The organism is Methanosarcina sp. DH2, from assembly GCF_020804225.1.
Taxonomy (GTDB): Archaea; Halobacteriota; Methanosarcinia; order Methanosarcinales; family Methanosarcinaceae; genus Methanosarcina.
Genome location: NZ_WJBI01000008.1, coordinates 45,485 through 103,155 on the forward strand (window position 1 = coordinate 45,485; position 57,671 = coordinate 103,155).

Consider the following 57,671-nt stretch of genomic DNA (forward strand, 5'->3'; position numbering starts at 1 on the left):
CACCCCCAGAAATTCTTCAATTTCCTGTGATCCCGAAGCGAAATTCGGGAAGTGAAATCTGTGATTTTATAAATTAGTCTGCTTGAACGAGCGAAGCGAGTGAAACAGACCTCGTGCTGTTGCACTTGCAGTGCAACTCCCAGAAAATCTTCGATTTCCTGTGATCCCGAAGCGAAACTCGGGAAGCGAAACTCGGGTGGGTCAGAAGAGAGCCATCATTTAAATATCGAGGATGATATGTATAACAGGATAGGATGATCGAAGAAGTGCTAAAGGTTTTTAAGACGCTTGATGCAAAGGATTTCAGGATACTTACAGGCATCGAGACAGGGATGAAACATTTTGAGTGGGTGCCAGTAGAAGAACTTGGTAAATATACAAAAATGCCTTTTGATAAGCTTGAGTACAGGCTGAGGAAGCTTGTGCGTGATAAGCTTGTTGTCAGAACCACCCAGCCTTACGACGGTTTCCAGATTTACTTTGAAGGCTATGATGCCCTTGCTCTCAATGCATTTGTGAAAAGGAAAAGCATCAGCGCCATAGGGGATGAAGTTGGGGTAGGCAAAGAGTCCGTCATTTTTGAGGCGATCCGGCAGCCTGAGCTTGCAATTGGGGGACCTATTCCGGTTATAATTAAATTTCACAGGGAAGGCAGGACCAGCTTTAAGCAAATAAAAAGAGTACGTGACCACCTCGGAGAAAGAGAACATTTTTCCTGGATTTATGCTGCCAGGCTTGCCGCTCAGAGAGAGTACGGGATAATGACCACGCTGTATCCGAAGGTCTCGATCCCGAAACCTTTTGACCAGAACAGGCATGCAATTGTGATGGAGCTTGCAAAAGGCAGCCTTCTTTCAAAAACAAAACTTCTTAACGCTGAATGGTATCTTGATGAGATTCTCAAGCAGGTAAAAATAACCTATTCTCTGGGAATCGTCCACGCCGACTTAAGTGAATATAATATCTTTGTCTCCGAAGAAGGCATCCAGCTCATTGACTGGCCTCAATATATCACTCTGGACCATCCTCATGCCGACGAAATTCTAGAAAGGGATGTTTCGAATGTACTGGTCCATTTCTACCGAAAATACGACATTAAAATGGAGCTTGAAGAAGTTCTCGAGGAAATTAAAAGTGGAGCAAGCTTAATCGAAGCAACTAAAGAAGAAGCAAGTAGAGACGAAACAGGCAGAGACGAAGAAGATAATGAAGAGTCAAACGAAGAAGAAACAAACATGGACGAAGCAATTATAGAAGAAACAGGTAAAAAGGAGGAAGGTCTAAATGAAGGGAATATCAGCGAAGAAAATAAAGATAAAGAAAATTATAGCGAAGAAGAAGCGTTCGGAGAAGAGAGGAATTCAAAGAAACAGATGAAAGATAAGTAAACTCAGATTGGATAAATAAAATAATAAACTGAAACCTTTTACTCTTCAGTAGCACATCACTGAGGATTCATAACCCTCCCTCAGTCCAGTTTATTGATTATTCAAAAAATGGATTTCAATGAGCTGGAACATTAGAGGCGAAGCTAATTCGACCCATCAGAATCTCGCATACTTATTCAAAAGCAGGAACCTATACTGTCAACCTGACAGTAAGCAATGGAAGTAGTACAGATTCGAAACTCGCTACTATAACTGTTCTCGAACATCCTGTTTATAAATATATTACGAACATAATGATGAAGGGCTAAACCTTTCATCTTATTTTTTGGTATTTTTGTATCCAGCAAATTAAATTTTTATTACGTTGAAAAAAGATCAGAAAAAGCTCTAGAGATTCATGCCGCTAAGGAATAAAGCTCGAACGTAGATATCTGGTTATCTGCTATGAGCAGGTAATATTTTGATACTTGGTCTATACAGCTAGGATTTAGTTTATACAACAAAGCTGCCTGCTTTTGCCTTTATCTCTCGAAGTCGGTGAGTTTCAGCCGTGCAGACGCACTGGATAAGAACAGTTGAGGAATGACGGTCAGATTTTCCTGGAGCACTCTTACTCGATTCTTTTACTCGATTAATCTCTTTTACTCAGTTTGTTCCTCTTTTGTAGGCCATAAAACTGTGAAAGTGCTCCCTTTTGTTAATTCACTTTTAACTTTTATTTCTCCACCCTGCATCTCAACCAGGTGCTTGACTATAGTCAGGCCTAACCCTGTCCCGCTGTACATTCTGGAAAGTGAAGAGTCTATCTGTTTAAATGGCTCAAAAATTACCTGCTGTTTATCTTCCGGGATTCCGATTCCATTATCTTTGACACAAATTTCGATTGTGTTTTCCAACTTTCTAGCCCAGATCTCTATGCGTCCGTCTTCAGGAGTAAACTTCAATGCGTTATTCACGAGGTTGTGGAGAATCTGTTTAAATTTTACTTTATCAATATATACTCAGATCAGCAGGTTTGACTGAGAATTCCATGGATATGCTTTTGGAAGTAGCGAAAGGGATTGCGATGTTTTTTACATCCTCAAAAACATCTGCAGTACGTACGGTTTCAAAAGATAGTGAAACATCTCCGGATTCTATTCTTGAAATATCGAGAATATCATTGATCAGATTGAGAAGATGATTTCCACTTGAAGAGATATTTCTCAAATATTTTAACTGCTTTTCATTTAGGGGTCCAAACATCTGGTCAATCAGTAGATCAGAATAACCTATTATTGAATTCAGAGGAGTTCGCAGTTCATGGCTCATTGTTGCAAGGAACTCACTTTTGGTCCTATTAGCCTCCTCTGCATTGATTTTTGCACTAACAAGAGCTTTTTCCACTTCAACTTTTTCCGTAACATCCCTCAAACTCCATACACGGCCTTTAAGAATTCCATTGCTTACCAGCGGCGCTGAGGACCTTTCAAATACTCGTCCGTCTTTAAAATATACATAAGAAATATCGGTTTCATTTGATCGATAAAGGGCCTGAATCTTTGATAAATCCTCTTCAGGATCTTTTACCCGCTCTAAAATCAAATCAGTCAGTTTTTCGTTATTATTCAGGTAATCCAGATTTTCCGGCAGCTTTAACATTTTGGCAAACTTTGAATTTAAAAAAAGAAGTTTATGGTTGCTGTCAGTAACAAAAATACCATCAACAGTTGACTCAAAAATTGATTTTAAAAGAGTGTCTCTATATTGAATCTGCATTGAAGCTCGCTTTTGCTGAAGTGCCAGTGCATAAAGTGCAGCAACTCGTCTGATTGCTTCAAATTCACAGTCAGAATATCCCTTTTTTGAATTTGCAAGGGAAATCTGTCCCATGATTTCATTTCCAACAACTGCAGGAATACTTATAAAATTTTTTAGCTTTATGTGCCCATCAGGGATTCCTCCCGAACATGGATGTATCTCTGGAAAATTTGTGTAAAAGCCCTCTTCTGTATTTAAAGAATGGCCGATTAATTTAGAATAGAGGCCATCCGGACCTTTTGGAAAAGTAATTTTTTTCTTATTTTCATTAATACAGCAACTTTCCATCATTCTGGTCAGAGTATGACATACATTATCGCCGGTTTCAGGATCAATAGAAGAAACATATCCGTGTTCGCTTTCTGTCAGACTTTGAGAGGCTGAAAATACAATGTCTGCTATCGTCTCAATAGAATTATTCGGGTCCAGCAGGGCATCTGCCAGTTCTGCCAGTTCTCTGTTGACAGCAAGTTCCCATTTTAATTTTCTTTCGGATTTTTTGTGTTCCGTGATATCCACTGAGAAGATATCAAAATGGGAAAACTGGCGAGAAGAATCGTAAACTGGATAAATATTATGGAGAAAATGAACTCCTTTTCGTATATCTTCGAATTTCGTGGGTTTTCCTTCAGCCAATACAGCGTCAAACATTTTTACCCTCTGGGTCAAGATATCTTCAGGATTTATATTATCAAGTTTTTTTCCAGTAAATTCGTCCTGTGTGATATTCAGCCTTTTAGCTGCTGTTTCATTAATGTAAGCAACCGTATGGTCGGGCTTAAAGAGAATTACAGATTCGGTAACAGCATCCATCATTGAACGCAGGAGCTTTTCATTTTCGAGAGCTTTTTTTTCAGCTTCTTTCTGTGCCGTTATATCCTTGAAAACGCAATGTATCTGCTTGAAGCTGCCATTCTCATTGTATGCAATTTTTCCATCAACAACAATGTTTATTATTTTACCATCTTTCCTTACAGCTTCACATTCAGCGCCCTGTATTTTCCCATGCAACCTGAAATTACATAAATTATTTCTAACTTTTTCCGAGAACTGCGGTGTAAGGAAATCCCTGAAAGACTTTCCGATTACTTCTTCTCGGGAATAACCAAGGGTTTCAAGCCATGTCTTGTTTACATCAATAAAATATCCATTTTCATCAAGGGAATGGTAGCTGAGTGGAGCCTGCTGGAAAAGGATCTTGAATCTGTTTTCAGCTTCAAAAAATTCTTTTTTTGTTTTGATATCCCGGATTCTTTTCGAAACATGAGTAACTATTGTTTCTATTGCAGGAATATTCTGAATTTTTTTCCTTCAGGCACCAGTATAGAGATACTGCCAAAAACTTTCTTTTCATTAGAAAAGCCACTGACTAAGATGGAACCTATGTTAAGATCATGTTCGATTTTTTTGTACAGATTAGGGGGAACTTTTTTTGCCAGTAAAGCAAAAAGTCCCCCTTTGAAATATTCAAGTTTGCCGCTTGAAAAGAGCCGACTGTTTAATTTCAGATCCTCAAAGCTAAAACAGATGTCATTGAAGTTCTAACCAAGAGCTGCTTTATCTGTCAGGCCTTCTATTCCTGTTACAGCTTTTATCCTGACAGCATTTATAAAGTTATCATATAGCGATACGACAATAAAACAGTCCTTATTTAACCTGTGAACAGCTTCTCCAGTTAACCTGCATATCCTGTCAACATCTTCTGATTGATAGGTTCCGGTTAATATCTCGTTAATAACCTGAAGTTCCTGTAGACGCTGGCGTAGCCGGATAAACTCGAAACACTTTCAGGAGACTTGTTATTACTGGCTTCGTTTTGATCGCTCATCCAGTATTATCTCTTCAGTTATATATATAAACATATTTACTCAGTTAAATGTTTCCGATAAAAACGAGGAGAAATCCTATAAAATTTTGGGTAAATCCGTCAACAAATTCTGTTTTCGCTTTCATTTGTACTCTGGCATTAATAAAAAGGTTAATTGCAGAAAAAGGATAATTCTAAAATGTATTTTTCTGCTAATTTAAGACCAGTAAATCTTCAATTTTCTAAAGTTCTAAAGATTAACTGATACGAAAAAGTAGACTTTATAGATTTAGTTAAGTTTATTTAATAGATGTAGAATCAGTTAAATATATATTCTACAAAAAATAAAATATAGGTGTTCATGCAAAAAAGGATTATCTATGGAATCGATATTGCCCGGGGCTCTCCCAGGGCGAGGGAACTTCCCAGGTATGCCCTTGCCATTCTCAGGGATGGGGAGGTTTCCCATCAGAGTATGCTCCGCCGCCAGAAGATCTTTAATATGATCCAGAGGGACAGGCCGGAGATAATAGCCGTTGACAACATTTTCGAGCTTGCGGCTGACAGAAGCGAGCTCCTTTCTCTTATGGAACGTCTGCCTGACGGCGTTAAACTTGTCCAGGTCACAGGCGGGCTGCACCCTGAACCTCTTGTCAGGATTGCACGCAAGCACGGGTTTTCCTTTGACCCCGAAAACCCCAATGACGAAGCTGAAGCCTGTGCAAGGCTTGCAGATCTCGGGGTCGGGCATGAGGTTTCTCTTTTTGAAGACATTACGAAAATTAAGGTCAGCAGGGCACGTTCTCTCGGGAGGGGAGGCTGGAGCCAGAACCGGTATAGAAGAAAAGTACACGGAGCCGTGCTTCAGAGGAGCAGGGAGATTGAAAACGTCCTAAAGGACCTTTCACGGGAAAAAGGCATCAGGTTCGAAGCTGTAAATGTGAAAGGGTTCGGAGGCTATGTGAGGTCCGAATTTACAGTCTATGCAAAGCGCGGAGAGATTCCAATACACCCTATGGCAAGCAGCGATGCGCAGGTAAGTGTGAGAAGTGTCGAACGCGACAAAATTCGCTACGTTCCTCTTAAACCCAGGAGCCAGAGGCGTAAATTCACAATAGTCGGGCTCGATCCGGGAACAACTGTAGGCATAGCTATTCTTTCTCTCGACGGGGACCTCCTGTATTTGAAAAGTTTTAGGGGGATAGCTCCTGACGAGGTTGTCAAGCTTATTGCAGAATACGGAAAACCTGCAGTAATTGCAAGTGATGTTACTCCGATGCCGGGCTCGGTTGAAAAAATCAGGAGGAGCTTTAACGCAGTTCCTGCAAGCCCTGGAATCGAGGTATCTGCCGAAGAAAAAATTGCGCTTGGGAAGACTTTTGGCTATTCCAATGACCACGAAAGGGATGCATTGACTGCTGCTCTTCTCACCTACAGAGGTTACAAGAATATCTTTACGCGTATCGAAAAGAAAGCTCCGGAAGATGCGGACCTTGAATTGATAAAGCTTCATGTAATCCGCGGAGACTCAATAGAAGCTGCTGTCGAAAAAGTCCGGGCTGCATCAGGTGCTCCTGAAAAGTCGAAGGCAAGGGCTACTCCTGAAAAACCCGAGGAAAGGGCAGTTGACGAGTCTCTTCTTAAAGTGAGAGAGACTGTCCAGAGGCAGGGAGAACAGATCCAGAACCTGCAGGATTATGTTGAGGAACTAAAACAGGCCCTTATTGCAAAAGACCGAAAAATTTCAAAACTTGAATCAAGGTTGAAAGGTTTCAAAAAGGAAGCTTACAGTGAAGTCAGGAAATTAAAAGAGCTCCAGATTAGAGATAGCACTATAGAGAGCCTGAAAAAAGAACTCAGCAATAAAAACAAAACCGTAAGAGAACTCAGACGCAGAAGCAACAAACTACGCAAAATCCAGAAAATGGAGATCCGAGGTGAAGGCACTCCTGTAAAGGTTATTGCAGCTTTTACGAAGGAATCCATTGCCGAAACACAGGAAAAGTACGGGCTCAAAGCAGGAGACGTAGTTTTTCTGGAAAACCCTAGCGGGGGCGGAGCTGCAACTGCTCAGATCCTTGTGGAAGCCAGAGTTCGGGCTGTAATTATCCCTGAGGATATCTCTCATGTAGCAGAAGAGACCTTCTTTAAAGGAGATGTGCCGGTCATAAGGGATATTCAGCTTGAGAGAGCTGAAGATTTTGCAATGGCAGAGCCGGAAGCCCTGAAAGCTTCAATTGCTGCCTGGGAAAAAGAAGCCGAAATAAAGCGTCACAAAGCCAAAGAGGATAAGCTCGAGAGCCTTTTTGAAGAATATAGAAGTGAACGGCGGAGGGGCCTGGTTTAAGGCTCCTTCCAACAAAACTCATCTGCTTTCTCGTAGTACCCGCTTGCAGAACCCTGATCTCCTGCAGCCCCAGAGCTTTTCCATCTATCCCCCAGTTTCCACTCTTTACCTCCTGGATCACGACCCAGATAGCGCTGCGCAGATTCTCTCCCGAAAACGAGACCATAACATCAGTAACAGCTTCAGTAATCTTCTTTTTCTAGTCTTCGGAGAACTCCCCTTCAAAAACTTTTATCTCGATAAATGGCATTTCACTTTTCCCCCAATATTTTAGTGTTTGTGCCTTTATTCCCAATTTCTAACGAGTCTCTGGTCAGGTGAAACCCATTCCTATCTCCATCCGCCTTTAAAAAACAAATTTTATTTTTATTTTTATTTTTCTCCTCTTTTTAATAATTATATATTTAGTTTTATTTAATTATTTTTTATTATATCTCTATTTTCCCAGAATAAAACCCCTTTTTCCTTTAAAGGTGTTTATCTCCTGTCAAAAAAGATATTCTTCCCGGTTACACTTAACGGAATTCCAAAAGCAACATCTGCATCCAGCAAGCCTGAAACCCTTGCTGCTGCACCAACTGTATACATGACCCTGTTGTCAATACAGAGATCCTTAGCCTTTGCAGCAGCTGCGCCTACGACAATTCCCATGTCTGTGCATTTGATCATGCAGTTTGGGCCCCGGAATTAGACTTCTACCTTCTGACGGTCCAGCATCTCTGCCCAGGTCTCAAAGCCGCAGGCTCCGCAGTTTAAGCCTGCAGCTCTGCTGGCTTTAACTCCTATAAGGATAACATCGGGCGTTTCTGAGGTTTGCAGCATCTCTTTTGAAAGGGTAAACGAAACCTGCACCTTTTTCATCTGCTAGCTTTTCCATTGTCTAGACAAGGGCTTCAATATCATCTTTTTCAACAAGAGCAGTTACTATATCGTCCATTCCTTTGGCTTTCGGGGCAGTCCTGGCAGCCAGAGAATACTTTTTGCAAACGTTTCAAGCATTTCGGATTCGTAATGGAGGATCATACCCAGATTATTGGAATTTTGGGGGCGTAAGTATATCGCAGGTTTTGTAAGAGACCTTCAGTCTTTGAAAGAGATTTTATACTTTGTTTTCTTTTTCCTTTCCCTTTTAAAAGCTGAAAGATTTCCCGTTTGCAGGCGCATAAGCCTCAACTCCGATTTCTTCTAAAATCCATTCTGCAAAGGCTTCCGTTTTCTCTCCGTGCATGACAAAAACTCTTTCAGTGCCCCTGTTGCAGAAGTCCTTTACTAGCTGCTTTAGCTCCCCGTCCCCACAATGGGCAGAAAAGTCATACTGTTCGACTGAGGGCTTGAGGGTAAGGACATCTCCCCTGGTTTCGATCATCCTGTGTTCGAGGGCCAGCCTTCCGTTCGTGCCTTCAACCTGGTAGCCGGTCAGCAGGACTTTTGATTTCGGGTCTTTGTAAAGCCTGCTCAGGTAATAGAGTACAGGACCCCCATTCAGCATCCCGGCAGTGGTGACAATTACCGCCGGTTCCCCAAGTACTGAATCCCGCTGCTGATCTTTTACCTGCGTGGCGCGATCAAAAGCCCTGTCAAGGAGGTCCGGGCTCCTGAGGTATTCAGGATATTTTTTGAGGATTTTGTACACGTCCCTGCCCATTCCGTCAACATAAGCCCTAATTCCGTAAGCATCAAGGAGCATCAGGACTTCCTGGGTTCTACCTATTGCAAAAGCAGGGATAAGGGCAGTTCCGCCTCTGTCAATGGTCTCATGGACGGATTCTATGAACCGCTCTTCGGTTTCTTTACGCGGGATATGGTCTTCCCCAAAGTACGTACTTTCAAGCACGAGGGTATCAGCCTCAGGAAACTCTTCCGCACCCGGGACAAGTCTTGTCTCCTGCAGATTGAGATCCCCTGTATAATACAGGCTTTCTCCTGATTCGGATTCGATGCGAATTCCCGAAGCTCCGGGGATATGGCCTGCGTTGTAAAAGCAAACACTGTAGCCATGAGTTTTGAAGGTTTCTCTGTAGTCTTTTCTGCGTGTTAGCTGGTTAAGCTTTTGGAGGTCATCAGGGTCAAACGGGGATACACCCGAAAGAGTGGTTTCTGCAAGCTTGAGGGTATCTCTCCCCAGCAGGCTGGTAAACTCTGCTGTTGGAGGAGTCATGAAAACCTCAGGGCTCAGGTACATCAGGTTAGGGACAGCTCCGCAGTGGTCCAGATGTCCGTGGGATACCAGGACGGCTTTCGGTTCCATACCATCCCTGGGATATTCGGGAATATCTCCAGCCTTTATACCGTAGTCGAGCAAAATTTCCCCGTTAACAAGCAAACCCGAACGTCCTACTTCCCTGCATCCGCCTTTAAAACTAAGCTCCAGAACAAACACCCCTTGAAAATTATTTTTTACGATTTAATTTTTTGAATAAGCTTATCAAAAAGCCTTATGAAATAAATCTGGCTTTACAGACCTTATAAGTTATGATACGACGGCTAAAGGCTTAAAGGTACGGAAACCCACAGAAACTGATTGAATATTATGATCTGATGATGAAAATCATAAATCATCTGATCAATCGGTTGATATTGTCCAGCATATCCAACACGGTATTTCTTGTTTCTCTACCCTTGCGCCGCGCAGAGCTTTGCCGACTTGCCATAGATAAGAAAAGACAATAGTTGAGTATACAAATCAATTGAAAGAAACTGAGTAATACAGGGAAACGGTCACCTAGTATGAAAAATAATTATCTTAACTACAGAAACCATATCTCATCTAAGGACATATAAGTGCCTCCGCCAGCTTGCCTGGCGGCCTTTTCCAAAAAGAAGGGAGAAACCGAAGAAAAAAGAAGGGAGAAACCGAAGAAAAAAGAAGAGAGAAATCGAAGAAAAAAGAAGAGAGAAATCGAAGAAAAAAGAAGAGAGAAATCGAAGAAAAAAGAAGAGAGAAATCGAAGAAAAAAGAAGAAACTGGAAAATTCAGTAAAAAGTAGCAAAAAGCCATGTTGAAAATAGTATTTTTCGGTAAAGTTTTATTTTGTTTTGATACACATTGCCGGTTTTTTCTGCCGCTTCCAGCTTTGCCTATTTCTTGTTGCTTTTACTATTTGCCGATTCTCTTCTTCGTGTTTGTTTGCAAGATCTCTTTCCTTTCTCGAGCGTGGCAAGAATGACCCCATATGGCAAATAAGGTTTTGTTGATCGGAATTAAAGATTCAAATTTATAACCAGCCATACTTTACTGAAAAATATCAATCATGTGATGGCTGATTTCCAAACGCTATAACAATTTGTCCCAAAAGAAATTATATCAATTAACTTGATTATTCCGTGACTTAATTTCGCTGTTTGTAGATATTCTCGAGATAATTATAATCTTCCAGCGTAATACTTTTTGGGTCCTTATTAACAGAAAAAAGTAGCATGAAATGTTGTTTATTAATGTGTATTCTTCTCCAGTTGTTTAGTGGCGCGTGAAGATTCTTATATCTATGGGGATTTTCCAGGATCTCGTCGACTGTATATTTTCAAAATCAGGCTTAATTTTTAAAATCAGAAGATTAAGATCTCATGAAAAACAGCAAGGGAAAATAGTATGGGAAAATAGTATGGGAAAAAATTAAGATGAAGGAGCTATACCTCCATCCAGCATTTTTCTTACTGATTAAGTTATTTAGTTATATTTCTTAGTTATGTTTCCTAGTTATGTTTCTTAGTTATATTTCTGTGAAACCGAGCTTTATATCCACTCCGTTTTGTTGATTGTGGTTTCATTTTTATACGTAGTTTCATTTTCGTAAGTCTTTGTTTCCGTTTCGTTGGTGCTTATCTCCGTCTCGTTGACAGCTACTTCTGTCTCGTTTGTAGATATCTCCGATTCGTTTGTGGATGTTCCTGTTTGATTATCCGTTAAATTTTCTGGAATTATGGGCTGTTGTGTTTCAGAGGTAGCGACAAGCGGGAGGTAATCCGTATATCCGCTATTTGAAATATTGAACACTCCATCGGCAATGCCGTCTCCATCTGCATCGGTTGCATTCTGGGAAAAGCCTGTCCCATCGGGTTTTGCCCAGAAATTGCCCCCTATACTGGATCCGCCTGTTATGCTTGTGCCCGCAGTTTTCGTTGTGTTCCAGATAGTTCCAACGCTTCCCTGTTTAACATCTGCGTTAATGTTGTTGTTCAGATAGTTATTAAAGACGGTGTTATTGTTGCTTGTTGAAGCTATATGTATACCGGAAATACCGTTTGAGACAACAGTATTGCCTGAAAGTATATTGTCGCTTGAGGTGCTCAGGTGGATACCCCGGTTGCTGTTAGAAGCCTCATTTTCCGAGATATTGTTACCTGAGGAATAAGCTAGCAGGACTGCATATTCGCCACTATTCAGAACAGTATTGTTCAAAAGAGTGTTCCTGCTCGATGTCATAAGGTAAAGTCCTCTATTATTGCCGGAGACTTCGTTGCTGCTTAGGTTATTGTTATTTGAACCTGTGAGGTATATGCCATAAGCACGGTTAGAACTTGCTATGTTGCTAGTAAGGTCATTGTAATTGCTTGAGTTCTCCAGCACAATACCATGGTCATTGCTTTCGCTTGCCGTGTTGTTTGAGAGTAAGTTCCAGCCTGAGCGCAGCAGGTAAGCTCCGTACCTGTTGTTCAAAGCTGTATTGTTTAAGAGTATATTGTAATTGGAGTCCTGCAGGTTAAGTCCTCTTCCCCCGTCCTGAATACTGTTATTAAGGACTGTACTGTTGCTTGAGAAAGCCAGATCTATTCCAAGTCCGTTGTTCGACAGTATATTCTCACTTATATTGCAGTTAGTAGAGTTTAGTAAAGATATTCCAGAGATGTTATTTTGCGAAATTGTATTCTCCGTGAAATTACTGTTTCCTGCGGATGTAAGCAGGATACCGTTCCCGTTATTTGAAACCGTGTTGCCCGACAGTATACTTTCGCCTGACCTTAACAGGAAAATGCCTCTGCTGTTATTCATTACTGTGTTGTTTGTCAGGTTGTTACCACTGGAATCCATCAGATGGATGCCATAGACCATGTTTGAATCTACCGTATTGCCTGTCAGGTTATTGTTACCTGAACCAATAATGTGAATTCCATTATCTTCATTTGAGCTTGCGTTGTTGTTTTCGAGGCTGGTGTTACTGCAGCTCTCCAGGACAATACCATGGTCAGCACTCATACTTACCGTATTATTTGAGATGATATTCCCTTCGGAGACAAGGAGATATATTCCGAATCTCTGATTCGAAACAGTGTTGTCTGAAACTATATTATAGTTTGATCTCTCAACATTAACTGCTCTCCTACCTTCTGCTGCCGTATTATTGATAATAAGGTTATAATTTGAGTTCTTAAGGTATATTCCGAGAGCGTCATTTAAAAACGCGTTATCTTCGATAGTACAGTTACCGGACCTTATCAGGTAAACCCCTGCGCGGTCGTTTCCGGCATTATTAATGCTGAGATCTCTAATTGTTACGTTATTTGCTTCGACATAAAATGCATCCTCAGCCTGATTGTTTGCCGTCACTATTGTATCTTCTGGATTCCCGGAAGCTGACCTGATAATCAGGTCACCTGTCGTTATTCTGATATTTTCAGTATAGTTCCCAGGGCTGATGACAATCTCATCGCCTGAAACCGAACTATTCACTGCGTCCTGTATTGATTGTCCTGGCTGGACAACAATTTCGGCTGCAGTTCCGATACCCAAGCTTAATGTCAAAACTAGTAAGGCTAAAAATAGAGCAATCACTCTGTGTATTTGAATCCCCCACGTCCGATATAATTTATTATTTTAATTTATATTCTCCAAGCTGAAATAAACATGAAATAATATAAATGTATTAGAAAATAATATCAGAATAATAGCGATAAAAGTACATGAAGAAAAGAAAATCAATCCTGGTCTATTGAAATAAAATCAATATTTTCTCTTTTCCGAGGTTTAAGATTAACTTTCAGAATAACGAGCTGACAGTTGATCCTTTAAAATTAGCCTTACCTGCCGTTTATCAGAGGCAGGTGTTCCACCCGGTAAGACATGATCCTGCTAAGATCTTTTTACTTTCAGGTTAAGAATTTGTTTTTCCTGTTCTCCATGAAAAATGGATTTTAGAATCCTGTAAGTAATGGATATAAATCTAAAAGTCAGAAGGAAGCAGTACATAATAAAAAGCTCATCCCAAAACCAGTTTTATTCTTAAATCAATAATTGCTCAGAACTATTCTCCATATAGGAAACTCGATTTATCGTTCGAGATATAGGATTTAGAAAAACAATTTTGAGTTTTGGGATCGGCTCAAAGAGTAAGATATGACAGAAAAAGGAAAAATGGAAGGAAAAAGTAAAGGATAAAAGGGTAAGCGAAAAAAAGCGGTAGAAAAGAGCGTGTAGGAAACGCTACAAGAAAAAGAATAAAACGAAAAAAAGAAGAATAAAAAAATAGGATAAAGACATCAAACCTTTATCCATTTTTTCTGCACTTATATCTACTGTTTTTTACTTTCATCTAACTGTTTTATTTCCTTTTATACAGGGATACTGCAAGTAGACCGGCTATTCCATAAATCATCTCAAAGCCAGGCGTACCTGGGCTTTCGTCTTCGTCGGACCCTTGATCAGCTTCTTCTGATCCCGTGTCTCCCATATTTTCTTCAGAGTTGTCAGACTCATCTTCAGGCTGTATTTCAGTTACGGTTTCTTCCGAAGAAACATCTGTCTTCCCTGTTACTGCAAAGAAAGAATATGCCGGAACATCGGCTGTAAAGTACAGATACTTGCTATCTTCCCCTGACAGGTCAACTGACAGCTGTTCCCACTTTTTATCACTGTACCTGTTAAGGGTGATAGAATCTTTATCGATCTTTTTATCCTGTATCCAGGACTTTTCAACCTTGAAGCAGAGCACAGGATTATCTATATTCTTTGAAGTTGCAAACCCGCTGTTGCCAACCCAGACATTGAAGTACCTGTAGACTTCTCCTTCAGACAGTACGGAAACAAGTGTAGATTTGTTTTTCAACTGCTCGACAATAGTTGTGGTCTTGCCAACAGTCTTTTTTGCATCGAAGCCAACATATACAACGCAGGTTGCATTCTTCGTAAAATTAAACTTCGTTTCTTTGCCGTTCGTAATAAATGTCTGTGAAAGTTCCTTTACGTCAACATTTCTTGCAGGTTCAGGAGAACCACCGCCACCGCCGCTGCTGTGGCTGCTTCCGCCGCTGCTGTGGTGCTCTTCTTCCTTGCTGGAAACAGTTATTGTAGCAAGTTTTGATTTCGTACCATTTTGGTTGCCTGACGTCAGGTTAACGGTATAGATCCCAGGAGCAGTGTACACATAAACAACCGGTGACACATCGGCGTCACCAGTTCCGTCATTGGTGAAGTCCCAGATTCTTGATGTTGCGTTTTGTGACAGGTCGGTAAACATGACCGAGAGAGGAGCATATCCGCTCGTAACATTAGCGCTGAAGTCTACTACAGGAAGACCGTTACTTCCATTTCCTCCCTGCTCTTGCAGTACAACTAGTGTAGTAGTTTTTGAATCCGTGCCGTTTGCGTTGCTTACTGTCAGGTTAACGGAATAGTTCCCTACTGAGGAATAAGTATGTGTTGTATTCCGCTCAGTTGAATTGGTTCCGTCTCCAAAGTTCCAGTTCCATCCAGTTGCATTTTGAGAGTTGTCTGTAAACAGGACTGCAAGAGGAGCATTCCCGCTGGTGACATTAGTAGTGAAATTTGCGATAGGATACACCGGCTCCGGTACATAGACAGCTAAAAGCGGGTAGTAGTCTGTTAAGTTATCTCCGTCATATTTAAAATCAATAATGCCGTCCCCATTTGAATCGTGAGCTGCATTTAGCTGGGAGAAGCCTGTCCCGGAGGGGTTTGCCCAGTAATTGCCTCCTATACTGGATCCACCCACAATGCTTGCACCTGAAGCTTTTGTTGTGTTCCACGTGCTTCCACTGTTTTTATTGTTTACATTCATTGTATTGTTCAGGTAATTGTTGTAAATACGGTTATTGGTGCTCTGAGCACATAAAAATAGGCCGTTACTAGTACTCGAAGTTACATTGTTGCTTGAGACATTGTTGTTTTTAGAAGAGTTCAAAGAAATTCCATATGTGTTGCTAATAGCTTTGTTCATATATAGGATGTTGTTATCGGAAAGCGAGAGCATTATCCCATTCGAGGTATTATGTACTGTATTATTAGATACTGTATTGTTGGAGATCATATTCCCGCTTGAAGTCATTAAATAGATACCTTTAGAATTGCTTGAAGCTATATTGCCGATCAGGTAATTATTGCTGGAACTTGCCAGGTAAATCCCATAAACACCGTTCGAACTTGCTGTGTTGCCGGTAAGGTTGTTATTGCTGACATTTTCAAGTTGAATACCATTACCAGTATTCGAATTCACAACATTACCCGAAAGTGTGTTTCCACTGGCTGAGGTAAGTACGTAGATTCCTTTACTGTTTCCAGATGCGCTGTTATTGGTCAGGGTATTGTCTCTGGCATTCCCGAGAACGATACCACTAGCAGTGTTTAACCTGGCGGTATTGTTGATAAGGTTGTTGTTGCCAGCGTTATCCAGAATAATGCCGTTCATTAAATTTGAATTTGCCTGATTGCCTGAAAGAGTGTTTATGCTGGATGTTAAGGTTAGGTAGATACCTCTATTATTGTTATAAGCATTATTGTTAACCAGGTTGTTATTGTTGGAATACCTCATGGCTATTCCATAGTCACAGTTTGAAACTGTATTGCTTTGCAGATTATTATTGTGAGAATTATTCAGGAAAATACTATGAGTGTTCAAACTCAGGGTGTCATCAAAAACAGTGTTACCCGAGACTGTGTTTCCTGAAGAAAATACCAAGTTGATACCATTATTGGTGTTATTAAACATCGTGTTGCTTGTCAGGTTATTGCTGTCTGCATAGTACAGATAGATACCATAAATTCCGCTTGAGTTCACATCATTATTTTCTATAATACTTCCTGTTGTGTTTTCCATAACTATACCGTGGGAAGCGCTCAGGTTCACAGTATTTTCTGAGAGCCTGTTCCCCCGAGAACCAGAAATACGAATACCTAAATAATTATTGTATAATACATTGTCCTCAATGGTACAGTAATTACTTCCGGTCAAATAGACTCCTGAAGTATTAGTTCCTGCACCGGTAATCTTAAACCCTTCAATTGTTACATTATTTCCGTTCTGTATACTGATTACGGATACGCCTGGGTTGTTAGCAGAAATTATCGTATTCGCAGGGTTTCCGGCTCCTGACCTTATTGTCAGGTCATTTTTATTTATGATGATATTTTCTGTATAAGTTCCGGGCGCGACGATAATCACATCTCCAGAAGATGCATTATTCACCGCAGCCTGTATCGAGTCTCCAGGAGCAACTGGATATTCAGTCGCTGCCTCAGCACAGGAGCTTAGTGTGAGTATGAGAGTGGTCAATATTAAAATTCTTAATATGTTTATTCTAATTCCTCCCTATGAATAGAAGAAATTTATACTGATACTTCCTCTAATTAATTAGGAATTAATTACATTTACAATATAAACGTACTGGTTATATTTAATATTTTTCAAAAGAGATATATTCTGGAAAACCGGGACGAAAAATAGCTATGTTTATTGAAATTAACGGTACGTCTTTTCTGTTAAATTATCCTTTTCCCAGTCTGGTTATAACGTTGCTTAAATCAGTTAGTGCCGACAACACATTATTTTGTCCATTCCAACAAGTCAAGATTAATTTAGTTTTATATGGGTAATTTTTCCGGTTGGGCAAGTGAGATTTTTCAAATAGTGTGATAAATTTTATGGATAATATAATTACTTCAACTGCACCAGGGAAAATCAATATATTTACAATGTTTTTCCCGAAAAAAGTGTTATCTTATCTAAATTATTCTTATAGAATAGCTTGCAGAATTCTGGTAAAGAAAAATGTAAAAAATAAAAGTTAAATAAGATTCACTGGAATGTAGAAAGATACTTAAAATTGGCGGGACTTGAGAAAAAAATGGAAAATTAAAAGGGTGAGAAGCCCCGGACTCTACTGGTTCAAGGTTTTATCAGGAGATGAATCGGAGCCTTCAAAGCTTCTCAATGCCCGGATAGTAACCGGTTTCCCGCTCTTAATAAGCGTTTTCTTGATTTTAATATGAGATTTCCTGTTTTGTCCTCATATTGTATTCTCTATATTCGTCCGCTTTCTTATCCTGAAGGTAAACGTACTCGTATTCTGGAGAATTGAGCCTTTTCCTGTACTCTTCCCCGGCTTCAGCCTGGCAGCGGTCACAGGCGTAGATAGGGATCGAAACCCCGAATATTCTGGTATCGTTTATGCTCCTGTGGGCATGAGAGTCTATGGTTACGTAACCCTGGCAGTCAGGGCACATCCGGACTGTTTCTTCCTGAAATTCCTGAATCATATCGGTGTCATAGAAGATCTGCTTTTTCCGGCGATAAAAGTCTCCGTGTTTTGCTATCTCTGTTTCTACAAGCCTGTCCCGGTTTTTCCAGTTTTCGAGCTGGGTTGCAATAACTTCCTCGAGGATCTGTCTGTCCCTTGCAGCCTGGACAAACATCCCGGGCTTGAAATCGGGTTCCTTTACGCAGGAATAGTCAAGCCCGGCCATGGCAAGGATTATTCCTGTGTTCACATATGGCAGTGCGCTCTGGATTGCATAGCCTCCTTCAAGTACTGCCATATCGGGGGCAAGTTTCTCATTTAATTTTGCATACCCCTGTGCGGAAAAGCGCATATTTGCAAGCGGATCCGTGTAATGGTTGTCCTGCCCTGCAGAATTGAGGACAAGCTCAGGCTTGAAGTCCTCAAGGATGGGCAGTACAAGGGCACCCAGCACGTAGAGAATACCCTCATCCGGCGTCCCGGGAGGAAGAGGAATATTTATTGTCCTTCCAAGGGCTTTTGGGCCTCCGAGTTCGTTCATGAAGCCGGATCCGGGATAGAGTGTCCTCCCATCCTGATGGAAGGAGATAAAAAGCACATCCGGATCATTGTAAAAGATCTCCTGTGTTCCGTCCCCATGATGGACATCAGTATCCACAATTGCAATCCTGCGGATCCCATACTTTTTTCTCAGGTACTCTACAAGGATTGCTTCATTATTTATATTGCAAAAGCCGCGGTTTCCATGGGCTACAGTCATGGCATGATGCCCGGGAGGGCGGACAAGAGCAAAAGCATTTTTAACCTCTCCCCTCATGAGCGCATCAGCAAGAACCAGGCAGCTGCCTGCTGCAATCAGGTGAGGGGTTGTAGCCTGAGCTTTTATATCAGGGACGCAGAAATGGACCCTCGCAATATCTCTGTAATCTGCAAGGCGTGGTTTGTATTCGGCTATTTGCGGGAGATCCATCAGCCCTTCTTCAAAGATCTGATCTCGCGTATAGAGGAGGCGCTCCTCTCTTTCCGGGTGGGTTGGAGAAATTGCCCAGTCAAAAGCCGGGAAGAAAATAAGGCCTGTCTTTCGGGTTCCTGTCTGGTTTGCCGGGACCATGGTTTCTTTTACCAATCCATTTAACAATCCGTTTACCGGTTCATTCACCAGTTCCTGTTTTGATTCACGTTTTGATTCATGTTTTGATTCATGTTTTGATTCACATTTTGATTCATTTCTCGGTTTATCTTCAGATTGCTGCTCTGAAGTTTTTATTTTCATTGTAACTTCCTCTAATCTCTCAGGCTCAGTTTCTTCATTGTTTTCGGCATCAATTTCAGCATGATTTTTAGCACCATTTTCAGGATATCTTCCGGAATTCTCTATTCTGTAGTTCTCTTTTCCTTTTTTCTGATTTTTCTCTTTTTCCCCTTTTTCTTTCTCCATTCCGGTATTTTTTTCGGCTCCGCCTTTGAGTGCATCCTTAATTTTCCCAAGCCCGAGTTTCATGCTTTTTCCCTCCTTTTCCATTCGTTAATCAGGCCTGCCGGGATCTGCATACTTATATCAAAAATCCGCCCTGCCGTAAACCAGCCTTCAACTACGTTAAATACCTCACTGTTAGCAATCTCGGCTTCATCTGCATACTCGGAAATGCCAAACCTATCTGCACGTTCCCCGAGGAGTTTTGCTGCAAGTGTTTCGGCTTCCTCTGAACGCATTTTATTGAAATTCCCTATGTTCGTTGAGTTAAGGCTTACAACCTCTCCTTCTTCAGCTACCGAATAGACCTTCTGCTGGGTATCGATTCGCAGGTTAAGGGTAAGAGTGGGTCTTGCAACAGCTGCCCCTATCGCGTTTCCGACTTCAGAGTATTCGGGAATAATCGGTTTTGCACTCAGCTTTTCCGCAACTACTGAAATCAGGCCCTTTGCCCCCCCTCCTATTCCGACCACATTTTCAGGCCTTTCTTTTTTCTTCTGCAGGACTTCCCATATCCTGTAAGCAGGCTCCTGTTCCCACTCAAGAAACATCTCCCTGACAGCTTTTTCAATCATTTCTGCAGTCATATCCACTATCCGGGAAGCAGTCTCTGTTTCGGATTTACCGAGGCAGACGGCTATGGATGCAACTGCCTCCTTTGCACGTTCAGGGTCCCCAATATCAATAAGCCCGAGTACTTTCAGAGCGTCCGTTGGAGTTGGCTCTTCTCCTCCCATGCAGTAAGAAGGACCTGCCCTTTCGGGGCCTATGGTTACCATCCTGATCCCACTGTCTGTTTCTCTAACCCTTACAATGCTGTCCCCTCCTACAGCTATAGAGCGGACGGCAAAAGCCCGGGCATGGGTCAGGAAGTTTCCGAGTTTTGCGCCTTTAGAACCAATAAGAGGTTTTCCGGAAAGGATAAGGGCAAGGTCGGTAGTAGTCCCGCCTATATCCACCACAACAGATGTCTGGCCTTCAGGGGTAAGGGCAAGAGCTCCTATCGTGCTTGCTGCGGGCCCCGAAAAAATAGTTTCCACAGGGAACTCTACTGATTTTTCAATTGGCAGAGTCCCTCCATCGGCTTTAAGGATGTATACCGGAGCCCTGATATTTCTTTCCTCCATAGCCTTTTTTATCTCCTCAACAAACTGCTGGTAACGCTCTCCCGTTGCAGAAGCCAGCATGGAAGTAGCAACTCTTCTCGGAAAATTCAGTTTCCCTGAAACTTTATGTCCGAGTTTTACTTTACAGCCCGGGTGCAGTTCCATGAGAATTTCTTCTATCCTGAGTTCATGGGAAGGATTCCTCTGTCCGAATTTGCTTACTATGGCAGCGCTGAAAAACCCCTGCTCCCGGATCAGGCTCACCGTTTCTCGAACTTCAGCTTCATCAAGGGGCTGAATTTCTCTTCCCCTGTAGTCCATAGCTCCTTTAAGATAGAAGCTGCCAGGAAAAGTATAGCTTGCAGGATTAACGCCAGGGCCAGGAACAAGTAGCAGAGCCACACGATCAGTTTTGCCCTCTGCGATAAGATTTGTTATTACGGTTGTACTGAACACCACCCTTTCAAACTGTTCCGGGGGGACTTCTCTGCTAACTTTATCAAGGGCATTAAGCAGAGATTTCAGAAGATTTGCTGGTTCGGTGGGAACCTTAGCTGTGTTGTATACCTCTCCGTTCCTAATAAGCACCGCATCCGTGGTGGTGCCCCCTACATCAATTCCTATGAGCATTCACAATTCGCCTATCCTCACTTGAATGAATTATCTGTCGCTTTTTTCGTATTTCTCTGCATTTTATATCTAACTTAATTTATAGCCAGTTCCAATTGATTTCGATATAGAAATAAGTGTGTGCTTTATTTCGATATGGTAAGGTCTATACGGCATCTTCTTAATAAATAATCCCGAGCCCCTAGAGCCTAATCCATCCAGTCTGATGCCCGGGTTAAATGCTTTCTTCTATTTTTTGCGTCTGAATGGTGTAGCCAGCCTGCCAGCCAAATTAAGTGCTGATCGTCTGTACGACTATTTATAGTACTATTAAAAATCTGAATTTATGAATGTAGTAAAAATTAAGAGTTACTTCCTTTAGTTACTTCCTTTAACTCCAGGAAACCGCTCTTCAATTATAAATCATATCAGCGCCCCCACCAGCTTTTCTGGCGGTTCTCTCCAAAAAGAAAATATAAACGGTAAACAAATAAAAAGAAGTAAAAAGAGTAAAAAGGAGTAAAAAGGAGGAGACTTGAAGAAGCAATATTTTCTGCAATCTCGAAGTGAAATTCGGGAGGGTTAAAATCTAGGAGGGTTAAAATCCAGGAGGCTGGATTTCGATCGATCTTAACTGTTATTTTCTCTTTAATCGGCTTTTTTCAGGCTTACCCAGGAGGGCTCTTATCATCGAATCTGATAGTAAATTTTGTTTCTTCTCCTTTCTCAAGTTCAATCATCCCATCGAGTTGTTCAACCAGAGCATTTACAAGTTGTAAACCAAGGGTGTCAGGGTTGTCAAAATCGATATTTTCTGGGAAACGACCCCCATTGTCCGAATAAATCAATGTAAATCCGGGGTATACCCCTGAGTCTGTGTCGGCTCCTTTTTCGGGTGCAACGCGATGTCTCGAAGCTTCAGGCTGTCTGCAAAGAGAAATCCGGATCTCCCCATCGGTACCTTTCGGAAATGCATATTTCAGGGAATTTGAGAAAAGCTCGTTAATTATTATTCCAAGGGGAATTGCAGTGTCGATTCCGAGGAATATATGACCTACATCAAGGAAAAGCCTGACTTTTTCATTTCCGACTCTGTAAGAGTAAAGAAGGTCAGAAGTCAGTTTTCTGAGATAAGCTGCAAAATCTATGCTTGTCGTGTCCTCGGATTTATGAAGCTCCTCATGGATTATGGACATGGAGACAACGCGGTTTTCGCTTTCTCTGAAAGCTTCAATAACATCCTTATCTTTGAACTTATCAGCCTGAAGGCTGAGAAGGGACGAAACAATCTGAAGGTTATTCTTGATCCGATGGTGAATTTCCCTCATACCTATCTCTTCGGCTTTTGCAAGGGTTTCTTCGGCTTTCTTTTTCTGAGTAATATCATAAGAATAGCCCTGGATAAATTCGGTCTCTCCTGAAGAGTTACAGATGTTGTGGATTAATTCATGAACCCACTTTACAGTTCCATCTTTCCGCATGAGCCTGTACTCATATTCAATAATGGAATTTGGGGAATGGCTCATTTTTTCCCTGCTTATATCGAGTATTGTTATATCTTCAGGATCAATGAGATCAAACAACTTTATTCTGCCGGAGATAAAATCTTCTTCTGTGTACCCGGTTATTTCCTCAACAGCCCCTTCCATAAATAGTGGGGTAAAATCCCTGTCCAGCTTAAATGAGATCCCTTTAAAATTCTGTAAAAATGAACGATAAAGCTCCTCGCTTTCTTTCAGTTTTTCCGAGGAAAGTTTGATTTCAGTAACATCCTTCATTACCCCAAGGGCTTTGCATACGTAGCCTTCTTCGTCCCTGAGATAGACGCCTTTGTTTTCCACGCAAAAATAGCTTCCATCTTTCCGCCGGAAGCTGAATTCTTCATTGAATTTTTCTCCTGTCTTCCAGCACATTTTAAATGTCTGCTGCACCCTTCTGCGTTCTTCAGGGTGAATGTGCTCAAGCCAGTCATAATAAGTAAAATTCTGCATCTCTTTATAGCTGTAGCCCGTAAGTTCCGTGACTGCTCCTGCCCATTCAACATGGCCGTTTTGCAGGTCAAACTCGTATATCAGCTGGCCTGTCTGTTCGGCAGCCAGCCGATATCTTTCTTCACTTTTTAACAAGTTGTCTTCGATACGTTTGCGCCCGGTTATGTCGAGCATTACTCCTACGAGCCCTTCCACAGTCCCATTAAGATTTCTGTATACGGCTTTATTGAAAAGGAAATCCCGGGTTATCCCATCAGAGCACATGACTCTGGACTCATAAACCTGGCTTCCTCCTCTCTGGAGCAGCTGCCTGTCAATTCTTTTATAAACATTATTCAGTTCTGCCGGAATCACTTCGGAAAGTTCATCTGTAGAGCATCCTATTACTTTTTCCTTTGAGCTCCCAAGAATCATCCTTGAAAAGAGTTCGTTGCAGCCGCGGTAAATCCCCTCTCTGTCTTTGTAGAATACGGGAGCCGGAATCGTGTCAAGAAGAGTTTCAAGAAAATGTACTTTATCCCGGAGGGTACCCTCGACCTCATCTCGCTCGATGGTTAACGAGATGAGGGATGCAACGCCGTTCAAAAAATAAGTATCTTCTTTTGTAAATCTTTCTTTCTTTGTACTGTGAACCGCGAGCACTCCATAGGGTTTTTCAACACTCCCGATGAGGATGCTCACTCCACTCTTTATTTCCTGGTATCCTTTAAATCCCATTCCTTCAATGGAACCTTTTCTGTTTAATTTCTCTATCCGAATAGGTTTTTTTGAAAGCACTGTATATCCGGCAGTCGAAGCTGCATCTCTTTTTATAACCTTACCTGTATCTTCGATCTTCCATCCAATTCCTGTCTCAAACAGAAAGTTTCCATCAGGCAAAAGCTTCAAGATTTTGCAATACTCTACGTCAAGTGCCGAAGCAGTCAAAATTAAGGATTCGTCCAGCAGGGTTCGAATGTCCGGGGTTTTAAGAGCCAGTTCGGCAACCTGGGAAAGAGCTTCATGGTGCCTATCTGTTAAAGATAGCTTTAAAGATAGCTTTTTCTCGGCCAGTTTGAAAAAAGTGGCATCCGATGCGTGAAGAATAATGTATTTACCGTCAGCAGAAGGTGTGAAAGTGGCTGAATACACCTTTTCGCCTGCTTCAAGTTCCATGTATTCTGGCTTCTTCTTAAGAGCTGCTTTTTGCACGTTTCTCCGGATTTCTAAAGGAGCCTTTTCTCCGACCCCACTCTCCCATGCTTCAAGTAATGCTCTTCCTGCTTCGTTAGCATAAAGAATTGTTCCTTCTTTTTTTATCCTCAGAACCGGGCTGGGGCTGTTTAAAAGGAATTCTTCCATCCAGTTTACTTTTGCTTCGGATTCTCCATCAGTAATGTTTATGCTATTACCCCCAGCCTTTAAGTGCCTGCTCTTTTTTTCTTAGAACGTTTTCCAGATTTTGAGTCTTTCTGTCCGTAACTCCGGGTTTCCTGAATTCGTTTTTATGAAACTTTATCCGATAATCACATGTATGATAAAGTTATTGACATATTAATATTTTGGATATAATATTAAAGGAATATTAATAAGTGATAATATAATGTGATATTATTCGCATCTTTTACCGAACATGAATATATATAAAAAGCCTATCATTAGAGATCTGTCTATTACCGGGGATTTATTAATACTGGCAGGCACCCGCAGCAGCCCTCTAAAATACTTTTGGGAACTCGCTGACATATATATGGAAACGTAAGTATAATTTCGCTTTTTGCAAGAGAGGTATCTTTTATGGAGGATTTTAACCAGCTCAAAAGAAAACTTGACGATATGACTGTTCCGGAACTTTACGAATATGTTAGAGAAAAATATCCTGAAAACGAAGACCTTGCATTCGGGTCCAAAAAGATAGTTGTCAGGAAAGTGCTGAACTTCGAAAGAAACCGGCTGAATGAACTGGAAGAAGCTGGTCAGTAAGAATTATATTTTTACAGTTCATTTTTTAAGCTTTTTCTGTTCTGAAAATATCCTGCCTTCGGGGCGTTTTCAGGAACACTTCCATTTAGAGAGTGAGCCTGAGGTTTCAGAACAGGTACATAAGTGTTGTTTTTAATACGAGGAAATCTGGAAACTAGAAATCACAGGGTTCCCTTTGATATAATCGATTCAATTGGTTTAATGGATTTTAGGGATGGATATCAGGAATTTGAAAAATATTGGAAATTTGGATAACAGCATCCTCTTTTATAATCCAGGGTTTAATGTAAGATTAAGATTAACCCATAATAGGGGGACTACTTACTGAAAAGTGCCAGTTTATTGAATTTCTGCCACCTGCCAGAGAGTCATTCTTTACTGATCATTTCTTTTACCGATCATTTCTTTTACTGATCAGTCCTTTCACTGATTAGCCTTCTTACTGATAAGTCCTGATATTACTAAAAAATACACACAGGGAAAAGTTAGAAAGATAAGCAAGGGAACTGGTTTAGGATGTTTGCAGCAGAATCGGAAAAATACGTTCTTGAATATGACAGGCGCCTGTTTGATATTGAAAAGCAGCTGAATATTCTTCGCTATCTCAACCCTGTGAATACCAGAAAAGAAAAAGAGAAGTTCCTCAGGGCATACACTGAAGGCAAACCTTACGACCCGGTTTTCGAGTACGAAAGCTGTGGGCCGGAAGTCGGGGCTTTTTGCAAGGAACTTAAAAAAATAAGAGGAAAACTTGAGTACTGTAAAGATTCTGTTTTTGCTCCTTTCTACATCAAAAAGATCAATTACCTCCTTCGCTTTCGTGAACTTTTGACTCACAGAGATTCCCCGGATTTCGGGGGTGAGCTTTCAGCCTTTTACGGAACCCCTTCAAAATCTCTCCTGCAGGAGGCCCGGAGAAACCTTGAAGACTTAAAAGACGAGCAGGTAGAGAAAAACCTGAGTCCTGAAGATATCAGAGACGTTTTTGAGAAGGAATTAAAACGTCTGGGTCTAGAATGGGAGGTCAGGCCTGCGGATGGAGGAGGAGTGAAAATGGCAGTAAATGCAGCATGCAGTGAGGTTCATATCGATTTTTCTGCCATTTTTTCTGAAGCCGGGGTCAAAGGGTATCTCTGCCACGAAATCGGGACGCACGTCTTTCGGGCAGAAAATGGAAAATTCCAGCCTCTTATGCTTTTCCGCTCGGGTTTTCCAGGGTATATGGAAACCGAAGAGGGACTTGCAGCCTATAACGAAGCAAGAAATGAGGTTCTGTCGCCGGAAAACCTTAGAAAGTACAGTGCAAGGGTTGTAGCGGCTGCGATATGTAATGAAGCTTCCTTTTCAGAGCTCGTGGACGAATTGGCAGATAGTTTCCCTCTCGAAGAAGCTTTTACCTTTGCCCTGAGAGTCAAAAGAGGGCTTAGTGATACATCTCTACTCGGAGGCTACACAAAAGACTGTGCATACCTGAGCGGTTTTCGGAAAGTGAACGACTTTTTACAAAAACAGCCCTCAGAGCAAGAGGCTTTGAAGATCCTTTACTGCGGGAAAATAGGTCTCCAGCACTTCCAACTGGTAAAGGACCTGCTGGCTGAAGGAATTCTCAAACAACCACGCTACCTTCCGGAAGCAAACTTTCCTTCCCCTGCTTTTTCCTTTGTCCGTAATTAAAGGCAGCTCCTGCTTAATTGTTTGGTCTTATCCAGGACGCCAAAACTGAGCCTTTCTGTTTTCTCTGTTGCGCCGCACAGGGCTGGTTGACCCGCCGCCTACCAAAAAAACAATAGCTGAACATATAACACAACTAAAAGAAACCTAATACTAAGGAGAAACGGTCATCCTGCATGAGAAACAATCCTCTTGGCCCCGGAAAGCCGCATTTTAATTCACAGGATATACAAACGTTCCCTCCAGCTTGTACAGGATATATAAACGTTCCTTCCAGCTTCTCTGGCGGCCCTTCAAAAAAAGAAGAGGGAAGTGGAAGGGGAGAACTGAAAATAACAATAAAATTAACAAAAACACACGTGAAAAGCGTATTTTTCAAGTATGATTTAATTCTGTTTTGTTTGTACTGTGTTGCTTTTTTCTGCCGCTTTGGCTTGTCAGTTTGTCGTTCTTACTTACAAGCGTTCCCAGTAGCTTTTAATTTTTGATTTTCTTTTTTTTCTTTTTTTTCTTTTTTTTCTTCTTTTTTGGGACCGGCCGGTCTCCTTCGTCGAGCGTGACAAAAACGGTTCAGTATGTGAATACGGTTATACCGGTTATAGAGATTCGTAGTTTAGAACCATAAATTAGTCCTCTTGAGCGAAACAAAGTGGAGCGAAAAGGACCGCGTACTCCCGAGTCGCAATTCGGGCGAGTCGCAATTCGGGCGAGTCGCAATTCGGGGCGAAAAGGACATTGTGCTGTTGAACTTGCAGTGCAACTCCCAGGAAATCTCTGATTCCCTGTGACCCCGAAGCGCAATTAGAGAGTAAAATCTGTGATTTATAAATTAGTCTGCTTGAACGAGCGAAGCGAGTGAAACAGACCTCGTGCTCCCGAAGCGAAACTCGGGAAGCGAAACTCGGGCGGGTGAGGAATATTTTTATTAGGCTCGAATGCCAATTCATTAAAAGAGCGTCTTTATAAATGTCCCGAAGGCTCTCATGAGCCTCAGTGAGTTTCCTGAAAACATCAGCTTCCTCATAAGGACAGATGGGTGGTCCATATCTCCGTACTCGGTAATTGTGTTCAGGATGGAAGGGCTATTTAATGAGCCTATGAGTTCGTTTAACTGGTGGTCTTCCAGCTTTCCCATATAATCATGGATTTTCATGCCTATTTCAAGTTCTTTTGACAGGCCTTTTCGCCAGAGCCTATCGTATTCGGAAAGCCTGCTTGCAGAGGTATCTCCTTCTAAGGAGGCTTCAGCTGCAATTTTTCCGGCAATTTTTGCTGCAAAAGCTCCTGTATAGACTCCGCCTCCTGATGTGGGCTTAGCCTGTCCTGCAGCATCGCCTGCGAGCAGGATGCCGTCGGAATAGGTTCTTTCCTGAGGGCCGATAGGAATTCCCCCAACTACAAAATCAAGCATACCTCCTGAGTACCTAGCTTTTACGTGGGGATTTGAGCGCAGGAATTTTTCAAGATAGAAAAGCGGTGAATTCTCGCAGTGTCTGCTTTTGCACGCGATTCCCGGCTCTATAGCAAGTGCTATCCTTGAGATTTTTTCGTCAAGGGGCACAGTCCAGGCAAAGAAACCCGGAGCTGAAGAACCGGGAAACAGTTCGACAAAGTCACTGTCTTCTGAGGCATAGGGAGCTTCAATCTGAATTCCCGGGAGCACACGCGCAGGTTTTCCAAGGTCTGCGTAACTGGCTATGCGGCTTTTTACCCCGTCCGCGCCTATAACTACAGATGCGGATATGGTTTCGAGCTTGCCGTTTTTAAGTACTTTGAGTTTCACGGGGGAGTTCTTTTCTTTATCACTTCTTTTCCCGTTTTCGGCTTTGAAGTTTTCCTTCTCAAGCCCTATAGCCCTCGTTTTCAGGGAGAGTTCAACGCCTTCTTCTACAGCCATTACTGCAAGGGTCCGGTCAAAGTTTTTCCTAGAAACAACATACGCTTTTGTCCGCTTCCCGTCAATTGGCAGGCACTGCCCATCTGGAGCATGCACAAAAGCGCCGCGAACAGAATTGAACACAAATTCGTCCGAAGGCTTGAGATCACACTCTTCAACAGCTCTTGTGCTCAGAAGCCCTGTACAGCCCACAGGAGAGCCTATTGAGGCATGCTCTTCGAGCAGAAGGACTTTTGCTCCGTTCATTGCCGCATATCGGGCAGCAGTGGAACCTACAGGGCCAGCTCCTACCACAACAACATCGTATTTCATACAGTATCACATTCGAATCGCAATTAAGTTTGAATTACGAATTAAGTTTGAGTAGTAAATCAAGTTCGAATAGTAAATCAAGTTTGAGTAGTAAATCAAGTTCGAATGAAATGCATGGCTTTTACTGAAAACTTGATTCCTTTCCTTCCAATAGACCTTAACGCTTCTCAGGAAGTTTAATATACCCCTGATTCATATAATTCGTTAATATCACAATTTAAATATAAGATTCATGTTATATTTAAAAACTGGCTATTTACTGATAAACCACATTTAATACCTTTTTAGAATTATTATCAGTTTTATTTTACGGATCTCCCTTTCTTTCAAAATATTGATATATCGATAAACGCATCCTTGCAGAAAACTGAACAATAAGGTACTTAATCATTTCTTCGAACTACCGGTCAGGGCTCCCATGCATCAGAAAAAAGAAAAATACCAGGCTTCCAGCTCACAAAAACAAAAAAGAAACAGTCCAGATATAAATAGTCAGGACAGAAAGGGTCCGCAAACCCGTGAAAAAGGCGCAGAAAACAAATCACGGGGTTTTAAAGAGAAATCCTCTGCCAGAAAGAGCTCTGGCTCTGAAAAGCGATCGGATATGGTAGCTTTCTCAAAGAAGAAATCCTCTCCGCGTTTCGAATATGAAGATGATTATATTTTCTGGTGCAGGAAATGCAACCTGCCACTCTTAGGGGAAGAATGCGGGATCTGTGGTAATAAAGGCGAGATACTCCACCTTTCCCAGCCTGCCGATGTAAGGTTTTGCTCTCCTTATGAGCGCGAGATCCTTGCAGGTCAGTTAATTTCATCATTTGGCTGCGATCCTCTTAGAAAAAGGCTTATTCTCCTGAATAAAATCCCAGGAGAAGACAAAACTGATGAAGTCATTGTAGACGGCTTCATTTTCGGAGTGTTACGCTTTGAACTTTCGGAAATGGACTACAGTTTTGAGCCTTCCCTTCAGGGAGCAAAAATTCTCATCAAATGTGCAGAAGGCAGAAAAGTCGAGCTTAAGAAAACAAACAGGCACCTTAATGGAAAAAATATACCGGCAGAGCTTATAGATTCCTTTACTGGCAACATAAAAGCAGGGGATTTCGTCCTTGTGACTGCTGGCAGCCTTAGCGGATACGGAGTCTCTTACATCAACGGCGCGGATTTTACAGATCTGAAGAGGCTGGCAAAGCCCGAAGCTCAATCTAAGATCTCAGCTCAATCCGATACCGGGGTTCAACCTGAACTCATATCCCTATCCGAGTCCGAATCCTCGCCCGAAACCGGAGCAAAAGTTCTCAGGGTTAGAAAGGTTGACAGCAGTGAGGCGTGCCTGCACCCCGAAGTTCCGGATCTCAGGGCATGCATAGATGCTAACAGAAAGCATCTGCAGATCCTGGGGAAAAATGCCATCAATACCATTCGCGGGATTATTTCAAGGAATGAATACCGGGACCTGCCTGTGTATGTGTCCTTTAGCGGAGGAAAAGACAGCCTTGTCGTGCTGGACCTTGCAAAGGCTGCTCTCAAGCAGAGGGAGTTTAAGGCTTTTTTCCTGAATACGGGGATAGAATTCCCTGAGACTGTGGAGTTTGCCCGGAGCTTCTGCAGGGAGATGAAAGTCCCGCTTGAAGAGATGAGTTCGGGTTCTGCTTTCTGGGATCAGGTAGAAAAGTTCGGACCTCCTGCAAAGGACTTCCGCTGGTGCTGCAAGGTTTGCAAACTGGCTTCGGCAGGGGATCTGCAAGCAGGAAAAAGGGCCTACTCTCTCCCGGAAAAGGAGGTTACAAATGAAGTTGCTTACCTGACAATAGATGGCAAGAGGAAGCATGAATCTTTTTCCAGGGCAAGAATTGCGACAAGTGAGACAAACCCCTTCGTCCCGACACAGCTCAATATTTTCCCTATCCGGGACTGGCGTGCACTTGAAGTCTGGCTCTATATCCATTGGAGAGGGCTTTCATACAACCCGCTCTACGACCTGGGCTTTGAAAGGGTTGGGTGCTGGCTCTGTCCGTCTGCCCTTGCTGCCGAGTATGCCAGGGTAAAGGATCTGCACCCTGAAATGCATGCGAGGTGGAATGCCTTCCTTCTTGAGTGGGCAAAAATGCGCGGGCTGTCGGAAAAGTTCATAGAGCACGGGTTCTGGCGCTGGAAAGAACTTCCCCCGAAAATGCTCAGGCTGGCAGAGGAGCTTGAGATCTCTGTCCTGCCGGAAGAAAAAGCTGAAGACTTTGAAATTGAGGTCGTGGGAGGAATTTCCCCCTGTAAAGCAGGAGGCTTTTCTGTTGAGGCAGGAATTAAAGGCATCAGGGAAAAAGAAGCCTCAGATTTCATTAATGTGCTCGGGAAGACTGTTTATGCAGAAGAACTTGGCATGCTGCTGGTAAAAACCGGCACAGGAACTGTAAAGTTTTTCTCTAATGGAAACCTGCTGGTAAGCTCGGAAACAAAGGAAAAAGCTGTCTGCCTTTTTAAAGAGACTGCAAAACAGTTTGTAAGGCTTTCCCGTTGTACAGGATGTGGTATATGTAAAAAAGCCTGCCCTGTCGGAGCGGTTTCAATTAAGGAAGGAAAGCCTCATGTAAATGAAACCTGTATAAGGTGTGGAAAATGCATGGAGTCCTGTGTGGTAACAAGATATTTTGACAAACTTGTGCCCGGGCTGGATAAAAAACTGAAGGTTTGAATAGAAAAATTGAATATTCGAATAGAAAGTATGATTGAATATTCTAATAGAAAGTATGAAGTTCGTAGAATCCGGTAGCAGGGACAAGACACCGTTTCTTAAAAAACGAGTGGCGGAATGCAGGTAATGTGTCAACAGTTTCAGCTTTAGTGTTTATTGTTTTGTATTTATACTGTTCATCAGCAGAAAAGTGAGGTAGTATCCCCAAACCATTAACTCAATTTCCTTATTTCCCTGATTTACTACGACAGGATTTGATTGTCCTGGTCTGATATTCCATCTTGGTTTGAATTCATCTAAAAAATTTACAATATCATATCTATCCATAGGATTTTGTATGTTTCGTACTGAAAGCCCATACGCTCCACATATGGCACTAACCTCTTCTATATATTAAGAGCCTATCCGGAAAGTCCACTGCTTTGAATATTATCCATGCAGATACGAAATACAGAATTGCAGGGTTAATGGTAGTCAATAATTGGATTACATGAAGTTTTGGGATAGGCTCATTATTAATATTGGAATAAAACAATCGATAATTACTATATTTTATCTAATGAGAAGCTAGCAACGTGCTATTTTACTCTCTGGAAAGCTTTCAATACTCTTAAGTAAATCAGAGAATATTCTAAAAATAAAATTAGATATTTTCGAGGAAACAGATATGAGAATTAAGTTAACCAGTGTACTTGTAGATGATCAGGATAAGGCTCTTAAGTTTTATACTGAGATTTTAGGTTTCGTTAAGAAAAATGATATACCAGTGGGAAAATTCAAGTGGTTAACAGTTGTCTCTCCCGAGGAGCCTGAAGGTATAGAATTACTTCTTGAGCCAAATGACAATCCAGCTGCCAGAACATTCCAGGAAGCACTTTATAATCAGGGAATACCGTTAACAGTGTTTTTCGTGGACGATATTCAAAAAGAATACGAACAAATGAAAAATATTGGCGTGAAATTTGCTCAAGAACCAACAAAAATGGAAACAACAATCATTGCCGTATTTGATGACACCTGTGGCAACTTCATACAAATGATACAGAATAGTTCTGTTTAAATCCTGTTGAATGTACTGTATCCTACGCAACAGTTACTTGCTATACCATAAAACAGAGAATATATGCAGTATAACCATGTTGGAATTTACTCCATACCATATGACTTTTCTAATACACTCTAAGCGCTTATATGAGACATACTTTTAAGGTAGCTCCTTTATGGAATAGTAAGTCTATAAATTTAATACTTTCATCCAGCTTTCTCATCCTTATCCTACTTTCCGCACTATTTTTTCACACATAATATTTTTCGTATTTTTCACCCATTATTTATAAAAAATAATTGGATGATTTCAAAAATATAAAATCCAGAAATTTTACTGCGGAAAATAGGTCCTAAAATAGTGCTGTTAAATTATTGCACTTGAGTTTATTTTTTATTGACCCGAATCTATAAAAATGAACTGATTTTTGCTAGGGCAATTATTGAATAAAAACGGCTGTGCATTATTCACACAAAACAGCGTATAAAAAGTTCGAGATTCCTATACCCCTAAAGGTTTAGTGCGAGGGTATACTTCAAACGCATAGTTCTTATGAGAATAATCTTTGAACCCAGCATTTGACTTGCCTAGACGATCCTCACACGTATAATATATTATCCCCTGTTTACAATCCTGTTTGCCTAATGCTTAATCCTCAATTTATGTATTCGAAGTTTCATTTGTGAAATATAAATATCAGATATTATAAATTACTTAAAGAAAAAAACCTCTTATTTGTAATAGAAATATATTATTACAAAACTATTCTGGAAAAATATTTACATTTAATACTGTATCTTTAGGGATGTTCCATGGGAAATGTGTGTCTAAGAGTTCTCTCAGATACCGCAGGATCTCACTGACAGACTATTCAAATCTTGACTGGAGAATTATGACCTCTAATTACCTGAGTGAAGAAGAACTGGAGAGCCGGGTACAAAGACGGACTGCTGAGTTAGAGAAAGCTAATCAGGATTTACGTGTCGAGATTATCGAGCATAAACGTAAGGAAGAAGCGTTGTTACAATCTGAATTCATATATCAAACTTTGTTCAACTCGATTGACGAAGGTTTTTGCGTCATAGAGATGATCTTCGATGAAAACGGAAAACCGGTAGATTATCGCTTTCTGGAAACAAATTCGGCCTTTGAGAAGCAAACAGGACTTATCGATGTGCAGGGAAAGAGAATGCGAGAATTTGCCCCAAAGCACGAAGAACACTGGTTTGAGATCTACGGCAGGGTTGCTTTGACCGGACAACCGGCTCGCTTCCAGAATCATGCTGAACAGTTGAACCGCTGGTATGACGTATACGCCTTTCGTTTCGGAGAGCCGGGAAAGCGGCAAGTTTCCATCCTTTTCAATGATATCACAGAGCGCAAGCAAACTGAAGAGGCGTTACGCCTTTCAGAAGAAAAGTTCTCCATTGCTTTTGCCAACAATCCAGCAGCTATAGCACTGACCCGTCTCGAGGATGGACTACTTTTAGACGTTAACGACACATGGGTGGCATTAAACGGCTACAGTCGGGATGAGGCAATTGGTGACTTCGCCAGGACAATGAATATCTGGCCGACCTGCGAGGCTGCATCCCGCTTCGTTCAAGAGTTACGGGAAAAAGGCTCTCTGAGTGGATGGGAACAGAAATTCTATAAGAAGTCTGGAGAATCCTATGTAGCTCAGCTGTCGGCTCAGGTTCTGACCATCAGAGGAGAAAAAGTTATTCTTTCGACCTTTGTAGATATAACAGAGCGCAAACGAGTTGAGGAGGCTTTACGCGAGAGTGAGACGCGCTTCCGCACGATGTTCGAGGCACACGGAGCACCCATGATGCTCATCGAGCCCGACAGCGGGCAGATTATCGACGCCAATGATGCAGCGGCCCGGTTCTACGAGTACTCGCGCGAGCAGTTGCGGGCGATGCGTATCGACCAGATAAACCAGCTGTCGCCCGAGGAAGTCGCCGCCGAACGCTACAAGGCTTTGGAACGCGGCAAGAACGTGTTTGTCTTCCGGCACCGGCTCGCCAGCGGCAACATCCGCTGGGTGGAGGTTTACTCCTCACCGGTAACAATCCAGCGCCAGTCCATTCTTTTCTCGATTATCCACGACATCACAGAGCGCAAGTGGGTAGAGGAAGCACTGAAAGAAGCATATGATTCCTTAGAAGAAAAGGTTAAGGAACGTACAGCAGAACTTAAAAAAGCATATAACTTATTGAAAGAAAGTGAAATAAGTCTTGCTGAAGCTCAACAGATGGCACATCTTGGAAATTGGGACTGGAACATTATAACCAATGAAATGTACTGGTCTGATGAAATTTACCGAATCTTCGGACGCACTCCACAAGAGTTTGGAGCAACTTATTATGAATTTCTGGACTATGTACATCCGGAAGATAGGTACTATGTGAATAGTGCTGTTAAAGAAGCCTTGAACGGAAAAACCTATAGTATCGATTACCGGATTATCATGGCCAATGGAGAGGAGCGTATAGTACACGAGCAGGCCGAGGTTATTTTTGACAAGAAGAATAGCCAGAATAGCCCAGTTCGAATGAAAGGAATTGTTCAGGATATTACCGAGAGAAAAAAAGCAGAAGAAGCCCTGGCAAAGATGGAACAAGTGCGCATAAAAGAAATTCACCATAGAATTAAGAATAATTTACAGGTAATTTCATCCTTGCTTGACCTTCAAGCGGAAAAATTCGGTTATGTAGAAGTGCTTGAAGCCTTTAAGGATAGTCAGAACCGCATAGCTTCTGTGGCTCTAATTCACGAAGAACTATACCAGGGTAAAGGAACTGGTAACCTGGACTTTGCAGCTTACATTAAGAGGCTCACACGAGAACTTTTTTCCTCATACAATCTTAGAAAAGAAGACATCAGCCTGGTTCTGGATCTCCAAAATGCTTATCTTGGCATGGATACCGCAGTTCCTCTTGGTATCGTTGTCAATGAATTGGTCTCTAATTCTTTGAAACACGCTTTTCCAGAGGGTAAAAACTGGAAAGTAAGTATAAGCTTAAGGAAAACGGAAGACTTCGATATAAACAAAGTAAATTCCGAAACAGACTATATATGCGGAGAAGAAGGTAATTTCCAGTACATAATCACAGTTGCAGACAATGGAAAAGGAATTCCAGAAGGAATAGACCTTCAAACTGCTGATTCTCTTGGACTTCAGCTTGTTAATGCCCTCGTAGAACAGATAGATGGTTGTATAGAACTTAAAAGAAATCAAGGAACGGAATTCACTATCTGGTTTAACAGTATAGAAAAATGAACCGCTATTGGATCATTAATATTAGAGAACACAATAGTCCAGTAAAAGTAGCATACAACAGAACTTTACAATACTCCTTTTCTTAAACCACAAGTACTCCCAACGTCCATCTAACGCTTTCAGCGCCCAAAATCGCCTCCCTGAATATAATAATCCCAGATTTCAGAACAGATTGACAGCCAGTGAATACCGAAATTAGGTAGTTTTAAATTCGGTGATAGCAGTGCCGAAAGTTATAAATGAATAGGGTTTGAAATTCCAGAAGAATTTCATACGAGATTGAAAGACTTCAACAAGACTACTCCCTGATCAACTTCGTTAGGCTGATAAAGGTACCTTTAGAGTCGAACCTGGACAAGGCAAAGGGCTAAAGCCCCCAATCTCTTTTTAAAACCACGTTGTGCAAAATCATAGTTTAAAATTATGAATTTTCATTTTTATAATCAGAATCTTCACCTTTATATTTAACAATGATTTCAAAATCACTTTTTGGACATTTTTTATTAGATATTCACAAATTTCGCTATCTCTGGATTACGTTTTTGAACTTATTGAACCTGTATATACGCACATCATTTTATATATTAAGAATTTCTAACTGTCCTATAGGATGCTGAAAGATGTAAAACACGATAGACCAGTTTTCCAGCAGGGATATCTGGACGGAGTCAGCCAGCTTATTGCCAGCCGATGGAAAATAGGAGTAGCCATTGCATTAGCTGTGCTTTTGTTCTTTGCTTTACTCATCCTGCTGCCCCTGGCAGACGGAATAGTGCTCGGGATAGTCTTTGCTTATATTGCCAGGCCTATCCAGGTAAAATTTGGAAAATACCGAAAAATTGGAGCTTTAATAGCCAGTCTTTTCATTTTTATTCCTATAGTATTCATTGTAGGAGCCGGAATTGTTGAGATTCTTAACCAGGTCTCCTGGGTTATTGAACACCAGACCTCAGTCATGGGTGGAATTTTAGATTTTATAAATGCTCTGGAAATTCCGGATACATATGTTGAAAGGATAAACAATGCTATCTGGAACCTTTTTACTTCCCTGCTCCCTGCAGTCGGCAGCATTGGACTAATATCATATGCCCAGAGTATCGGTCTTTTTGTTATTAATTTCATAGTTGCGATTTTCTTCTGTTATTTTCTGCTTGCAGATGGGGACAGACTTTACTGTGCTTTTCTTGGCATGATACCGGGTGATTACCAGAAAATTGTAAACCGCTATGCAGCTCACCTGGACCTTATCCTGAAAGGAGTTTTCATAGGTAATGCCTACTCTGCCCTCATAGTGAGCATAACCTCAGTGTTTGTCTTTTATGCTTTTGGATTTACCCATGTGCTGGCACTTGCAACCCTGATCTTCGTAGCTTCAGTTATCCCTCTCTTTGCCGGATATATGGTGCTCGTGCCTCTGGCTATAATACGCTACTTTGAACAGGGATTTGAAAGCGCATCTCTTTTCTTTGTAGTTTCTTCCCTTGTAATCTACGGCCCTCCGGAACTTATCCTCAGGCCTTTCCTGACCAGCCTGAAGTCAAAGATCCATCCTATGCTGCTCATGCTCGCCTTCTTAGGAGGGGCTTTTGTGGGAGGAGTTGCAGGTTTTTTTGCAGCCCCTATTCTCCTGGGAGCGCTCGTTGCAGCTTACAGGGTTTATCAGGAGCAAATCCACCCTGAATTGGCAGCCCAGACTGACCTCAACCTCAAAAATCCTGCAGAATCCTGCAGGATTGATTGAGGAAATCTTTTTCAATGAGGCGAAAGGGATTGCTTTATATCATTGCAGGATGTTAGGACTGTCATATATTCTTCTTTACTTCCTTTAATCAAGATCTACTGACGGGTACAGACTTCAAACAGCTCTGAAATCAGATCCTAGAACTGAACCGCAGTACTGAACCATAGTACTGATCATACTACTGTTTGATTCTCTGTTTGATCCAGAAACAAAGCCAGTTCGGAATATATTCGGCTTAGAAAACACAGGTGATAGAATGCAGTTATTGCTCATTCACTCTGATTATATTGAATACGAAACCAAAAAACAAACCCCAGTTGCTGAAAAAATAGAAGAGTCCTTAAAGTCAGGCAGACTTGAGGAAGCCCTTACCGCTTTTACGGCTGTTGAAAGCGTGGATGAAGCCAATCCAGAAGAAGCCATAGAAAAGGCTGTTTCTGAAATAGAAAAGGTTGCAGCCCAGGTCAAAACCAGCCGTATAATGCTTTATCCTTATGCCCACCTGAGCTCTGACCTCTCCTCCCCGAAAGTTGCAATAGAGGTCTTAAAAGGCATTGAAACAGCTCTCTCAGGCAAATACGAGGTCAAAAGGGCTCCTTTTGGATGGTACAAATCCTTTACCGTAAGCTGTAAAGGGCACCCCCTCTCCGAACTTTCCAGGAGCATCCGTCCCGAAGGGACGACAAAAGCAGTATGCAAAACCGTGGCAGTTGAAGAAAAAGGAGAGGTAGTTTCCGAAGCCCTGAAAGCTGAGAGCACTGCAAGGTCTTACTGGCGCATTCTGACTCCGGACGGAGAACTCCATGAGATCGAAGGCTTTGACCTTGCCCCTCACCCGAAGCTTCAGCAGTTTGTAAATTATGAAATTTCCAAGAGCAGGGCGGTTGAAAGGGCTCCTCCCCACGTTGAACTTATGCGGAGGCTTGAACTTGCAGATTACGAGCCAGGGTCAGATTCCGGAAACATGCGCTATTATCCCAAGGGAAGGCTTGTCAAATCCCTAATTGAAAACTATGTGCTTGATGTCGCAACTGATTTCGGGGCAATGGAAGTCGAAACTCCCCTGATGTACGACATGAACCACCCGACCCTTAAGAAGTATCTTGACAGGTTCCCTGCAAGGCAGTACTCTATCGAGTCGGATAAGCGGCAGATGTTCCTGCGCTTTGCAGCCTGTTTCGGGCAGTTCCTTATGAACCACGACATGACGATCTCCTACAAGAACCTGCCTCTGAGGATGATCGAAATGACTCGCTACAGTTTCAGAAAAGAACAGCGCGGGGAACTTGTGGGCTTAAGAAGGCTCAGGGCTTTCACCATGCCGGATATGCACACCCTTTGTGAGGATATGAACCAGGCTGTAAACCAGTTCAAGGAACAGTACGACCTCTGCATCAGTGTGCTTGAAAATGTGGGGATCCATATTAACGATTATGAAGTTGCCATCCGCTTTACAAAGGACTTCTATGAGTCCAATAAAGACCTTGTAGTTAGTATGGCACAAACCGTCAACAAGCCCGTGCTTGTGGAGATGTGGGACACCCGCTTCTTCTACTTCGTGCTCAAGTTCGAGTTCAATTTCGTAGACGCCCTTGCCAAGGCTAGCGCTCTTTCGACTGTCCAGATCGATGTGGAAAATGCTGAAAGGTACGATATTTCTTACGTGAGTACAGACGGCAAATTGGAGAGGCCTACAGTGCTCCACTGCTCTCCGAGCGGAGCAATCGAACGCTGTATCTATGCTCTCCTCGAAAAAGCAGCAATGGAAACCGAAGAAGGAAAGGTCCCTATGCTGCCTGTCTGGCTTTCTCCCACCCAGGTCAGGGTTGTGCCGATTTCCGAAAAACACCTTGCTTTTGCCGAAGAGTTTTCAAAGAAACTGGACTGCAGGGTTGATATTGACGACCGCGACCTGTCCATAGGAAAGAAGGTAAGAGAAGCGGGCAGGGAATGGGTACCATATGTCGTGGTTATCGGAGATAAGGAAATGGAGGAAAACACGATTAACGTAACCATCCGGGCCGAGTCCGAAAAGGATAAGCCGAAAAAAATCCAGATGGTTCCGGAAGAACTCAATACCCGCATAAAGGAAGAAACCGCTGGCAAGCCTTACAGGAAGCTGCCGCTTGCAAAGTACCTTTCTGCAAGACCGAAGTTCTTCTAAACCCTTTTAAATTTCCTTTTCCAGAAGATCTCAAAGGATAGAGAACCTCTACAACGAGCCTTTTCCTTTGAATTTTCCCCTTTTCGCGATAAATTGCTGCATTTATTTGTTTATTTATTTGTTTATTTACTTATTATTTATTATTTATTACGTATCACTCATTACGCATTAATTATTACGCTTTACTTATTATGTATTATTTATTATGTGTTCTTTATTCTATGTTCTTTATTATGTGTTACTTATTATGCATTATTATTCATTTGTTTATATATTTCTTCATTTCAATATTAGCTATAGTCCTTTATTTTAGTAGCATTCTCTGTGTTTTCACAGCTTTAATTAATAGTAACTCTTGTGCATTCGCAGTCCTTAATTAATAGTAATTCTTGAATTTTCACAGTCTTTACATCTGTACTTTCATAACCTTTATATCTTCACTTCCATAATCCTTATATTTCCATGGTTATTATACTCCACAACTTTATATATTCCATAACTTTATATTATAGTAATTCTTATACCGCCGTAATTCTTATATCGCCGTAGTTCTTATTATTGAAAAGGGATTCCTTTTAATTAAAAGCAGTTTGACATGCTCTTTTCGATTTCAGAACGAAAGGAGACAGCCCAGATTTTCTGGACTGGAGATTTTTATTCTTTATTTTGTAGTGAGGGGAATTAATTCTTAGAATATTTCCAGTTGCATGCACTGTTTCCTGTGCATGGAGCATTCAGTTTCCCAGAAAACTCTTTGAAAGGTAGCTTTCTGGTTTTAATGGACATTAAAAATCTCGTTGAGTGAAAAGCGTGAGGACAGCGTACTGATGACAATTTCAAATGAAGCCGCAGCCGACATGGAAACAGTCGAGCTCGAGCCTTTGAGGGAAGATAAGAAGAAAATCTTTGAGGATATTCTGGAATATTTTGAAACCCATCAGAGAGGATATATCAAAGTTCCCACTGGCTGGGGTAAGACCTTTCTTTCGAAACATATAATGAAAAAATATTACGAAGAAGGAAAACTTGTACTTTTCCTTATTTCGAAAAACAACCCCCTCCTGAGCCAGACTTACTACGACAGGAAAAAAAACAGGCCACTCTTTCCCAATAGTGCGCTCCTCTCTTCCGAACTTAAGGTATCTAGAAAAGATATTGCAGAAGCCCTTAAAAAATCCGGGCGGGAAATAGGTGAAGGTTTTGTGCTCTTTGCCTCGCTGCAGACAGTACTCGGAAAACAGGCGTCAGAAATCAAAGAACTGCTCCTCGAGTATACCGATCTTGCAATCGTGGATGAGATCCATAACTTCATCAATAACAGGGGAAACGACTTTCTCAACGAGTTCGGAGATCGGACCAGAATCCTGGGGATGACTGCAACTCCTTTCCAGGGTGTGGTCGGAAACGTCAAATTCGTGGACGAGATTGCCGGAGATATGAGGGAAGTCTATGCAAAGACCCTTCCTGAGTGTATCCTTGATGAAGAACTTTCGCCCCTTAAGTATACTATTGCCGAAAGTTCGGAAGATATCTTTGAGATCTTCGATTTTGAAAAAGGGCTGGATGAACTTGACAAGCAGGACCTCTTCCTTGACTGCAGTACTGCCGACAAACTGAAAAAAGTAATCCGAAGAACGCAGCTTGCAAAAGATGTGTACGATTCGATGGTAAAGCAGAGGAATGCAAAGACCCTCGTCTTCTGCGCCCCTGTCCGAAAGCGTGTCTATGGAGCCGGAGCTGACGGAGGGGAAATCAACGCTTTTCACGCAAAAATTACTTCTTCGGTTTTTAATGGGGAAATCTCTGCCCCGGAGCTGGAAAAGGACTCTAATCCTGTCTTGCCACTCGATTTTGATAATTATACCTCTGAAGGGAATTTCAAATATGCCGCTTTCATGACCTCTGAACTGCCTAAGGAAGAACAGAGCGCCCTTCTTGCAGCTTTCAGGGATGAAGGAAAGCCGCCCCATGTCCTGTGCACTGTCGGCATGCTGATCGAGGGCTTCGATTTTCCGGCACTTGAAACCCTTATTCTGCTGCGTCCCACCCTGAGCATGCGGCTCTTTGAACAGCAGGTAGGAAGGGTTACAAGGCTTTCTCCGGTTTCCGGGAAGGATAGGGGAAACATCTTTGAGATCTCAGACAGCATCGATTCCCTTTACCAGCACTTCGGAGAAGGAGTTTTCAACGGGGAAAAGGTTGACCAGGTCCAGATGCTCCAGCCCGAAATCCGCCTTGAAGAGCTTTTCTCCGAAGGGGATGCAGCCCGGGCAATCGAAGAAGGAAAAATCGAAATTATCAAAGTAGATTTCAGCAACCTGAAAAAAGGAAAGGGAAAAGGAAAGGATGCGCAGGCAGGAGAAATCCCTGTCAGGCTTCCCCCAACTGCCCTGAGGGCAAAATATTTCTCGCGCCTTCTTGCCCTTACAGAGGAAAAGGATATCGGAGCCTTTGAACGTGAAAAGCGGGAACTCATGCGGGGAGCCTTAAGGTTCAGGGTCAGGGAACTCAGAGATGCAGAAGAGCTCGCGAACCTTTCTGGCCAGTTAAATAAGCTCAAGAGGGAAGCTTACGAAGACCGCAGGCTAGGGGACGTTTCAAGACAGCACAAGCCCAAGGTTTTTGGAGAAGTTGAATGGCTCCTGAAACTTCGAGCCTTAAATTCCCTTAAGTTTGAAGGTAAACGCATTTCGATGCCCGAGAAAAATAGAATTCTAAGGACCCTGGGATTTGAACCTGACATTCGAAAGATAGACAGCTACAGGCTTAAATGCTTGAAACTCGGTTCAGCCCAGAAGACTATTCCTGATCTTGTAAAGGTACTCGCGTTTGTAAGCCGCCTTTCCTCTTCTGAAACCTACCAGTTCCTTGATAAAAAGAAAAAAGAGCAGTGGAAAAGAGAATTTCTGCCTGCAGTTTACTGGGGTTTCTGTTTCATTAATGATTCTCCCGAACTCAGGGAACTCTTCGAGTCCACGGAATGGGACAGGCGGGTTAAGAATATTATTCGGCAAAAGTAATCCTGTATCTGTGATTACCTGGTGATTCCTGATTAATCTGTAGTACTATTCAGAATCTCTTAAGGTGAAATCTTTTGTTTTTCTCTTCTGCACCTTGAAGATGAAGCCACTAGCCATCCACACATGAAAAATAACAGGTTATTTATGCTGGTATTGAGAGAAAACGAGTGCTATAGAGAAATCTCCCTGGCATAAGAAAAATCCGATACATACACTTATCTCGATCCGGAAGTTTCATTCCAACTCACAGGTAAATATAATCACCTATACCAGCTTGCCTGGCTGCCCGTCAAAAGAAGTGAAAAGAAAAGTAAAGAGAATTGAAACTTCTACTTTTTCGTTTCTCACAGGGACCTTAATAGTTTTTATTTACCGCATTTTCTCTTATTTTCTTCTTATTTTTTCGCTGGAAAGGTAGCTCTCCTGTGTTAAGCATAAAAAAATAATCCAATATGGAGAATAAAGTCCACACATAACTAATTCTGTACCTCATAGGTATATCGTCAATATTCCAAATAGATATTATGCAGAAGTTCTGGAGGAATGCACCATTTGGACAAAAAATACTCTATTATCCCAGAAACCGTTTTTAATCCACAGTTAAATTTAAGCTCCGCCAGCCTGACTTGCACCCTTCAAAAAAGAAGAAAGAAGTAGAAAGAAATTGAAAAAAAGAGTCTTGACAAAGCATTAAATAGCAATAAAAGCAGGCATGGAAGGATTGTTTTGGTAGTATTTATTTCGGTTTTTCTGCGTTTCCACGGACTTTTAATGTCATTTTTACTCTCTGGCTTTTATTTGTTGGTTTTTATTTGTCGGCTTTTATTTGTTAGCTTTTATTTGTTAGCTTTTATTTGTTGGCTTTTTTCTTTCTTTTCTCTTTTTTGGGACCGGCCGCTCTCTTCCTTCGAGTGTAACAAGAACGGTTCAGTATAATGAATAAGATTTTAAAGGTCGAGGTTGCAGTTTTGTCCTTTTAGTTTTGTCCTTTTAGTTTTGTCCTTTTAGTTTTGTCCTTTTTAGCCTTCTTGATTAAAGCTCATTGTTATAACCTATAATTTAGTCCTCTATAAACTATAATTTTTTTTCCTGAGCACAGTTCGCTGCTAATAACTATAATTATATTTTTACTCAACTTTTTTATACTCATTTTTTGCTGGTTGTTTAATGTATTCAAAGTTCCAGAGCGGAATCCCTTCAATTTCTCCTTTCTCAAGATGTTCCAATTCATGAGCTGCACTATAAGCCGGAGTGCCTTTCAATAATATACTTTTTTTCTTCAGTTCCCTGATTGTTATCTTTCTAATCTCCGGATTTACTTCTGCAAGTATTACTTTTTTCGCCTTCATAGTTATGGAATAGGGTCTTTCAACCAATTCTCTTTCTTCATTTGTCCCGCATTTTTCCAGCCTGCGGACAATCCCTTCTTCCTTTATAACTTCAGGATCGATGAAGAGATATATTTTTTCCAGAGTATAGCCAGTCTTGCTATCCTCATCGTAATAAGTGATCACGTCCTTTACTGCAATGCTTTTTGTTTCTTCGGAGGCATAACTCCAGGAGCCTCCTGATTTCAGCGATAGCAGAAAAGGAAGAAATAGCTCTTCTTGAGTTTCAAAACTGGAAACTATATTTTTTTCCTGGACTGAAAACTTGAAAATCGCCCGGATTTCTTCAGCATCCATATTCGCATCCCCTTCTTAAGAGATTGAATATCGAAGTCTATTTAATTTTTCTTTCTAAAAAAGCAATTTTAAGCCTTGAAATTAACTCGAAAATAATTCAGGAAAAGAATCTAGCATCCTTTTGGATTACCATCAAGAATCCATAATTAATGTAAAACAAATGAATTAGCTTCACAGGCAGAGAAATGAAGAAAAATAATAAATGCTGGCTGGTTATATATCTGCCCTCAACAGGATTTGATATAATGGCTCACATTATTGTTGATAAGGATCTTTGCACAAGGTGCAGTATTTGTGCAAAGGTATGCCCTTCAGGTGTTATCGATCCAGCTGATGAGGCTCATCTCCCGCAAGTGCAGGAACCAAACGTTTCACGCTGTCTCTACTGCGGGCACTGCGAGGTTTTCTGCCCGTCTCAAGCTCTCGTTTTGGACCTCCGTCCTGATGAGAAAATTCTCCTGCCTGCCGACGCAGTTACTATCTCTCCAGAGGATATAGCTTTCTATCTCAAGAAACGCAGGTCTGTCAGGCATTTTACCAGGGAGCCTGTGCCAAGGGAGAAAATTCTTGAAGTCCTTGATATCGCCCGTTATGCAGCGTCCGGAACCAATGGTCAGCCGGTGCAGTGGCTGGTTATCCATGATCCGGAAAAGGTCAGGAAGATTGCCGGGCTCACCATTGAATGGATGAGAACCCTGCTGAACACCCCACATCCCATGAGCGGCTATGTGCCGATGCTTATTTCGGCTTGGGATCAGGGATACGATATCATTTGCCGGGGAGCCCCTCATTTGCTCTTTGCCCACATTCCTGAGGAAAACCCGATTGCATCTATTGATGCCACTATCGCCCTCACCCATTTTGATATCGCTGCACCGGCGTTCGGTATCGGCACCTGCTGGGCGGGCTTTGTTGCAGCGGCTGCCATGTTCTATGAACCTCTCCAGAAGGAACTCAATCTGCCCACAGGGAGGAAATTTGCTTATGCAATGATGTTCGGCAACCCTAAGTACAAAATCCATGGAATCCCACGCAGGAAACCACTTGATGTTACGTGGCAGTAAGGCTTGAAAGGTTTTGGAAAGCTTCAGGGGTGAGGGACGTTCAGTCCCTTTTCCTCAAATACTCAGGAGCCTGCTGAATTTTATGCATCATACCGTATGACCTGCCTGACGGATAGTATCGGCACCGAGCTGAATTTTGCCCGCCGTTATTTCATTTGCCATGCATTCGATAAATGCAAGCGCCAGATTGCCAGCAGAAATGCCGGCCGAGATCCAGATATTTCCATCCCTTACAATCCGGTCCTCCATTACTTCAACATCACCCAGTTCTCGCAATTTCTGGAGTGAAGCCCAGTGGGTATTAGCTCGTTTGTTTGAGAGCTGACCAGCGCGGTGGAGAATGAATGTGCCGGTGCAGACAGAAAGCACGGCTTTACAATTCTTAGCCTGCGCGGCAACGAATTGAATAAGACACGGATTATCTACCTCTCGCGTGCCTTCGCCGCCCGGTATCGGGAGAAAATCAAGCGGAGGGCAATCTGTAAAGGTGACGTGAGGATTTATTGACATTCCCTTGTTACAGATCACGGGGCCGGGATTTTCAGCAATCATGAGGCACTTCTCAGGCCCCTGAGCAAATTTGCTCCAGAGCGATATTATTTCTCACGGGCTGACAAGATCAAGTTCTTCGAGCTCCGGGAAAACTAAAAATCCAAAATTCATGATACAAAGTTTATGGGTGTTTTGTAAATATTTTTCTATAGCGTAACTTGAATGAATTCTGTCTCTATACTATACATTTTTAGGATCAAAAATAAAGTGAAACTTACGCAGATGAACTGAAGAATTAACTGATTTTTTTTGTTGGTTGAGAATAAGTTTGGGGTAGAGTATCTTAAAAATAATGAATTTGTGACAAAGTCTGGAAATCGACTTAATGGATTCTTGATGTCTGGAAGAAAATCGATAATTTATAGATATGTTTGATCCTTATAGAAGTACTATGAGAGACAAAATAATTTATCACTACTGTAGCATGGACTCTTTTTTTGGGATCATCACAAATAAAAATATCAGATTGTCCAATGCCTATAAGACGAATGATTATACTGAGTTAGAGTGGATTTTTTCGATTATGGAATATTCAATGACTGATGTTTTTAAAACTGAATTTAGAGATTCACTTCGAAAAAGTTATCGAAGATGGCTGGAAAATTATTTTAGGCCGCATATAGCTTGTTTTTCAAGAGAAGGAGACTTATTGAGCCAGTGGAGGGCATACGCAAATAATCGAAAAGGCATTTCAATAGGGTTTAATCGGAGATATTTTGAATCAATTAAAACTTTGGATAACAAAGAATTCGAAGTACTTGATGTTGTTTACAGCTTAAAAGAACAAGAAAAAAAGCTGAAAGATTTGGTTTCTATTATTGGAACAGAGAAGTTAAAAATTTTAGAAGGTTTTTATATAAATAAAGGAGACAACAATTATTTTCATGAGATTGAACTTGCTAGTGTTCTTCTTAAATATGGAATGATATTTAAGAATGAAACCTTCTCTGAAGAAAAAGAGGTTAGATTAATACATGGCTTTGACAAAATAGCCGCAGAACCTGATATGTTTGAATATCGAGTTACACAAGATGATTTAATTTCTTTTGTAGAAATACCAATACATATTGAGAGTGATTACACACCAATTAAAGAGATTATTTTAGGACCAAACTGTAAGGTGAATTCAAAAAATCTGAGACATTTTTTAGGACAAAAATTACCTGCTAAAGCAATAGAAATAGAAATAAAAAAATCCATGTCGAGTTACAGGTCGTAGAATTTTTGATTAACGTTTAAAATAGTGTAGTTTGCCTGTACCTTTTTTCCTTGTCCAAGTCCTTTTCCGTCTGAGAGTAATTAATAATACCCATGAGTCTATCAAGAAAGCCGATCTGTCCCTTTCGTATTTTTTTCTTAGCCAGCTCAATATCGAACCAGCCTGCTCTATCGACCTCAGGATACTCCCGTATTTTCCCGGAGTTTTTTGGCCATTCAAAAGGAAATGTGTTACTTATAATATTTGTTACATCCAGATCCTTTTCAAGAGCCCATACATGCACTATCCTGTTGCCGGATTGATTTAACTCTCCCAGATCAATAAACTCGCCGTCAACCTCAAAACCTGTTTCTTCTCTAAATTCTCTTTTTGCCGTGTCCAGGGGGCTTTCATGCCCTTCGGGTAGTCCTTTGGGTATTGACCATACTCCATGGTCTTTTTTTCCCCAAATTGGCCCACCCGGATGAACCAGCATTACTTCGAGTCTCTCGTTCCTGAACCTGAATAAAAGAATACCATTACTATAAGTGCTCACTTTTCTACTTCCTCTCCCAACTGCTTGATCTCCCGGTTTCATAATAAACTCATAGGCGCCGCTTTCTAACTGAAGCAGAAGGGCGATAGTGGCATCAATAGATGTAGCCATTTAATTAGATCATAAATAGCTTATTACTGCCTGCGTCTTACAATCGGAACTGCCCCGAAAACTGCTGCAAGCACCCAGAAAGAGCTCATGAAAGGAATTCTTTTTGATTGAATAGTAGAACCGAATCCTTCTTGCTTACCTACTGTTTCTTTATTTGCTGCTTCTTTATTTGCTGTTTCTTTGTTATCTGATGCTTCGGTACCATTTGTGTTATTATCTGTTTGATTAATTGTACTCAACAATTCTTCCAGAGTAACAGTTTCATCGGGGGTTATAGCTTTCCCGTCCTCGGTTAGTGTATATTTTCCGCGGTAAAAATCTGTAACTATGAAGTGTTCAGAACCAATATCCTTTGTATTCGGATTAGCATCTTTTCTCAGATAGAGCAAAACTTTTTCACCAGCATTGAAGCTTGGATCAGCATCTGTAGTCATGCTAAAATCCCCAATCGTCCCACCGGTGACTCTTACAATGAGCTCTTCGGATGATAACGGGTTTTTCAGGTATTCATCAACACTTATAACGATGTCAGTGTAAATGATGTCGTCAGGATAGTCAAGTTTATGAAGTAATTTATTCGGCTGTTTTCCGTCTGCTGTATTCCATCTGGGTGGAAGCATTTCTTTAACTGTACCTATTACAATCGTATCTGAGTAGTTACTTAACTCTTTATGGGTGTATGGTATGAAATCTATACATATGTTAATACCAACGGGTTCATTGTTATTGTTTTCGAGTTCAGTATTATCGTTTGAAGGACTGGACAGCGCTAAAGCATTTAATGTCAGCAAAGAAAGAACCAAAACCAAAAAAATCCCATATTTCATAATATTTTTTATTTTACCGCCTCCATAGATGGAGTAAAAATTAGATTTGGCTAATACATTTGGACTTTTTAACTAAGTTTTTAATAAACCTTTGTAAATTTTTAAGTCCAATTCCTCAAATTGACCATTTTCATCTCTTTTTTCATCTATAATTATTTCCTGACCCTTGATTGTTTGATACTCTGGCCAGAAAACTTATAAAGAGATAACATAAAACAGTTTATGAAATTCAAGTACACAAGTAGAATGAATTTTTCTTGCGATACTGGACAAATATAATATTCAAATGAAAAGGTCTCAATTGACTGTTATATTCTCTTTGAAGATGAATCCAGGAATTGGATTCCGGAAGAAGATGCAATCTCAATAAAGTATGAGCTTAAAATGAATTAAAATATCTTTACTGTATCCCTTAATTATCGTAGCTAGTTTATTCATATTTCCCCGTCAATTTTTCGAAAAACTTTCGGTTGACGTTTAGAGTGATTCAGGATCAATTGCTCTATATGATAAAAAAAGTTAAAACCATACTATTTTTTCATTCATCAGAGATGCCGGACTGAAGGAAATCGTAGGGCACAATCTGGATTTCTATTTCTATTTCTATTTCTATTATTACTGTCAATAAGTATGGACTTCTGAGCCCTGAAAAAGCAACTGAGATCAATAAATATAGAACTTGCACACTTTAGGTATAAAAATAAGTTACAATAAAAATATCATGATTGAAAATGACGCTTCAGGTAATCAAAGGCTTAATTCTATTGATTTTTCAGTTCTACCGCATAATTACTAAAGAAAAAAAATCATAGATTGGAGGAAAGGAAAAATGGAGAAAAAATCTACGGAAGTATGCCCTTATCAGAGGGCCTGGACCCTTGACAACTGGATTCGCAAGCTTTTACAAAACCCCTACAAAATTGTTGGCGAATATATCAAAGAAGGTCAGGTTATTATGGATCTGGGCTGCGGGCCGGGTTTCTTTTCTTTGGCAATGGCGAAGCTGGTAGGCGAAAAAGGAAAGGTTATCTCGGTGGATATTCAGGATGAAATGCTTCAGATCTTAAGGCACAAAAGCGAGCTTAAGGGGCTTAATTCTCGTATCATCTTTCATAAAGCCCAACCGGGAAAGTTAGGCATCTCCGAGATGGTGGATTTTGCACTGGCTTTCTATATGGTTCATGAGGTCCCGGATAAAAAGAGTTTCTTGATCGAGGTCGCTTCCCATCTCAAGCCTGATGGCAGGTTTTTGATTGTCGAGCCTAAATTCCATGTCTCAAAGTCTAACTTTGACAACACACTGGAGCTTGCCCGATCCGCGGGTCTTGAACAGGTCTCTGAACCAAAGTTTTCTTTCGACAGAGCGGTGCTTTTGAAGCCTGTTTCCTGAATAAAAACTTCATAGAGCAATGTGAGTGGCTTTCCCAAGATGTTTTTTAGGGATAATTTGCCTGGTTTATTCCTAAAAGCGACATGATCCAAATTTTCTTGTAGAACATGGATTTTGTAAAATTTAGTCATCTATATCTTAAATTGACCAGTTTTACCACCAATATAAAAGTTGTAGACTCATGTAGCTTTTTTTATTTATCTTATGGAAACATTTGCGGTAAGTATAATCTTATAAGTTTTCTCTCCAGATCATCAAACTGACTGTTTTTCATACTCATTTCTAATCCGTAATTATTTCCTAATCTTTGGTTGTTTGAGACTATGAAGAGAAAATTTATAAGGAATTAACAAAAAGAAATTTATGGAGTTCAAATGCACTTCCCAAGCTCATAAGAACTCAAGGTATCCTGAGATTTGTAATTACTTAGGATCTAATTAGAAAGCTAGTTCTTCGATTCCAAAATAAATTCCTTATTTAATGGGAAAATTGGTGACCATTGGATATATTCAAACTTCAACTTTTGTGAACATACTTCGGAATCGCAATACTATATTCTATTTGAGTGGAAGTATAAAAATATCTGTGGTTAAGAGTTTTGCATCTTTGAAAAATAGGAGCAAGAACTTGAAGGATAGGATGTATATGGGAAATATTTACTACGTAAAAGTAGATGAAAATAAAAGAGACGAATTAAGTAAAGAGGAGAATTGGAATGAACCAAATAATTGGATTCCAGAGAGAGATGTAGTCAGGATGAAAAATGATATTGAAATGAATGAAAAAGTTTTGATCATAAGCCCTGACTATATTGACGAGTAAAAAATATGCTGCAATAAATTATCATTGGATAGTATTATGATATTATTGTAAAGTTACAAAGAAAATATCTTAGTATTTAGTGTTTCTGTTTCATTGAGTACTGAACGGGCACCATGTATTTTGGGGTGATAGAATGATTAAGAATTTAGAGTATAGAATTTTCCAGATTTTTCTTGTTTTAATTCTGTTTTCGCAGTTATTGAATGTAACATCTGCAGAAGCACCTGCAGAACAATGGAACAGGTCTTTTGGTGGAGATCTTGAAGATAGTTCCTGGTGTGTTCAACAGACGTCAGATGGCGGGTATGTAGTTGCAGGTATAACAGCTTCGTATGGCAAAGGCACGGAAAGCTATCCGGATGCCTGGCTTATCAAGGTTGATGAGAAGGGGAATCTGCAATGGAATAAAACTTTCGGGGGGACATACTTTGATGAGGGATACTTTACTCGACAAACCTCAGATGGCGGTTATGTGCTATCGGGTTATACATTCCCTTCTGGCTATGCTGAACCCTGGCTGATCAGGACTGACAATAATGGAAATGAGGTCTGGAACAAGGTATCTGATGAAATCACTCACGAGGACTATCTTCAATATCTGGCTGAACGTACCTCTGACGGGGGATACATTATTGGAGATACGGTTGAACAAGAAATTGGAGGTTATTACGCTTCTCTTCTAGTCGATTATGATATCAGGATTACTAAATATGATATAAATGGCAATCAGCAATGGGATAGTACATTTGGCAAAAATCATAGTCTTGAAACATTAGGTTCTATGCTAGATTCTGTTAAGCAGACTTCAGATGGTGGTTATATAATTGCCAGCTCGACTAGATCAAAAGAATCGAACAGTGATGATATCTGGTTAATCAAGACCGATGAATATGGTAAGGAGCAGTGGAATAAGACCTTCGGTGGCCCGATGGATGATATTGGAATCTCTATTTATATGACTTCAGACAGTGGGTATGTGTTAACAGGAAGGTATAACGATTCTTCATCTTTCGTGATAGATGGTTCTGCTTTCATACTTAAAACGGACGGTGAAGGTAATCAGGAATGGATAAAAGAATTCACAAATTGCACGCTGTATTCCGTTCAACAGACTTCGGACGGCGGGTACATAGCTGCAGGCGTTAAAAATGGGAATGCATGGTTAGTTAAGCTGGCAGGAGTTGGAGAAGGTGCTGATTATAAGGATGGAAAAGGTATTGAGCATGAGGATACATCAGAAGGTAGTTTCAGCCTAATAAAAGATTATATTTATGACGCTTTTCCATGGGTTTTTTCAGTGAAGCCACTTAAGTAAACGAATCGTTCCAAAACTCACTCCTTTTTTCTGCTTTTCAATTTTACCTGGACTCCTTGATACGTTATTACAATCCTCAAATCGTTTACAATCTCTGGGGCATTCTGCCTGCTCTCCTTTTTTCGTCATTCCAAATAAATTTCGGACTATCTGGATCCAGCAAGAACACACCTCTTCCCAATCAACGCCGAGGAGAATAAGAACCCGCATTCCATTGAGCAACGATACGATAGCGACTGCAAGGGTGCGCGGATCAGTCTCGGCCGGATTAAGGTCTTTCTGTTATTGTTCTGTGATTTCATGGACTGGATCAATGCTACTTTTCATGTCTTCGATCAATAGGACTTTTCATTAATTGCAGATTCACTTTGCGCAGCAATGTCCATTTATGATCGAGCCGTCCCCTGAAGGATCTAACTATTTATATCTTCAGTTACACTAATAATAAACAATATATAAAAATTTAGCAGATATTTCATCTGGAATAAAATTGAATCTAGCGCACTACTGCTGTAATTTAGGCGCTAGGAGACTTGAAAAAATGGCATTACTATACAAAAAAAATGAGCTGCAATTCCTAACAATTGCATTTTTTATCATTCTTGTCTTGAATGGAACCGCAGCCGCTACGTCTGTACCTTCCACGTTATATGTGGATGCAGAAGGTAATGGAAATTATACAACTATCCAGGCTGCGGTAAACAACTCCAGTTCCGGAGACACAATTCTTGTCTATCCTGGAACGTACACTGAGAATGTGAATGTTAGTGTGGCAAACATAAGTATCCTCTCTTATTCTGGAAATCCTGAGGATACAATTGTGAAACGCTTGAATGTGCTGAGCCATAATTTCAAAATAACTGCTAACAATGTGACTATCAGCGGCTTCAACATCACCGGGGCAGGTTCTACAGGAATTTATATGAGCGGGTTTTCAGGAGCTAATATTACAAATAACAAGCTCTCTGGAGTTGGCTGCGGTGTCCAGATAGAGAGTTCCAGCAGATGCAGTCTGACCAATAACACAATTACTGATTCTGCGGAAAAGGGCTTCTATCTCGATACTTCCAGTAACTGTACCATAGCCGACAACACAATCTCGCATACCGTGGAAGAGGGAATATTACTCGAGGATTCTATTAACTGTACTCTGACCAACAATGCAGTTACAAACTCAGATGGCATTTATCTGGTTAATTCCGATGAATGTGTCCTGAGAAACAACACCGCAAGTTCAGGAACTTATGGAATCGGCCTCCTTGACAGTGAGAACTGTACTCTTACAGACAATATCATGATTGGAAATAACTACAATTTTGATGTTTACTCCAGCAACTTTGATAATGCGACAGGGAATATAATCGACACCAGCAATCTTGTTGACGGAAAATCTGTCTATTATCTTGAAGAAGATCCCGATCCTTCAATTGGAAGCGATGCAGGGGTTGTCTACTGCATAAACTGTGGAGATGTCGAAATTAAGGATCTTGTCCTGAAAAACAACATATACGCAATTTTTCTATACAATACCAGTTCGGAACTGCAAAACAATACCATAAATAATACCATATACGGAGTTACGGTTTACTCTTCTCAGGATGTCAGACTTTCGAACAGTACGGTCGAAAACTCAATGTTTGGAATTGAGCTGGTCGAGTCCAGGAATGTTACAATTGAGTCTACGAATCTTACCTTCAATGACGATTTTGTTCCAGAACCCATATTCGGGATTGCTGCTCTTGGTTCTGAGGACTGCACATTTACGGACAATAATATTCAGAACTTCACACTTGGAATTGGCGTCCTTGGTTCTCAGAACTGCATACTTACGGACAATAATGTTAGGAATTCCATGCTTGGAATTGCCACCTTAGTATCCGAGAACTGTACGCTTACAGGCAATTCTATTCAAGAATCAATTAGCAGACGTGTCGCTTCTGGAAACTCTCAGCTTGTAAGAGGCGAGGAAAATACTCTCCTGACGGAAAATAAGTTCATTAATGCGAACCTCGTACTGTCCGAGGGACCTGAGTTCTCCGGGATCTATTCTGCATATTGCGAGAACCTGAGGCTTGAAAATAACATCATCGACAGGATATATAGCACAGGAATTTATCTTGCAGACTGCCAGAACCCCTATCTTGTGAACAACTCTGTACAGGAAATCGGATATAGGGGGATTTATGCGGTTAATTCTTCCGATGTAGAACTTCTGGACAACACGGTTCAGAATGTAACCGGTACATCCATGCTATTTGATGCTGGAGTAAGAGAAAGTACTCTAACAAACTCAAATCTCGTGCAGGGCATATCTTATGACTTAACAGGGATCTGTTTTATTGACTCACATGGTCTAAGGCTTGAAAACAATACTATTGATCATATAAATAACAAAGGAGTTTATCTTGCAAATTGCCAGAATGCCAGTCTTATGAGCAATTTTGTAAGGGATATAGGGGGTACGGGAATTTATGCGGTTGATTCTTCCAGTATTGAACTTCTGGACAACGTCGTTCAGAATGTAACAGGTGAGACTCGACATACTTATACTGGGAATTCTCCCCTTGTCAGCAGGATTCAGGAATCGGGATATGGAATTTATTTTGAAGAATCCCGGAATATCAAGCTTGCGAGAAACGCAGTAAGTGATATAGAAGGATATGTGGGTGTGGGAATTTATATAGTAGACTCTGCCAGTATGGAGCTTCTGGGTAATACCGTTCAGAATATAACTTATATGCAGCTGCCTGCAGCCGGGAACTTCTCATCTGTCAGTTCCTCCCTTGTCAGCAAAGGTATTGAATCTCCTGGATGTGGAATCTGTTCTGTTTATTCAGAGAACCTGATGATTAAGAATAATATTATTAACCAGACAGATAACACAGGAGTTCTTCTTAGCAGGTGCCAGAATATCGGGCTTATAAGCAACTCGATACGGGACGTTGGATATATAGGGATCTATGCAGCTGATTCTTCCGGTGTAGAACTTCTGGACAACATGGTTCTGAATGTAACAGGGAAGATCAGGATCTATAATGCTGGAAATTTCCCCACTGTCAGTTCCCCCATTGTCGGCATAAATCGGGTATCAGGGTATGGAATCTATTTTGATTCTCCAGAAGATATCAGACTCAAAGGCAACACCGTTAAGGACTCTTGTCAGGTCTGGGGAATTTATCTCTATGAACCTGTGAACGCAACCTTTGAAAGCAATACTCTTGAAAACTGTCAGGGCGGACTTGTTGCAGTCCTGGGTGAGAATTTCAGCATAAGTGACTGTTCCGTAACTAATTGCACTTCCGGAGGAATTCTGGTTATTAATCCCGAGGAAGGTACAGGGACCGGATATACGGTCACAGGCTGTACTGTCGAAGGGAGTGATATCGGTCTACTGGTAACAGGAGAAGGCACTTTTTCAGAAAATACTTTGTCCGGAAACTCCTACGGACTAATTCTCTATAATGTAAATAACAGTCTTATCCGTGACAATACACTGGATCAGAACAGTCTGGCAGGGCTTGCCTTTGATCTTGAATATGTTGAAATTATGGCACGCAGCGGGCTGATGAAGAGTATGGGAAGTCCTGAAAGCACAAATAACACTATTTATAACAATTATTTCAACAACGTAAACAATACCCTAATTAACAGCGAGGCAAACAACACCTGGAACATCAGCAAAACCTCAGGGGAAAGTATAGTTTGCGGTCCGTACCTGGGAGGTAACTACTGGGCAAATCCTAACGGAACGGGCTTTTCCGAAAACTGCACTGACGCTGATAAAGACGGAATTGCAGATTCCTCCTATGAAATTATAAACGGAACGTCTGACTATCTGCCCCTTACAATTATCCCTACTTCCACAACGACCAGGCAAAAAAGTTCTGCTAACTACATTCCATCAAGCGGAAGTTCCGGAGTTACAGGTATTGACAGTGCACAGAAGAGAGTTGCTGCAGGATCAAAAACAAGCTTTAGCTTCAACAATCCTGTTTCCGGTATACTGGGACTGAGTTTTACCTCACAACAGTACTCCGGGAATGTCATAGTAAGGATTGAGGTGCTTGACGGAAGTTCCGGAGAAAAACCTGACGGAGAAGTCTACCAGCTGATGAACATCCTGGTCGGAAACGAACGGTTTGAAAGTGGAAGCAATATCAATGGAGCATCCATTAACTTCAGGGTGTCAAAGAGCTGGGTCGAAGAAAACAATATTGGTGTCTCAACCATAACGATAAACAGATTCCATGACGAAAAATGGAACGCGCTTGTCACAGAAATGACCTCTGAAGACAAAGAATACTACTATTTCACGGCAGAAACACCGGGATTCTCCCGCTATGCAATTACAGGAGACAAGCTTGGTAATGCAGTAATCATTCCGTCTGAAGAAGAAACAGGAACAGTTACCGGAGAAGAACAAACAAATGGTGTACAAAAGAGTACACCTGGATTCGAAAGTACCTTTGCGGTTCTCGGAATCCTTGCTTCAGTATTCTTTGCAAAGAAAAGAATCTTAAAATAATTTAGAAACTAAACAATTTAGAAACTAAACAATTTAGAAACTAAACAATTTAGAAATTAAACAATTTAGAAACTAAATAATTTAGAAACTAAACAATTTAGAAATTAAACAATTTAGAAAATAAGGGAACATGAAGTAATATTCCCTTATTTTCTACTTTTTCTTTTGCCTTTAAGATTTTCTTCTCGAGCTTTTTTTACTTTATTTTTCCTAACTTCTCATTATCTTAAACATTAAATGCTCATAAATGGCTACCGTATATAATACTCGCTCATGGGCATATAAAATAGGACTATTTATAACACTAAGAGCCCATAAATTAAAAAATCAGACTATTATACGCATCATAATAACAACTTAAAAAGTTTCTTTCTTTTATTTTTCTGCATGATCTATTTTTCTTCAAAGCTTTTTTCATTTTTTGGAACTTAATGAATTATTATGTATTTTTCTAAGCTTTTATATAATTTAATGTAAAAGTAATTACCTGAATAACTAAATTTCTAAAAGAAGAAACAGACTCTTGAGACCCCAGCGATTTTTAATTGTGATCCCCCATGAAAGACAAGGAAAACCATTATATCCCGAATCCGAGAGAATTTGCTCAGGAAATTGCAGAGGAGACCAGGCTGCTTCGCCAAGAAATCACTGAAGGAATCACGCGTATTTATTACCCTCTGGATTTCAGGCGAAACAATTCCCTTAAAAACCTTAGCAATCAGCTTCGTGATTTACTTGAAAAGAAGCTCTGGCTAAAGATTCTTATAGCAATGGGGCTCGGAGTATTTATGGGGCTTTTCCTCGGCCCTTTTGGAGGGTACGTTGATCCCGTTTCCGCAGAAATCATGGG

The 57,671-nt window shown here is 41.1% G+C and carries 37 protein-coding genes (1 of these 37 cut by a window edge); 21 read left to right on the forward strand and 16 right to left on the reverse strand.

Annotated features, from left to right (window positions below):
- Positions 1-99: 99 nt before the first annotated feature.
- From FXV91_RS11005 to FXV91_RS11015, 3 genes are all read left to right on the forward strand, one after another.
- On the forward strand, positions 100-258 hold the full coding sequence (locus FXV91_RS11005; protein WP_229390651.1) for a hypothetical protein: 159 nt from the start codon (positions 100-102) through the stop codon (positions 256-258).
- Positions 255-1,388, forward strand: a complete 1,134-nt coding sequence (locus tag FXV91_RS11010; RefSeq protein ID WP_229390652.1) for a serine/threonine-protein kinase RIO2 — start codon at positions 255-257, stop codon at positions 1,386-1,388. Before FXV91_RS11005 ends, FXV91_RS11010 begins: the two co-directional genes overlap by 4 nt.
- 161 nt (positions 1,389-1,549) lie before the next feature.
- Positions 1,550-1,696 (forward strand): PKD domain-containing protein, encoded by a 147-nt coding sequence (locus FXV91_RS11015; protein WP_229390701.1) that lies wholly within the window; start codon positions 1,550-1,552, stop codon positions 1,694-1,696.
- A gap of 333 nt (positions 1,697-2,029) precedes the next feature.
- Here the strand turns inward: FXV91_RS11015 and FXV91_RS11020 are convergent, their stop codons facing one another.
- Together FXV91_RS11020 and FXV91_RS20225 are read right to left on the reverse strand one after the other, a co-directional pair.
- Positions 2,030-2,383 carry an ATP-binding protein gene (locus tag FXV91_RS11020; protein ID WP_345945503.1) on the reverse strand — a complete coding sequence of 118 codons (354 nt, stop codon included), beginning with the start codon at positions 2,381-2,383 and terminating at the stop codon, positions 2,030-2,032.
- Positions 2,379-4,490 carry a PAS domain S-box protein gene (locus FXV91_RS20225; protein ID WP_345945504.1) on the reverse strand — a complete coding sequence of 704 codons (2,112 nt, stop codon included), beginning with the start codon at positions 4,488-4,490 and terminating at the stop codon, positions 2,379-2,381. The genes FXV91_RS11020 and FXV91_RS20225 overlap by 5 nt, the downstream gene beginning before the upstream one ends.
- An 860-nt stretch (positions 4,491-5,350) precedes the next feature.
- Between FXV91_RS20225 and FXV91_RS11030 the strand changes: the two genes are divergently transcribed.
- The gene (locus FXV91_RS11030) at positions 5,351-7,342 is read left to right on the forward strand and encodes a DUF460 domain-containing protein (RefSeq protein ID WP_229390654.1); all 1,992 of its coding nucleotides are present in this window, start codon (positions 5,351-5,353) and stop codon (positions 7,340-7,342) included.
- 477 nt (positions 7,343-7,819) lie between these two features.
- Here FXV91_RS11030 and FXV91_RS20230 read toward each other — a convergent pair whose 3' ends face one another.
- From FXV91_RS20230 to FXV91_RS11065, 8 genes are all read right to left on the reverse strand, one after another.
- The gene (locus FXV91_RS20230; protein ID WP_345945501.1) at positions 7,820-8,011 is read right to left on the reverse strand and encodes a DUF2148 domain-containing protein; all 192 of its coding nucleotides are present in this window, start codon (positions 8,009-8,011) and stop codon (positions 7,820-7,822) included.
- Between the two features lie 18 nt (positions 8,012-8,029).
- A complete protein-coding gene (locus FXV91_RS20235; protein ID WP_345945502.1) occupies positions 8,030-8,203 on the reverse strand; it encodes a hypothetical protein in 174 nt (57 codons plus the stop codon).
- Between the two features lie 268 nt (positions 8,204-8,471).
- The gene (locus FXV91_RS11040) at positions 8,472-9,722 is read right to left on the reverse strand and encodes an MBL fold metallo-hydrolase (protein ID WP_229390655.1); all 1,251 of its coding nucleotides are present in this window, start codon (positions 9,720-9,722) and stop codon (positions 8,472-8,474) included.
- Between the two features lie 1,353 nt (positions 9,723-11,075).
- A complete protein-coding gene (locus tag FXV91_RS11045) occupies positions 11,076-13,082 on the reverse strand; it encodes a NosD domain-containing protein (protein ID WP_229390656.1) in 2,007 nt (668 codons plus the stop codon).
- Positions 13,083-13,878: 796 nt separating this feature from the next.
- Positions 13,879-16,845: a NosD domain-containing protein gene (locus FXV91_RS11050; RefSeq protein ID WP_229390657.1), complete on the reverse strand. Its 2,967-nt coding sequence runs from the start codon at positions 16,843-16,845 to the stop codon at positions 13,879-13,881.
- Between the two features lie 707 nt (positions 16,846-17,552).
- Complete coding sequence (locus tag FXV91_RS11055; RefSeq protein ID WP_229390658.1) at positions 17,553-19,310, reverse strand: histone deacetylase; 1,758 nt, start codon at positions 19,308-19,310, stop codon at positions 17,553-17,555.
- Complete coding sequence (locus tag FXV91_RS11060) at positions 19,307-21,019, reverse strand: hydantoinase/oxoprolinase family protein (protein WP_229390659.1); 1,713 nt, start codon at positions 21,017-21,019, stop codon at positions 19,307-19,309. The genes FXV91_RS11055 and FXV91_RS11060 overlap by 4 nt, the downstream gene beginning before the upstream one ends.
- A 647-nt stretch (positions 21,020-21,666) precedes the next feature.
- Entirely contained in the window at positions 21,667-24,330 is a 2,664-nt protein-coding gene (locus FXV91_RS11065; RefSeq protein WP_229390660.1) for a PAS domain S-box protein, read from the reverse strand.
- A gap of 435 nt (positions 24,331-24,765) precedes the next feature.
- Between FXV91_RS11065 and FXV91_RS11070 the strand changes: the two genes are divergently transcribed.
- From FXV91_RS11070 to FXV91_RS11080, 3 genes are all read left to right on the forward strand, one after another.
- The gene (locus FXV91_RS11070; protein WP_229390661.1) at positions 24,766-24,951 is read left to right on the forward strand and encodes a hypothetical protein; all 186 of its coding nucleotides are present in this window, start codon (positions 24,766-24,768) and stop codon (positions 24,949-24,951) included.
- A 516-nt stretch (positions 24,952-25,467) separates the two neighbouring features.
- Positions 25,468-26,625, forward strand: coding sequence for a tyrosine/phenylalanine carboxypeptidase domain-containing protein (locus FXV91_RS11075; RefSeq protein ID WP_229390662.1), 1,158 nt, complete (start codon positions 25,468-25,470; stop codon positions 26,623-26,625).
- Between the two features lie 632 nt (positions 26,626-27,257).
- Positions 27,258-27,410: a hypothetical protein gene (locus FXV91_RS11080; RefSeq protein WP_229390663.1), complete on the forward strand. Its 153-nt coding sequence runs from the start codon at positions 27,258-27,260 to the stop codon at positions 27,408-27,410.
- A 158-nt stretch (positions 27,411-27,568) separates the two neighbouring features.
- Here the strand turns inward: FXV91_RS11080 and FXV91_RS11085 are convergent, their stop codons facing one another.
- Positions 27,569-28,831, reverse strand: coding sequence for an NAD(P)/FAD-dependent oxidoreductase (locus tag FXV91_RS11085; RefSeq protein ID WP_229390664.1), 1,263 nt, complete (start codon positions 28,829-28,831; stop codon positions 27,569-27,571).
- 418 nt (positions 28,832-29,249) lie between these two features.
- On the opposite strand from FXV91_RS11085, the gene FXV91_RS11090 reads away from it, so the two are divergent.
- The gene (locus FXV91_RS11090) at positions 29,250-31,520 is read left to right on the forward strand and encodes a phosphoadenosine phosphosulfate reductase family protein (RefSeq protein ID WP_229390665.1); all 2,271 of its coding nucleotides are present in this window, start codon (positions 29,250-29,252) and stop codon (positions 31,518-31,520) included.
- A 153-nt stretch (positions 31,521-31,673) separates the two neighbouring features.
- On the opposite strand, the gene FXV91_RS11095 is transcribed toward FXV91_RS11090, so the two are convergent.
- Positions 31,674-31,847: an SOS response-associated peptidase gene (locus FXV91_RS11095; protein ID WP_229390666.1), complete on the reverse strand. Its 174-nt coding sequence runs from the start codon at positions 31,845-31,847 to the stop codon at positions 31,674-31,676.
- Between the two features lie 340 nt (positions 31,848-32,187).
- Between FXV91_RS11095 and FXV91_RS11100 the strand changes: the two genes are divergently transcribed.
- The 5 genes from FXV91_RS11100 (at position 32,188) to FXV91_RS11120 (ending at position 42,776) form a co-directional block, all read left to right on the forward strand.
- Complete coding sequence (locus FXV91_RS11100; RefSeq protein ID WP_229390667.1) at positions 32,188-32,580, forward strand: VOC family protein; 393 nt, start codon at positions 32,188-32,190, stop codon at positions 32,578-32,580.
- Between the two features lie 808 nt (positions 32,581-33,388).
- Positions 33,389-35,851 carry a PAS domain S-box protein gene (locus FXV91_RS11105; protein WP_229390668.1) on the forward strand — a complete coding sequence of 821 codons (2,463 nt, stop codon included), beginning with the start codon at positions 33,389-33,391 and terminating at the stop codon, positions 35,849-35,851.
- A gap of 610 nt (positions 35,852-36,461) precedes the next feature.
- Entirely contained in the window at positions 36,462-37,592 is a 1,131-nt protein-coding gene (locus tag FXV91_RS11110) for an AI-2E family transporter (protein WP_229390669.1), read from the forward strand.
- A gap of 256 nt (positions 37,593-37,848) precedes the next feature.
- Complete coding sequence (locus FXV91_RS11115; RefSeq protein ID WP_229390670.1) at positions 37,849-39,756, forward strand: threonine--tRNA ligase; 1,908 nt, start codon at positions 37,849-37,851, stop codon at positions 39,754-39,756.
- A 797-nt stretch (positions 39,757-40,553) separates the two neighbouring features.
- Positions 40,554-42,776, forward strand: coding sequence for a DEAD/DEAH box helicase (locus FXV91_RS11120; protein WP_229390671.1), 2,223 nt, complete (start codon positions 40,554-40,556; stop codon positions 42,774-42,776).
- Between the two features lie 1,127 nt (positions 42,777-43,903).
- Here FXV91_RS11120 and FXV91_RS11125 read toward each other — a convergent pair.
- Positions 43,904-44,461 (reverse strand): RimK/LysX family protein, encoded by a 558-nt coding sequence (locus FXV91_RS11125; RefSeq protein ID WP_229390672.1) that lies wholly within the window; start codon positions 44,459-44,461, stop codon positions 43,904-43,906.
- A gap of 185 nt (positions 44,462-44,646) precedes the next feature.
- On the opposite strand from FXV91_RS11125, the gene FXV91_RS11130 reads away from it, so the two are divergent.
- Positions 44,647-45,525, forward strand: coding sequence for a nitroreductase family protein (locus tag FXV91_RS11130; RefSeq protein WP_229390673.1), 879 nt, complete (start codon positions 44,647-44,649; stop codon positions 45,523-45,525).
- Between the two features lie 87 nt (positions 45,526-45,612).
- Here the strand turns inward: FXV91_RS11130 and FXV91_RS11135 are convergent, their stop codons facing one another.
- Positions 45,613-46,077, reverse strand: coding sequence for a DJ-1/PfpI family protein (locus tag FXV91_RS11135; RefSeq protein WP_229390674.1), 465 nt, complete (start codon positions 46,075-46,077; stop codon positions 45,613-45,615).
- A gap of 523 nt (positions 46,078-46,600) precedes the next feature.
- On the opposite strand from FXV91_RS11135, the gene FXV91_RS11140 reads away from it, so the two are divergent.
- On the forward strand, positions 46,601-47,296 hold the full coding sequence (locus tag FXV91_RS11140; RefSeq protein WP_229390675.1) for a DUF2971 domain-containing protein: 696 nt from the start codon (positions 46,601-46,603) through the stop codon (positions 47,294-47,296).
- Between the two features lie 16 nt (positions 47,297-47,312).
- Here FXV91_RS11140 and FXV91_RS11145 read toward each other — a convergent pair whose 3' ends face one another.
- Positions 47,313-47,942, reverse strand: coding sequence for an NUDIX domain-containing protein (locus FXV91_RS11145; RefSeq protein WP_229390676.1), 630 nt, complete (start codon positions 47,940-47,942; stop codon positions 47,313-47,315).
- Positions 47,943-47,965: 23 nt separating this feature from the next.
- Complete coding sequence (locus FXV91_RS11150; protein WP_229390677.1) at positions 47,966-48,769, reverse strand: hypothetical protein; 804 nt, start codon at positions 48,767-48,769, stop codon at positions 47,966-47,968.
- Positions 48,770-49,069: 300 nt separating this feature from the next.
- On the opposite strand from FXV91_RS11150, the gene FXV91_RS11155 reads away from it, so the two are divergent.
- The 6 genes from FXV91_RS11155 to FXV91_RS11180 form a co-directional block, all read left to right on the forward strand.
- The gene (locus tag FXV91_RS11155) at positions 49,070-49,162 is read left to right on the forward strand and encodes a UPF0228 family protein (RefSeq protein WP_345945505.1); all 93 of its coding nucleotides are present in this window, start codon (positions 49,070-49,072) and stop codon (positions 49,160-49,162) included.
- 436 nt (positions 49,163-49,598) lie between these two features.
- Complete coding sequence (locus FXV91_RS11160) at positions 49,599-50,159, forward strand: class I SAM-dependent methyltransferase (protein ID WP_229390678.1); 561 nt, start codon at positions 49,599-49,601, stop codon at positions 50,157-50,159.
- A 561-nt stretch (positions 50,160-50,720) separates the two neighbouring features.
- Positions 50,721-50,981, forward strand: coding sequence for a UPF0228 family protein (locus tag FXV91_RS11165; protein WP_229390679.1), 261 nt, complete (start codon positions 50,721-50,723; stop codon positions 50,979-50,981).
- A gap of 133 nt (positions 50,982-51,114) precedes the next feature.
- On the forward strand, positions 51,115-52,296 hold the full coding sequence (locus FXV91_RS11170) for a hypothetical protein (protein ID WP_229390680.1): 1,182 nt from the start codon (positions 51,115-51,117) through the stop codon (positions 52,294-52,296).
- A 541-nt stretch (positions 52,297-52,837) separates the two neighbouring features.
- A complete protein-coding gene (locus tag FXV91_RS11175; RefSeq protein ID WP_229390681.1) occupies positions 52,838-56,821 on the forward strand; it encodes a NosD domain-containing protein in 3,984 nt (1,327 codons plus the stop codon).
- Between the two features lie 557 nt (positions 56,822-57,378).
- On the forward strand, positions 57,379-57,671 hold the beginning of the coding sequence (locus tag FXV91_RS11180; RefSeq protein ID WP_229390682.1) for a dicarboxylate/amino acid:cation symporter. The gene runs 1,264 nt beyond the window's last position; only the first 293 of its 1,557 coding nucleotides appear in the window; it begins with the start codon at positions 57,379-57,381; the stop codon falls past the right edge of the window.

Excerpts from the sequence above, each read along its gene's own strand:
- FXV91_RS11075 (WP_229390662.1), top strand. The coding sequence starts at position 25,468 with ATGTTTGCAGCAGAATCGGAAAAATACGTTCTTGAATATGACAGGCGC.
- FXV91_RS11125 (WP_229390672.1), bottom strand. The coding sequence starts at position 44,461 with ATGGATGCTGAAGAAATCCGGGCGATTTTCAAGTTTTCAGTCCAGGAA.
- FXV91_RS11055 (WP_229390658.1), bottom strand. The coding sequence starts at position 19,310 with ATGAAACTCGGGCTTGGGAAAATTAAGGATGCACTCAAAGGCGGAGCC.
- FXV91_RS11100 (WP_229390667.1), top strand. The coding sequence starts at position 32,188 with ATGAGAATTAAGTTAACCAGTGTACTTGTAGATGATCAGGATAAGGCT.
- FXV91_RS11170 (WP_229390680.1), top strand. The coding sequence starts at position 51,115 with ATGATTAAGAATTTAGAGTATAGAATTTTCCAGATTTTTCTTGTTTTA.
- FXV91_RS11095 (WP_229390666.1), bottom strand. The coding sequence starts at position 31,847 with ATGGATAGATATGATATTGTAAATTTTTTAGATGAATTCAAACCAAGA.
- FXV91_RS11115 (WP_229390670.1), top strand. The coding sequence starts at position 37,849 with ATGCAGTTATTGCTCATTCACTCTGATTATATTGAATACGAAACCAAA.
- FXV91_RS11090 (WP_229390665.1), top strand. The coding sequence starts at position 29,250 with ATGCATCAGAAAAAAGAAAAATACCAGGCTTCCAGCTCACAAAAACAA.
- FXV91_RS11070 (WP_229390661.1), top strand. The coding sequence starts at position 24,766 with ATGGAGGATTTTAACCAGCTCAAAAGAAAACTTGACGATATGACTGTT.
- FXV91_RS11085 (WP_229390664.1), bottom strand. The coding sequence starts at position 28,831 with ATGAAATACGATGTTGTTGTGGTAGGAGCTGGCCCTGTAGGTTCCACT.
- FXV91_RS11175 (WP_229390681.1), top strand. The coding sequence starts at position 52,838 with ATGGCATTACTATACAAAAAAAATGAGCTGCAATTCCTAACAATTGCA.
- FXV91_RS11145 (WP_229390676.1), bottom strand. The coding sequence starts at position 47,942 with ATGGCTACATCTATTGATGCCACTATCGCCCTTCTGCTTCAGTTAGAA.
- FXV91_RS11110 (WP_229390669.1), top strand. The coding sequence starts at position 36,462 with ATGCTGAAAGATGTAAAACACGATAGACCAGTTTTCCAGCAGGGATAT.
- FXV91_RS11130 (WP_229390673.1), top strand. The coding sequence starts at position 44,647 with ATGAAGAAAAATAATAAATGCTGGCTGGTTATATATCTGCCCTCAACA.
- FXV91_RS11150 (WP_229390677.1), bottom strand. The coding sequence starts at position 48,769 with ATGAAATATGGGATTTTTTTGGTTTTGGTTCTTTCTTTGCTGACATTA.
- FXV91_RS11140 (WP_229390675.1), top strand. The coding sequence starts at position 46,601 with ATGGAATATTCAATGACTGATGTTTTTAAAACTGAATTTAGAGATTCA.
- FXV91_RS11060 (WP_229390659.1), bottom strand. The coding sequence starts at position 21,019 with ATGCTCATAGGAATTGATGTAGGGGGCACCACCACGGATGCGGTGCTT.
- FXV91_RS11135 (WP_229390674.1), bottom strand. The coding sequence starts at position 46,077 with ATGATTGCTGAAAATCCCGGCCCCGTGATCTGTAACAAGGGAATGTCA.
- FXV91_RS11160 (WP_229390678.1), top strand. The coding sequence starts at position 49,599 with ATGGAGAAAAAATCTACGGAAGTATGCCCTTATCAGAGGGCCTGGACC.
- FXV91_RS11010 (WP_229390652.1), top strand. The coding sequence starts at position 255 with ATGATCGAAGAAGTGCTAAAGGTTTTTAAGACGCTTGATGCAAAGGAT.
- FXV91_RS20230 (WP_345945501.1), bottom strand. The coding sequence starts at position 8,011 with ATGATCAAATGCACAGACATGGGAATTGTCGTAGGCGCAGCTGCTGCA.
- FXV91_RS20235 (WP_345945502.1), bottom strand. The coding sequence starts at position 8,203 with ATGAAAAAGGTGCAGGTTTCGTTTACCCTTTCAAAAGAGATGCTGCAA.
- FXV91_RS11065 (WP_229390660.1), bottom strand. The coding sequence starts at position 24,330 with ATGGAAGAATTCCTTTTAAACAGCCCCAGCCCGGTTCTGAGGATAAAA.